Origin of the sequence: Paenibacillus sp. J31TS4 (assembly GCF_018403265.1) — a bacterium.
GTDB lineage: Bacteria > Bacillota > Bacilli > Paenibacillales > NBRC-103111 > J31TS4.
Genome location: NZ_BOSI01000010.1, coordinates 1 through 57142, shown reverse-complemented (window position 1 = coordinate 57142; position 57142 = coordinate 1). Strand labels below are relative to the sequence as shown.

Below are 57142 nucleotides of genomic sequence, written 5' to 3'. Positions count from 1 at the left end.
GGACGCCGATCGGCAACCTCGACGACATGACGTTCCGTGCGGTGGAGACGCTGAAGAAAGTCGACTGGATTGCGGCCGAGGACACCCGGCAGACGCGCAAGCTGTTGACCCATTTCGACATCCAGACTAGGCTGGTCAGCTACCACGAGCATAACAAGCAGGCGAGCGGACCCGAACTGCTTCGTTTCCTCCGGGAGGGACAGTCGGTGGCGCTGGTCTCCGACGCCGGGCTGCCGGCCATCTCCGATCCCGGTGAGGACCTGGTTCGGCAGGCTGCCGAAGAGGGGATCCGGGTCGTTCCGGTACCGGGAGCCAATGCAGCGCTCTCGGCGCTCATCGTCTCGGGACTGCCGACCGACCGGTTCCTGTTCGCAGGGTTCCTGCCGCGCGACCGCAAGAGCCAGGCGGAGCAGCTGCGTCTGCTCGGGGCCGTTCCGGCGACACTGCTGTTCTATGAGTCCCCGCACCGGGTTGCCAAGACGCTGCGGACGATGCGGGAGGAGCTCGGCGACCGGCAGGTCGCGCTAGTCCGGGAGCTGACCAAGCGCTATGAGGAGGTCGCGCGGGGCTCACTGGACGAAGCGCTCCTCCACCTCGAGGCGCATCCCCCGCAGGGCGAATACGTCATCGTGCTCGGCCGGGCAGCGGAAGGGGAAGGCGAAGCGGCCGCCTGGTGGGCCGAGCTGAGCGTGGACGAGCACGTCCGCCGCTATGAGGACCAAGGCGAGGACCGCAAAACGGCCATGAAAAAAGCAGCCCAGGACCGAGGCGTCTCCAAGCGGGACATCTACAACGCCCTGTTGTAGCTCCCGCCTGCCCCCGAACAGGCTGCGCAGCAGAATAAAAGGCAAAAAAGTATCCCTAAACCACGGGCTGTCAACAACGGCACCCCGGGTCAAGGGACAAAAGGAGATATAAAAAAGGTTAGAATTAACAAAAGGATAGTGTAGGTCTATTATACACCATAATTTTCATTTTGTCACAGGTGCAGGCATCTCTGTGATGCAATTCTTGCAAACTATTTTTCCTTTGAAGTAGGTGACTTCCTCGGCATTGCCGCAGAAGATACAGGCCGGCTCGTATTTCTTGAGCATAATGCGCTCGCCGTCCACGTAGATTTCCAGCGCATCCTTCTCTCCGATGCCCAGTGTCCGACGCAGCTCGATCGGAATGACGACGCGGCCCAGTTCGTCAACTTTTCTTACGATTCCAGTAGATTTCATCATGTGTAAGTTCCCCCTATATTTGGCTTCGTCATTATTCGACATTATTCTACTAAACTATAATACCAACGTTTCCCAAAATAGTCAACTTGATAGACGGCATTGCGTGTGCCAATTTCAGGAAACGTTCTCAATTTGCGTCTGTTCCCGATTTTCTTCTTAATCAATAGGATGGAGAAAGTCCCGTCGGCTATAGGGTTTGGACGAGACTAGGCGCGGGAGGAAACGCTCCCCAGCGGGTCCATACGGGCAAGAGAGGGACAGAAAAGCGAGGAACAAAATTGGAAAATCGGGAGAAGATAATTCGACAAACTAACCGTCCGTTTTTGTCGAATAGGGGCTTAAGGTGCAGGCAGACCGGAGCAGTGCGGCGGAGGGCCGCGACGGGCTTGCCGCAATCGATCAGCACCGCCCTGTCTATACGAATGGGAGACGGAGAGGCTTCGCCCAATTTCCAGGAAAAACGGAAGAACGGAACCCTCTTCCCGAGGAAAAGGAGCGTTTCCGGGTAAGGAGTCTAGTAGGGTTGTTAGGGAGGGGAAGCCAGTATGCAAAATTCTACATTATTAATAGAAGAAAAAGTTTTTAAAGACCCCGTTCACAAGTACATTTATGTACAGGACCGCCCGATTTGGGACCTGGTCAACACAAAGGAATTTCAACGTCTGCGCCGCATTCGGCAGCTGGGCACTTCCTACCTGACGTTTCACGGAGCCGAGCACAGCCGTTTCTCGCACTCGCTGGGCGTCTATGAAATTACCCGCAAGATCATCTCGCAATTCGAGCGCGGCGGCTATCCGGACTGGCCCCGGGAGGAGCGGCTATTGTGTCTGTGCGCGGCGCTGCTCCACGACCTGGGCCACGGCCCATTCTCTCATTCGATCGAGAAGACGTTCGCCATGCATCACGAGGAGTGGACTTGCCGGATGGTGCTTGGCGACACGGAGGTGAACCGGGTGCTGCGGGACATCGATCCGTCGTTCCCGGACAAGGTGGCGGGCATCATCTGCAAATCCTACGACAAGGAAATTGTCGTCAGCCTCGTCTCCAGCCAGCTGGATGCCGACCGGATGGACTATCTGCTCCGCGACGGCTACTTCACGGGCGTCAATTACGGCACCTTCGATCTGGAACGGGTGCTGCGCGTCATCCGGCCGCACCAGGGCCATCTCGTCGTTAAGGAAAGCGGCATGCATGCTGTCGAGGATTACCTGATGTCGAGATATCAGATGTATTGGCAAATCTATTTCCACCCGGTGACAAGAAGCGCCGAACTTCTCCTGCACAGCATATTCGGCCGGGCCAAGGTGCTGTTCGAGGACGGGTACCGCTTCGCGCACCTGCCGGGGCCGATCCGCCGACTGATGCGGCGCGAGCTGACGGTAGACGACTATTTTCGCCTCGACGAATCGCTCGTGCAGAGCATGTTCCAGGAATGGACGGACGAACGGGATCCCGTGCTCGCCGACCTGTGTGCGCGTTTCCTGAACCGCCGGCTGTTCAAATACGTGCCGGTCGATCCGGAGGACCGGGACACGATCGCCCTGTTTCTGGACTGGATGGCCGTGAAGGGCTGGGATCCGCTCTACTATGCGCAAATTGATTTTCCGCGCGATCTGCCTTATGATGTGTACCGACCGGGAGAGCTCGAGGGCAAGCGGCCGATCTACCTGATGGACGATCGCAAAGAGCTCCACGAAATCTCGACGAAGTCGGACATCGTCCGCTCGATCAGCGGGCTGCACCAGGGGCGGCATCAGCTGTTTTTCCCCGGAGAGCTGCTCGGCGAGCCGGACAAGCCGGAGGCGATCCGGGCGCTGCTGGACGGCTCCGCTCCGTCACCGGCCAACCCCTAATCCGAAGGAGGGACTTCCCTTGTTTACCGACACGCACACGCATATGAATGCGCCCGAATTCGACGGCGACCGCGACGAAGCAATCGAGCGGGCGTACGCGAACGGGGTAACCCGCATCGTGAACATAGGCTTCAACCGCGAGACGATCCCGACCTCTCTCGCACTGGCCGAGAAGTATCCGTACGTCTACACGGCGGTGGGCTGGCATCCGCAGGACGCCATCACGATGGAGCCCGGCGATCTGGACTGGATCGAGGAGCTGACCCGCCACGAGAAGGTGGTCGCCATCGGCGAAATCGGCCTCGACTACTACTGGGATACGTCCCCCAAAGACGTGCAGCACCGGGTGTTCCGGGAGCAGATCCGGCTCGCGCGCAAGGTCGGCCTGCCGATCATTATTCACAACCGGGACGCCCACGAGGACGTCGTCCGGATTTTGCGCGAAGAAAAAGCCGCCGAAGTCGGCGGCATTATGCACTGCTTCTCCGGCAGCTGGGAGACGGCCAAGCTATGTCTCGACATGAATTTCCACATTTCGTTCGGCGGCCCCATCACGTTCAAGAATGCGAAGCAGCCGAAGGAAGTGCTGAAGCAGGTTCCGCTCGATCGGCTGCTCATCGAGACCGACGCGCCTTATCTGACGCCACATCCGTACCGCGGCAAGCGCAACGAGACCGACTATGTCCGCCTCGTCGCCGAAGCGGCCGCTGAGCTGCGCGGCATGCCGCTCGAGGAGCTGGCCGCCGTCACGACTCGCAACGCCATCGAATTGCTAAAGCTGAAGTAGCGGATGCTGCTTCAGCTTTTTGCGTAGATAGGCGAAGCTGTAGAGGGCGGCGAAGGCCGCTCCGGCGGCAAGTGCAGCGAGCGGGGCTGTCCACACCCCGGCGGCCAGCGCCCAAGCGGCCGCCAGCACGACGGTCTGGACGAGCAGCCCCGTCCAGGCGATCCGCACGATTGCCTCGGAGCGCAGCCCCGGGTCGACCGGGTACAGCTTGGGCCAGAACACGTAGCGGTGCAGTTGGTCGAGCGATGCGTACTGCATAGCCGACAGGGCCAGGACGACGACGAACACGCCGGTCTGCCAGAGCGGCGACGGGAACAGGAACAGGAAGACGAGTCCGACGATGGTAGTGCGGACGAGAATGCCGGCTGCTTCCGAACGCGCGAACGTCATGGCGAACAGGTAGGCGTACGTGCGGTCGGCCCGAAACGGAATCCGCCGCGTCCACCCGGCGAGCCAGACTCTCGGCCGGACGGGCGGCGGCAGCTGCTCGACGTCGGTGAACCAGCTGAAGAAGGTGTAGTGCCTCGCCAGCTGGGCCCGCTCCCGGCCAATGGCGTGCTCCCAGTTCAGCACCGCCATCCGCTCCATGCGCCGCAGGAGGAGCCAGCCGGCCGCCACCGCCGCAAGCGCGATCAGGCCGGCCACGGCCGCCTGCCGCTCAAGCGCAGCGTAGACCACCGCCGCGGCGGCCGTGTAGGCGAGCCCCCGCAAGAGGCGTCGGTCGCGTGCGCGCGAGAGCCGCAGCTCCTGCAGGCCGGCGAGCAGGCTCGCCCACTTGCAGACGAGGAAGAGGGCGGCGACGAGCGGCAGAGGCGGCGCGGCGGGGTGCGTGTGCGCGTACAGCGGCCACAGCGCGGCGAGCGCGGCCAGCGTGCCGAGCGCTTGCCAGGCGAAGCTGTAGCGGAGCGCGCGGTCGAGGTACGGGCGGAGCGCCGCCTCGGCCGGCAGCAGGAACACGCGGTCGGGGGAGTGCAGCAACGTCCGGACCGGTCCCCGCCCGATGAGCCAGCCGAGAAGGGGGACGGCGATCCAGGCGACCGGAAAGTCCGCCGGCGCGGTCCGCAGCCAGCGGGCGTAGCCGATCAGCCCCGCGAGCAGCGCCAGCAGGAGGAAGCTGTGAAAGCCGCTTCGCAGGACGTAGCTCCAGTACATCGAGGCTTCCTTCCAGAACCCTCCGAGCCGCTTGCTCCATAGCGTGCGGGTCTCCATCAGGCGGACCCTCCCTGCACGAGCCGGAAGAACACGTCGTCGAGCCGGGCGCCGGGCAGGTCGGCCTGGCTCTGCAGCTCCTCCAGCGTGCCGCCGGCGATCTGCTCGCCGTGGTGCAGCACGACGAAGCGGTCGCAGTACGCTTCGATCGTCGAGAGGATATGCGAGCTGATGAGGAAGCTGGCGCCCTTCTCCTTGAACGAAGCCATCAGCTCGAGCAGCGAGCGGATGCCGAGCGGGTCCAGGCCGAGGAACGGCTCGTCGATGATGTAGAGCGGAGGCTCGACGAGGAACGCGTTCATGATCATCACCTTCTGCCGCATGCCCTTGGACAGGTGGGCGGGGAATGCCCCTTCCTTCTCCTTCATCCGGAACGTCTCGAGCAGCGATTCCGCCCGGCTCTCGAAAGCGTCCCGTTCCAACCCGTAGGCGCGGCCGGTCAACTCCAGATGCTCGCGGATGGTCAGCTCGTCATACAGCTCGGGTGACTCCGGCACGTAGGTACAGGCGGCCCGGTACCGGGCGGGATCCTCAGCCAGCGTTAAGCCGTCCACCCGGATCGTCCCCTCTTGAGCTTTTAGCAGGCCGAGAATGTGTTTGATGGTCGTGCTCTTGCCCGCTCCGTTCAGGCCGATCAGGCCGACCATCTCTCCTTTGTTCACTTCGAACGTGAGGGATTTCAAGACAGGCTTACCCACTCGGTAGCCTCCTGAAACCCCTTCCAAATGCAACATCTTTTCCATCAAATGTTCTCCTCGATTTCCCCATTTTCTGGGAGTTTTGACCCTTGTACCATCGAAATTATTATAATGCGAAAGGCAATGAAAACATAATTTACACGAAAAACGGAAGAATGAGAGCCATTTAATGCGTCCGGGGGAGAGATAACCCGATTTTGCTTTGGAAAAAAGCCCAATTGGCTTAAAATCGGATTAATTCAGCATTTTACGTAGGCCAAAAGACCTTTACAGGCGCAGGTCGGAGCGTTTATGATATCTTTCAGAATAACTTAATAATTTTGCCGAATTTCCAATTCGCTGAGTTTCCTTAACAGGGAAACGGGGGAACCGTAAATGGCCGCTAGGTTGTACATAGCGTCACCATGGTTAAGGGGTGAATCCTTGAGATTTCGACGCACAGAAGTGCGCGGACCAAGGTAGGGCGACTCTCTCGTCCGAATCCGTCAGCTAACCTCGTAAGCGTGAAGAGAGAGGTGCGATTGTCGGGCTTTGCATTGCCAAGCCGCGAGAAGAGTCCTCTTCTAGCGGTTTTTTTGTTTTAGTCTGAGAGTGATAGACGCCCGAGCCTAAACATAAACTGTAGCTTAAGGAGGTGACGGGTACAAGAAGCCGCATAGCAAACAGGCCTCTTGTTACGGTGGAATCGGCAGAATGGAAGCTAGAACAATAACTTAGTCGCGTCAGATCCATCATGCATAACAGTCGATGGCGAGGCTTTGAAGGAGGACCGAAGAAGTGGGCGCAATCCAAACAGAGAACACCCATGTAAAGCGATCATCCAGCATGTCCTACGCATTGCGTTGGAAGCATGAAAACCTGCGTATGATAAGTTTAGTGGCATTGGCTTCATTCGCCCTGACTTTCATGTTTTTCATGTTGTTATATGGCACGGCCGCCAAGAGCGTGTCGCTGGTCATCAACGGCCAGCAGTCGGAGATCAAGACCAAGGAAACCGTCTTGAGCCGCATCCTGGATGAACAGAACATCAAGATTGGCCAATTCGACCGGACCTCGATTCCGCTTGACGGAAAGATTAAGTCCGGCGATCGGATTACGATCGAACGAACTGCCCCGGTGGAAGTGACCGCCGACGGCGAAACGAAGACTATGTACACTGTGGGCAAGACCGTCGAAGAAGCGCTGCGGGATCTCAACATCCCGGTCGGCAGCACCGACAAGGTCGTCCCCGCGCTCCATACGGAAGTTAGCGACCGCAGCCCGATTCAGATCGTGCGCGTCAAGAAAGAAACGGCCGAGGAAGTCGTCCCGCTCGCATTCGAGACGGAAACCCGGACGGACGCGAATCTGCTGAAGGGCAAGGAGCAGGTCGTTCAGGAAGGCAAGGAAGGCAGCAAGCTCATTCAGAAGGAGCAGGTCTTCGAGGACGGGAAGCTGGTGTCCGAGAAGGTTCTCGCGGAGAATGTTAAGGAACCGAGCACGAACAAAATCGTGGCGATCGGCTCCAAAGCCCCCCCGGTTGTGGCACTCTCGGCCAAGCCTGCGGCGGAAGCGGCTCCTGCGGCAGCGCCCAAGAACGGAGCGCCCGCGAATTATACGAAGGTCCTGAACAACGTGACCTTGACCGCCTACTCGGCCGGCGTTGCCTCGACAGGCAAGACGCCCGGAGACCACGGGTACGGCGTAACCGCCTCCGGCACAACGGTGACGGAAGGGCGCACCATCGCGGTTGACAAGAACGTCATTCCGCTGGGCTGGTGGGTTTACATCGAAGGCATCGGATACCGCCGGGCCGAGGATACAGGCAGCGCGATCAACGGCAACAAGATCGACGTTTATTTCGACAGCACTGCGTATGCCAATAAATTCGGAGTGAAGCGCGGGTATACCGTTTATGTAATAGGGCCGAAGAAGCCGGAGTAACGCACGAGCAAGCTAGCGATACCCGGCAGCGGCACCGCCAATATGGGCAAGCTAAGAAGAGGAAGCTGGTTCCTCTTCTTTTTGTATGTAGAGCGGAGGTAGGGTATGATTAAAGAACTTATCGTCGTCGAGGGACGGGACGATACGGTTGCCGTTCAGAGGGCGGTTGAGGCCGATACGATCGAAACGGGCGGGTCGGCGATCAACGAGACGGTCTACCGGCAGATCGAGCTGGCGCAAAAGCGCAGAGGAGTCATCATTCTGACCGATCCCGATCACGCTGGAGAACGGCTGCGGCGTCTGATCGCCGCAAGGGTGCCGGGGTGCAAGCAAGCCTTCCTGAGCCGGGAGGAGACGACTAAAGGGAACGATATCGGCGTCGAGAACGCGTCCCCGGAGGCTATCCGGCGGGCGCTGGCCAACGTCAAGACCGACTGGGCGACGGAGGAAGGCGAGGTCACCTGGGCCGACCTGATGAACGCCGGGCTGATCGTCCATCCCCAGGCGTCCGCGCGGCGGATGGAGGTAGGCAAGCGGCTCGGGATCGGCTATGCTAACGGAAAGCAATTCTACAAACGGTGCCGGATGTTTCAAATCTCGCGGGACGAGTTTGAGCGGGCGACCGAAGACTTGGATAAATGAGGGAAGCCTATGACTAACAAGCCGTATGGTGGAGGGGACATCGCGACGCCCAGCCGCACGAAGGAAATTATCGCGAGGCACGGGTTCGCGTTCAAGAAGAGCCTCGGCCAGAATTTCCTGATCGATGCGAACATCTTGAATAAGATCGTGGAAGCCGCCGAGCTCACCCCGAACGACGGGGCGCTCGAGATCGGGCCGGGCATCGGCTCGCTCACCGAGCGTCTGGCCCGTACGGCGGCCAAGGTGACAGCGGTTGAGATCGATCAGCGGCTGCTGCCGATTCTCTCCGATACGCTGGCCGCCTATCCGAATGTAGAGATCGTGCACGGGGATGTGCTGAAGGTGGCGCTGGACGAGCTGTTCGCGCGCTCGTTCGCGGGCGTGGACAGTGTAAGCGTCGTGGCGAATTTGCCGTACTATGTCACCACTCCGATTGTCATGCGCCTGCTGGAGGCCAAACTGCCGCTGCGGAACATCGTCGTCATGATCCAGAAGGAGGTGGCCGAGCGGATGGCCGCCGCTCCTGGGGGCAAGGAGTACGGAAGCCTCAGCATAGCGGTACAGTACTACTGTGAGCCCGAGCTGGTGACTGTGGTGCCGCACACCGTGTTCATTCCCCAGCCGAACGTCGATTCCGCCGTCATCAAGCTCAAGGTAAGGAGCCGGCCGGCGGTGGAGGTAAAGGACGAGGCGTTCTTCTTCGAGGTGGTTCATGCCTCCTTCGCGCAGCGGCGCAAAACCATCTCGAACAACCTCGCCGCCCGTTTCTTCACCAAAGAGACGAAGGGAGAACTGGCACCTCTCCTGGAGCGCACCGGCATCGATCCCTCCCGCCGCGGCGAGACGCTGTCGCTAGAAGAGTATGCGCGTCTCAGCGAGGCGCTGCTGGAGCATATTCGGCGGAACCCGACCTAAACGTGCTTGCTCGAGTCTATCCTAAAACGCTGATCATAAAGAGTTACCTGGTATAACCAAGTAATACCGAATCATGCCCCGCCGGCGTCCCGGCGGGGTTTTGCCGTTCGCCGGCCGTCCCTCCGCACACCAAATGCCCATTCCGGCCATAGGATAGTCGAAGGAGGGGATGAAGATGAAGCAGGGCGATCTGGTGACGAGACAGTCCTACGGCCACGATGTGCTGTTTGCGATCGAAGCGTTGACGGACCGCGTTGCCTGGCTGAGGGGCATCACCAGCCGGCTGTTCGCAGATGCGCCGATCGGCGACCTGGCCCCCGCGGGAGAGGCCCAATATCGGCAGGCCGAAGATTCCCTCCGGGCGGAGATGAGCCGGTCGGTCCGCAAGCTGGGGAGTCGCATGCCGGACCAGGAGCAGGAGACGCCCGGTCGGCGGAGGGGCAAGGGGAGGCGGGACCAAGCCGCGTATTTTGAATTTCCCGGCCGGGTGCTGCACCTGGACGGCGACCCTCGGTACTTGCAAAAAAGCATGGAGCTTTACAAGCTTCTGAACGTGCCGGCCCACGGCGGCTATGTGCCGGAGGCTTCGATGGCCTCCATGCTGGAGAGATGGCTGCCGGAGATCAAGCCGGACATTCTGGTTATCACCGGGCATGACGGCCTACTCAAAAACCGGCAGGGCCGCGATATGATGGACCTGAACAATTACAAAAATTCCCGCCATTTCGTGCAGGCGGTGCGGACCGCACGGCAGTTCGAGCGCAACCGGGACGCGCTCATCATAGTCGCCGGCGCCTGCCAATCGCATTTTGAAGCGTTGCTGCTGGCAGGAGCGAATTTTGCGAGCTCGCCCGGACGCGTGATGATTCACGCCCTCGACCCGCTCTATGTGGCGGCCAAGACGGCATATACATCCATCCGGGAGACGGTGCACATCAGCGACGTGCTCCATCATACGCACAGCGGCATCGAGGGAGTCGGGGGCGTGGAGACGAAGGGGTGCTACCGGCTGGGGCTTCCCCGCCTCAAGCAGCCTGGCGAAGCGAGCAGCTGAATAGCTTGCCCGGCCGTGTAAAGTGTACGAATGCGGGACTTCCTTATCCGCGAGGGATCTGCCAGGTGCAAGGCTGCGCGGAAGCCGCCTTTCTTTCGCTGCCCGTGTTCGGTGGGATCGCTCCGGCTGGATTCGGCCAGAAACGGACGGCATAACGGCATAATTCCGCAATGTTTGACAGCGTGCGCGCGAGCGGGCGCTTTTTCTTTCTTTTTGGGCTCTATACATAATGGCGGGCAAATTGGGAAAACGTAGGGAGAGGACAGGCCGCTCCGAGGTTTCCAGTGGTTCACTTAATTGCCCGTTGACAATCGGACTTTCTGGCTGATATAATATTTGATCTTGTTTGACAAGCCTTGTCATATGTTGTATAATGAGGGAAGGAAAGAGGTGGTAGCGAACAATGGCAAAAAATGCGCTATTGGAGATCAAACGCAGTTTGGAACCCCATGTCGGGCAAAAGATCATGTTGCGTGCAAACGGTGGTCGTCGTAAAACGATTGAACGTTCCGGTGTCCTTGAAGAGACCTACCCTTCTGTTTTCATCGTCAAGCTTGATCAGGATCAGCATGCGTTCAAGCGCGTCTCTTACAGCTATGCCGACATCCTTACCGAATCCGTGGAAGTGACGGTTTGCCAGGACGAAGGCCAGTTTCGCATCTCTTATCTGCAGCACTGATACTGCAGCTATACAAATAACCGATTCCAGAATATAGACAGCAAATCCTCGCGATCTGCTGTTTTTATTTTTGCCCGCGGGCGGCATACTAAGGCCTGAACCCTGTCAAGAAGGGAGGATGGACCCATGAGTCGCCGTAGACGCGGAGGCGTGATGTCCGAGCAGCTCAAGTACGAGCTGGCCAAGGACCTCGGCTTCTATGACACCGTCAAGGAAGAGGGCTGGGGAGGAATCCGGACCAAGGACGCCGGCAACATGGTCAAACGCGCCATCCAGCTGGCCGAGCAAGCAGCGGGCAGCCGGCGGCCGCAGTAACCGCGGGCAACCCTCGGATCCGGGCCGCTCCCGGTGCCAACAGACCGGACGTTCCCCCACGTCCGGTTTTTTTTGTGCAGCGGGCGAGCAAATCCGGGGCGCAAGCCTGGGGGCTTGCCTGCCTCGTGAGACGCCGCACCCGCCGTTCCGCCGCAAGGTTCCGTCTCGGCCCCTGCCTCGTTTCTGCCGGAGCTATTGCCGCCGTTCCACCGCGAGCAGGCGCCTCCGCTCCGGCCCCATCAAGCCCGACGCGAGCAGCCGTCTCGGCTCCCACCCTGCTGACAAAGCCCACCCTTCGCCCCGCCGCAAGACAGCCGCTCCTGCGCCCAGGTTTCGCCTTCCCGTTCAAGCGCTCCCGCAGAACCCTTGCTGCGCGAGCAGGTGTGCTTTACACTTACCTTTTGTTATAATAGGCTAAGTTGTGAAAGGCTCCCTGTTCCCGAGCGGGAAAGCGGCAGCAAGTAAGGCACTAGGTAAAGTAGGTGAAGCCATGAAGGTGTTCGAGAAAGCTCCGGCCAAAATCAATCTATCGCTCGACGTTCTGCGCAAGCGGGAAGACGGCTATCACGAGGTGGAGATGGTCATGACGATGGTTGATCTCGCCGACAGGCTGGAGATGCAGGAGCTGAACCGCGACACGATTATCATCTCGAGTCAGGCCGGCTATATCCCTCTCGACGAGAAGAACCTTGCCTTCCAGGCGGCCCGGCTGATTAAGGACCGTTACGATGTGCGCAAGGGCGTATATATTCACCTTGACAAGAAAATTCCCGTCGCGGCAGGTCTTGCCGGCGGAAGCAGCGATGCGGCGGCCACGCTGCGCGGGCTGAACCGGCTATGGAAGCTGGACATCCCGGAGGACGAGCTCATGGCGCTCGGAGCGGAGCTCGGTTCGGACGTCCCGTTTTGCGTGACGGGCGGGACGGCGGTGGCCCGGGGGCGCGGGGAGAAGCTGGAGGCCATCCCGTCGCCTCCTTCCTGTTGGGTCATTCTGGCCAAGCCTCCTCTCAATGTCTCGACGTCCGAAGTCTACGGCAAGCTGAGGGCTGACCGGATCGCGAGGCACCCCTCGGTGCCCGACATGATCGAAGCGATACGCACGAAGGATTTTGAACGGGTGTGCGGCTCGCTCGGCAACGTGCTGGAGGACATTACGCTGAATCTCTATCCCGAAGTGCGCCAGCTGAAGATGTGCATGGAGAAGCTCGGGACGGAAGGCGTTCTTATGTCGGGCAGCGGCCCGACCGTGTTCGGACTGGTCGAGAAGGAGGCCAAGGCGATTCGGATTTACAACGGGCTTAGAGGATTTTGCAAGGAAGTCTATGCCGTGCGGATGCTCACGTAACGCCAACTTTGCCCGGCACATTGTATAAACCCGTATAAAAATGGTATATTGATACTATATTATTCGGGTTTTGCGAGGGAAACCGGTTTCTTAGAAGGAGCAGAGTGAGCGATGAAAAAATTGAAGCGAAGCGCCCGGCTGGTTGAGATGACGCAGTACCTGCTGGAGCGTCCCCATACGCTGATCCCGCTGACCACGTTCGCGGAGCGTTACCAGTCTGCCAAGTCGTCCATCAGCGAGGATCTGGCCATCATCAAGGAAGTGTTCGAATCGGAGGGAATCGGAGAGCTCTTGACGCTAGCCGGCGCGGCCGGCGGCGTCAAGTATATCCCGCGGCAGCCAAAGAGCGCTTCGCTCGCGTTCATCCGCCGCCTGTGCGGGCAGCTCGAGCAGCCGGAGCGCATTCTGCCCGGCGAGTACCTGTACATGTCGGACCTGCTGTCGTATCCGTCGCTGACGAACGAGGTCGGCAAGATGTTCGCCTCGGCCTTCGGCGGGCAGGAGATCGACGTCGTGATGACGGTCGAGACGAAGGGCATTCCGCTCGCCTACGCGACGGCGGCCTATCTCAATCTGCCGGTCGTCATCGTCCGGCGGGACAACCGCGTGACGGAAGGCTCCGTCGTCAGCATTAATTACGTTTCGGGATCGAGCAAGCGGATCCAGACGATGTCTCTCGCCCGCCGGGCACTCAAGGAACAGTCTCGCGTGCTCATCATCGACGATTTCATGCGAGCGGGCGGCACGGTGAAGGGCATGATGGATCTGCTGCAGGAGTTCAAGGCGTCCGTCGTCGGCGTCGGCGTGCTCGTGGAGTCGGGCGAAGTGGAGGAACATCTCGTCGATGACTATATCTCCCTTGCCCGCTTGTCGGGCGTTGATTTCAAGACCCGGCAGCTGACCGTGGCGCCGGGCAACTACTTTGACGAAGAGGAAGGGAATCGAACGTTATGAAACCCGTACAAATTGCAACCGACAAAGCACCAGCCGCCATCGGACCGTATTCCCAAGCGGTTCGCTTCGGCAACGTTCTATTTACATCCGGTCAAATTCCACTCGGCGTAGACGGCCAGATCGTGGCCGGCGGCATCAAGGAGCAGACGCATCAAGTGTTCCAGAACCTGCAGGCCGTGCTGGAGGCGGCGGGGACGAACTTGTCCAGCGTTCTCAAAGCAACGGTATTCCTGAAGGACATGAACCAGTTCGCCGAGGTGAACGAAATCTACGGATCCTACTTCGGCAACCACAAGCCGGCCCGGTCGACCGTTGAGGTAGCCCGGCTGCCCAAGGACGTTCTTGTCGAAATAGAACTGACCGCAGCGATTGGTGTCGAATAACTCCAGCGTCTGGAAAATATTTTTAAAAAAGCCACTTTTTCATCAAACGTAAGAAGGATTTCTTCTCATAATGTGGAAGTCTATACCAAGTCTTTTTTGATGATAAAAGGTGGTGAACTGAATGCAAATTACAGACGTGAGACTCCGCCGGGTCAATTCCGAGGGAAGAATGAAGGCGATTGCATCGATCACGATTGATAACGAATTCGTCGTTCATGACATCCGTGTCATTGACGGGAACAACGGCATGTTTGTGGCTATGCCCAGCAAGCGGACGCCGGACGGTGAATTCCGTGACATCGCTCATCCGATTTCGTCCTCCACTCGCGAGAAAATCCAAGCAGCCGTTCTGACTGAATACGAGCGGGCGGCAATTGAAGAAGAAGAGGTTATCGAAGAGGGAGCGTAAGTACATACGAACCCCGGAGAGCCCCAATGGGGCTCTCTTTTCTTTTTATTGGGATTAAGCTATAGTCTAGAAAGACATTGAAAATGGAGATGATCCGATTTGCAAACCTTCAGCATCATATTGGCAGCCGGCATGGGCAAGCGGATGCAATCTAAACTTTATAAAATGCTCCATCCGGTCGGAGGCAAGCCAATGGTCGGCCACGTCCTCGATCTGCTGGAGCAGATGAACGCTACCCGCAACGTCGCCATCGTCGGACATGGAGCGGAAGACATACAAGCTTATATTGGGGACAGGGCGGAATGCGTCCTCCAGGAAGAACAGCTCGGCACCGGCCATGCAGTCATGCAGGCGGGACCGCTGCTGGAGAACGAGGAAGGGACAACCATCGTCATCTGCGGCGATACGCCGCTCATCTCGCAGGAAACGCTCGGCCGCATGGTGGAGATGCACCGGGAGCATGGCGCGGCGGCAACCATCATGACGGCAGTCATGGACGATCCGCACGGTTACGGACGCGTAATCCGGGATGCGGATGGCTTTGTCACGGGCATCGTCGAGCAGAAGGACTGCTCCGAGGAGCAGCGGCGCATCCGGGAGATCAACGCGGGCACCTATGTGTTTGACAACCGGAAGCTGTTCGAGGCACTTGCCAAGGTCACGAATCACAACGTCCAGAACGAATACTATCTCACCGATGTCTTCGGCATTCTGAAGGCGGAGGGAGAGACGATCGTCGGCTATTGCACGCCCGATCCGGACGAGGCGGTCGGCATCAACGACCGTGTGCTCTTGGCTGAGGCGGAGCGGCTCATGAACCAGCGCAAGCTGTTGGAGCTGATGAGAAGCGGCGTGACGATTCAGGATCCGTCCTCGACCTACGTCGAGAAGGATGTGCAGATAGGGGCCGACACGACGCTGCTGCCCGGCAGCGTGCTGAAGGGCGCGACGGTCATCGGCTCGGACTGCGTCATCGGGCCGTATACGGAGCTGACCGATACGAGGATCGGCGACCGCGTCGTTGTCCGGCAGTCGGTGCTTGAGGAAGCGGTTGTTGGCAGCGGCACGAGTGTGGGACCGTTCGCTTACATGCGGCCGGGGGCCGAGACGGGCGAGAACGTGAAGGTCGGCGATTTCGTCGAGATCAAGAACGCCAAGCTCGGCGACGGCACCAAGGTGTCGCACCTTAGCTACGTGGGAGACGCCGTCGTCGGCAAGGACGTCAACGTCGGCTGCGGCGCCATTACGGTCAATTACGACGGCTTCGTCAAGCATCGGACGGAGGTCGGCAACGGCGCGTTCATCGGCAGCAACGTGAACCTCATCGCTCCGGTGAAGATCGGCGACGGCGCCTATGTCGTCGCAGGCTCGACGATCACCGATCCGGTAGGCGAGGGCGACATGGCGATCGCCCGCGAGCGGCAGACGACCAAGCCGGGCTATGCGAATGTTTTGCGTGCGAAGATTCAAAAGCGCAGCAAGAAGGAAAACTGACGTAGGAACTATACGATAAGGGGGTAGGACTGTGCCGTACGGGGACCCGAAACTGAAGGTGTTTACTTGCAACTCAAATCCGGAGCTGGCCAAGGAAATCGCAAATCATATCGACGTCCCGCTTGGTGACGCAGAGGTCATCCGCTTCAGCGACGGCGAAATCCAGATCCGTCTCAGGGAGAGCGTGCGCGGATCCAACGTATTCCTTATCCAATCCACGAGCAGCCCAGTGAACGACCACCTGATGGAGGTGCTCGTCATGACCGACGCGCTCAAGCGTGCATCGGCCAAGAGCATCAACGTCGTCATTCCTTACTACGGCTATGCGCGGCAGGACCGCAAGGCGACATCCCGCGATCCGATCACCGCCAAGCTGGTCGCCAATCTCATCGAGAAGGCCGGGGCAACCCGGGTCATTACGATGGACTTGCATGCGATGCAGATCCAGGGCTTCTTCGACATCCCGGTCGATCATCTCCTCGGCGTTCCGACGCTCGGCCAATACTACCGCGACAAGAATTTGCCCGACGTCGTCGTCGTTTCGCCGGACCACGGCGGGGTGGTCCGCGCCAGAAGGCTCGCCGATTACCTGCGCGCCCCGCTCGCGATTATCGACAAGCGGCGGCCGGAGCCGAACGTGAGCGAAGTGATGAACATCATCGGGAACATCCGCGGGAAGACGGCGATTCTGATCGACGATATCATTGACACGGCGGGGACGCTGTCGCTCGCAGCTCACGCGCTCAAGGAGTATGGCGCCCGTGAGGTATATGCCTGCGGCACCCACGCCGTATTGTCGGGGCCGGCCATGAAGCGGATCGACGACTCGCCGCTCTGTGAGCTGGTTGTAACGAATACTATTCCGATCCGCCATCCGGAGCCGTCACCCAAGATCAAGGTGCTGTCGGTGGCGCCGCTGCTCGGCAATGCAATCGTGCGCGTCCACGAGGACCAGTCGATCAGCAGCCTGTTCGAATAATCCGGGGGGCGGGACGATCTCCGAAAATATTTGTTTCAAACCTTTGCGGGATGGGTAAAGTGATGGATAGGCCACTATCAACCATTTCTCGGAGGTGCTAGTAAGCATGACGGCTACTTTGCAGGTCGAAGAACGGAATCGGTTGACGAAATCGGAACGCAAGCAATTGCGCGACAAGGGGTATATCCCCGGCAGCGTATACGGAAAATCCGTAGGCTCCGCTTCCGTTGCCGTAAGCAAGAAACAATTGGCGGAGCTGTTCAAGCAATCCGCTCATGGTGTGATCCAGCTGTCGCTGCCCACAGGGGGCACCCAACCGGTCATGATTCAGGACATTCAGCGCCACCCCCTCAGCGGGGAGTACCTGCATATTGACTTTCATCAGATCTCGATGGACCAGCCGGTCAAGTCGATGGTGCCGGTAGAGCTGACAGGCGAACCCAAAGGCGTCAAGGAAGGCGGCATCCTGCAGGTGCAGGCCCACGAGGTGGAAGTGAAGTGTCTACCGGACAAGCTGCCGTCGGCGCTGTCCATCGACGTCTCGAACCTCGAGGTGGGTGAGAGCGTCCTCGTCTCGGGCATCCAGCTGCCGGAAGGCGTCGAGCTTCTGACCGATGAGAACGATGTCCTCGCTTCCATCCTCGCCCCTCAGAAGAACGACGAGGCCGAAGAGGCTGCCGAGGCGGACGAGCCCAAGGCGGAAGAAGAGGCGACCGAATAGAGAAGGCTGCCCGCCGCTTGGCGCAGGCAGGAGAGAAAAGGCTGTTCCCGGTGGGAACAGCCTTTTCTTGTGCTAGGGGAGTGAGGCGGCGGGAGAGTCTGTGAGACGCGGACACGAAGAGACGATCTGTAACGATGCAGCAGCGAAGAGACCGCTCGGAAGATGCTGACACGTGGGGACGCACGCGGAGCCCCGCGAGAACGAGCGGCGCAAGCAAGGCTCGCAGGAGGGTGGGTCCGCCAGTGAGGGCAAGAATCCCGGGAGGCCAGAGGACGCTTCGGGGATCCTTTCGCTTTCGTCCGACACGCCGGTCCGCGCAAAACGACGCTTTCTGGCGGACGGCGTCGGTTTTTCACGTGGAACGTTGCGAGCGGCTGCCTAACGGTTAATAGCCGGGCCGCGAGACGAAGATGCAGGTGGTCCGGTTGTACAGCACATCGTTCACCCGGACGAACAGCCGGGTGTAGGCCTGCACGAAGCCGATGTCCTTGTGCTTCTCTCCTTCATAAATCTGGACGGGGACTTCGTGGACCAAGTGATCGTTGAAATGGTTGTCGGCGACGAGCCGTTCTCCGAATTGATACACGGCGGATTCCTTTCCTTCCTGAAGGGATTGGGGTTCCGTTCGACCCGATTTGCCGGGCGGCGTCTCGGGCATTACAATAGGGTAGACAGTTCGGGAACGGAATGTATCACGGACGGCTCCAAAAAAATTCGAAAAGGTGGATGTGCGCAAGATGAAATGGTTCGTCGGCCTGGGCAACCCGGGCACGCAGTACGCGCAGACGCGGCACAATATCGGCTTCATGGCCGTCGACCTCGCCGCGAAGCGGTGGGGCATCACGTTCAAGACAAGCAAATGCAAAGCGCTGATTGGAGAAGGAAATGTCGGAGGCACAAAGGTCTATCTCGTGAAGCCGATGACCTACATGAATCTGTCCGGTGAATCCGTCCGCGCCTTCCTTGACTATTACAAGGCCGACCTCGCCGACATGACGGTTCTGTACGACGACCTCGACACGGCATTCGGCCAGATGCGGCTCCGCTACCAGGGCAGCGCCGGCGGTCATAACGGGATCAAGTCGATCATCGGCCATACGGGCACTCAGACGTTCGACCGCATCCGCCTCGGCATCTCGCGCCCGGCCCCCGGCTTCCCCATTGTCAATTACGTACTGGACACGTTCTCTAAGGAGGAATTCCGCGGCATGCCCGAGCTGCTGGAGCGGGCAGTGGACGCGATGGAATTCCGGCTCACGCACACGTTCGAGCAGACGATGGCCAAGTTTAACGGCTGACGCGCTTTTGCGCGGGCGGGCTTAAACGCTCCCCTTTCCGGACATACTAGGGAGGACTAGATAGAAGGAGAGGGTGAGAAAGAATGGCCATTACGTATGTTTGCCGGCACTGCCGGAGCACGATTGGGAGCTTGAACAGCGAGCTCGTGACCGAGTCGATGTTGGGGTTCCAATTCTTGACCCCCGCAGAGCGGAGAGATATAATAGCCTATAACCCGAACGGGGATGTTACCGTAAATGTCACTTGCGACTACTGCCGGGAAGCGCTTCAGGCCAATCCGGAGCTGAATTTGCTCGGCAGTCCGTTACAATAAGAGGAGCCCACGCCGCATCGGGCAGTTGACGGGCCTTGGCAGAACAGCCGAGGCTTCTTTTTGGTTGGCCTTCGGGCCGAAAGGGAGTGGAACGATTTGCGTTCGTTGATACAAGCTTTTTCGGGTGATACTGATTTTCAGTCGATCCTGTCGGGCATCCGGTCCGGAATGCGCGAGCAGCTGATCTCGGGTTTGACCGGCTCATCCCGCCAGGTCATGATCGCAGCGCTCGCCGGCGAGCTGGAGCGCCCGATTCTTGTCGTTACCCATAACATGTTCGCCGCGCAAAAAATAGCCGAGGATCTGAAAGAGTGCCTCTCCGAGGAGCAGGTGCTCCTTTATCCTGCCCAGGAGCTGCTGGCGACAGAGGCGTCCGTGCAGAGCCCCGAAACGCTGGCGCAGCGGATCGACGCCCTGACGCGGCTGGCCGCCGGATTCCGCGGCGTGCTCGTGACGCCGTTCGCCGGGCTGCGCCGCCTGCTGCCGCTCAAGGAGGTTTACGCCGACGCGTCGGTCACACTCGAGCTCGGCCAGGAGCTCGACCTCGAGGCGTTCCTGCTGCGGATGACCGAGCTCGGATACAGCCGGGTGGAGCAGGTCGAGCGCAAGGGCGAGCTCAGCGTGCGCGGCGGCATCATTGACATCTACCCTCTCACGTCGGCGGATCCGTACCGGATTGAGCTGTTCGATATCGAGGTCGATTCGATCCGTACGTTCGATGTTACGGATCAGCGCTCGAATGAGAAGCTGAAGCAGGTGACGATTCCGCCGGCGATGGAGACGATTGCCGACCGCAAGCGGTTTCAGGATGCGGCGGAGAAGGCGTACGACGCCCTGCAGCTGCAGCTCGGCAAGATGACCGACAAGCAGGCGAGGCAGAAGCTGCAGGAGGAGATCCAGGGAGAGATCGAGCAGCTGCGGGAGCAGCAGATGTTCCCCGGACTCTTCAAATATATCTCGCTGCTCTATCCAGAGCAGCATACGCTGTTTGATTACATGGAAGACGATACGCTGCTTTTGATCGACGAGCCGTCCCGTCTGCTCGAGACGGCGAAGCAGCTGGAGCGGGACGAAGCGGAATGGGTAGTGAATCTCCTCCAGGAGGGCAAGACGCTGCCCGGCTTCACCCTGTCCAAACCTTATGACGCGCTGTTTCACCGCAAGCTGTTCCCGACGCTCTATCTGTCGCTGTTCCTGCGCCAGGTTCCGCATACGCAGCCGCAGAACATCGTGAACTTCATGTGCCGCGCGATGCAGAACTTCCACGGGCAGATGAATCTGCTCAAGACGGAGATGGAGCGCTGGAAAAAGGCAGGCTCGCGCGTGATGATGCTGGCCGCCGGCCAAGAACGGAAAGACCGCATTCGCCGGGTGCTGCAGGACTACAAGATCGACGAGCCGGAGCTCATCGAGGGGAACCTGCAGGCCGGCTTCGAGATGCCGTCCATTCATCTGGTCGTGCTGACCGAGGGCGAGATGTTCTCGCAGAAGCAGCGCAAAGCCCGCCGGGTCGACAAGAAGATCGAGAACGCCGAGCGGATCAAGAGCTACCAGGAGCTCAAGGTCGGCGATTATGTCGTGCACGTCAATCACGGCATCGGCAAGTATGTCGGCATCGGAACGCTGGAGATCAACGGCATTCACAAGGATTACCTGCATATTCTGTACGCGGGCGGCGACAAGCTGTCCGTGCCGATTGATCAGATCGACCTGATCCAGAAGTACGTCGGCTCCGAGGAGAAGGAGCCTAAGATCTATAAGCTCGGCGGAACGGAATGGAACCGTGTCAAGAGCAAGGTTCGTTCTTCCGTCAAGGATATCGCCGACGATTTGATCAAGCTCTACGCGGAGCGTCAGTCGACCCCGGGCTACGGATTCACCAAGGACACGCCGTACCAGCAGGAATTCGAGGGGTTGTTCCCGTACGAGGAGACGACGGATCAGCTGCGCGCCATCCTGGAGATCAAGGAAGATATGGAGAAGTCGCGCCCGATGGACCGGCTGCTCTGCGGCGACGTAGGCTACGGCAAAACCGAGGTGGCCGTGCGGGCGGCATTCAAGGCCGCCATCGACGGCAAGCAGGTCGCCGTGCTTGTACCGACAACGATTTTGGCCCAGCAGCACTACGAGACGTTCCGGGAACGGTTCTCGGATTACCCGTTCCGCATCCAGGTGCTGAGCCGCTTCCGCTCCAAGAAAGAGCAGAGCGAGACGATGAAGGGCATCAAGGCGGGTACGGTCGACATCGTCATCGGCACGCACCGGCTCCTGTCCGCGGACGTGCAGTTCAAAGACCTCGGCCTGCTCATCGTCGACGAGGAGCAGCGGTTCGGCGTCTCGCACAAGGAGAAGCTGAAGCGGCTGAAGACCAACGTGGACGTCCTTACGCTCACGGCGACGCCGATTCCGCGGACGCTGCATATGTCCATGCTGGGCGTGCGGGATCTGTCGGTTATCGAGACGCCGCCGGAGAACCGGTTCCCCGTGCAGACTTACGTGGTCGAATACAGCGGCGCTCTCGTCCGGGAGGCGATTGAGCGGGAGTTGGCCCGGGAGGGTCAAGTCTACTATCTATACAACCGGGTGCAGGGCATTCAGCAGATCGCCGACCAGATCGCCATGATGGTACCGGATGCGCGCGTCGCCGTCGCGCACGGCCAGATGGGCGAGCAGGAGCTGGAGCGGACGATCCTCGACTTCCTGGACGGAGAATACGACGTGCTGGTCAGCACGAGCATTATCGAGACGGGGGTCGACATTCCGAACGTCAACACCTTGATCGTTCACGACGCCGACAAGATGGGGCTGTCCCAGCTGTACCAGCTGCGCGGACGGGTTGGCCGGTCCAACCGGATCGCGTACGCCTACTTCACCTACCAGCGGGACAAGGTGCTGACCGAGGTCGCCGAAAAACGGCTTCAGGCGATCAAGGAGTTTACAGAACTTGGATCCGGGTTTAAAATTGCGATGAGGGATTTGTCCATCCGGGGAGCGGGCAATTTGCTGGGTGCCGAGCAGCACGGGTTCATCGCCTCCGTCGGGTTCGATCTGTATTCGCAGATGCTCGCCGAGGAGATTGCCCGCCGCAAGAAGGAAATGGAAGGGGACGTGCAGGAGCCAGCCAAGCCGTACGCCCTGCAGCTCGATATTCATTTGGACGCTTATCTGCCATCCGACTATATCTACGACAGCATTCAGAAGATCGAGATTTACAAAAAAGTCGCCGCCATTACCACGCTGGAGGAAGCGGCCGACCTGCAGGAGGAACTGATCGACCGGTTCGGCGATTTGCCGCTTGCCGTCGACAACCTGCTGGCGGTGGCGCGTCTCAAGGCGTATGGCGCTCTCTACGGTATCCATTCGGTCGTCCAGAAAGGCGAGGATTATATCATCACGATGAACGCCGAGCAGAACGGCACGCTGGAAGGCAAGAAGCTGCTCGCCATCTGCTCGCGCTTTGAAGGACGCATCAAGCCCGTACCGGGGCCGCAAATCCAGATCATAGTCAAGGCCAAGGGTCTCAAGCCGGAACAAGCGATAGATTTGATGGAGCGGTTTCTGGTACAATACAATGAGGCTTACAAACCGAAGGGAGAATTGCATAATGTTGCGAAGTAATCATACCTTGTCCAGAGGTCTGTATCTGGGCCTTGTCCTCCTGCTCGCGGTGGCGATGCTGAGCGCATGCGGCACCAAGAGCTCCAAAGCGGCAGTCGCTACATGGAAGGACGGCAAGATTACCCAAACCGAACTGGACAAGTTCGTCAATACGATCACGTTCTTCAGCCCGGAATACGCCAGCTACAAGGAACTCCCGGATTTCAACGAATACATGCTCAAGCAGATGGCGACCGTTCAGATTCTGGAGAAGAAAGCGAACTCCGACCAGAAGAAGGACGCCGACACCAAAGTGGACGAGCAGATGAAGCAGATCAAGCAGTACTTTGAATCGCAGGGCAAGAATGCGTTCAAGGACGAGCTCAAGAAGAACAACCTCAAGGAAAGCGACATCAAGGACTACATCGGCAGCAGCATCCTTGCGATGAATGTTATCGAATCGCAGGTGACGGATGAGGAGACCAAAGCCAAGTACGACGAATTTGCCAAAGCGAAGCAGTTCGACACGGCGAGCGTCAGCCATATTCTCATCATGACCAAGGACCAGGAAGGCAAAGACGTCCGGACCAAGGAAGAGGCGCTCGCCCGCGCCAAGGAAGTCAAAGCGAAGCTTGACAACAAGGGCGATTTCTCGGCGCTCGCCAAGGAGTATTCCGACGATCCGGGCTCCAAGGACAACGGCGGCAAGTACGAGAACGAAGTGCTTGCGAACAGCCAGTGGGATCCGGCGTTCCTCGAGAAAGCCGAGACGCTGCCGCTCAACCAGATCAGCGATCCGTTCGAATCGTCCTTTGGCTACCATATTATGAAGGTCGACGCCCGCGGCACGGAGGATTTCGACAAAGTAAAAGACCAGTTGAAAGACTATCTCGGCCAAGAGAAGCTCCAGAACTTCATGGAGAAGGACCTTGCAGAGCTGGACTTCAAAACGAACCTGCCGCAGCCGTCTCCTAGCCCAAGCGCCAGCGCACCGGCGGGAAGCGCGTCTCCGGAAGCAAGTGCACCGGCAGCGAGCGCTTCTCCGGGAGCGAGTGCACCGGCGGCCAGCCCTTCGGCGTCGCCAGCGGCCAAATAATGGTTGAGAAGCAGGCCGCAAGGCCGTACAGAAGCATCCGGACCCGTTCCGGGGCTTCTTTTTTTGTCTGCTTCTCCGATCATTCCCTTGGAGATCCGGGGAACGGCCGGCCCGGGCCAATGTATAAGAATATGGAAGCGGAAGAATACTTTAATTACACTTCCATCCAGTGAATTGAGAGTCCACCATACGAAAGCGAGGCATCCGAGACAATGAAAGCAACTGGCATCGTTCGACGTATAGATGATTTGGGCAGGGTGGTCATTCCGAAAGAAATCCGCCGCACGCTCCGCATCCGGGAAGGGGATCCGCTTGAAATCTTCGTGGACCGCGATGGAGAAGTCATCCTGAAGAAATACTCGCCCATCGGCGAGCTGGGCGATTTCGCCAAGGAATACGCAGAATCGCTGTACGAAAGCACGAATCATATCGTGTTGATCTCCGACCGGGATACGGTTATTGCCGTATCCGGTGCATCCAAGAAGGACTTCATGGACAAGCAGATCGGCCCGATCATCGAGACAAGCATGGAGAACCGCAAGGTAGCCGTGGAAGCCTCTCCGGGAGCCTACGAGCTGTGCAAGGACCTTAAGGACATGTACACCTCCTATGTAGTCGCTCCTATCGTGGCAGGCGGGGACCCGATCGGGGCCGTCATTATGGCCAGCAAGGACGAGGCAGTCAAAATGGGGCAGATGGAGCAAAAAATGGCGGAAACGGCGGCTGCGTTTCTCGCCAAGCAAATGGAGCAATAATTGCCGGGCTCGTGCCGGATGAAGCCTTCCTACACAGGGTGCTGGGTGCTCCCTGGCGAGGAGGCTTTTTTTGCGCCCGCACGCGGACGGGGCCTTTCGCCAGGCGGTAGGACCGCTGGCGGGAGCGGCGGCGGAGCGGTATAATAGAGGGCAATTCTAAAGAGGGGCGGGAACGAGAAGGAATGAAGGCGGAGAAAACCCCCTCTGCGGCGCGCAGCAGCCTGGTTACCGGAGCGGCGATGCTGGCGGCTGCGGCTGTCGTATCGAAGCTTCTCGGGACAATGCAAAAGATCCCGCTGCAGAACTTGGCGGGCGACGGCGTGTTCGGCATCTATAACGCGGTTTACCCGCTTTACATTACAATTCTGACGCTGGCGACGGCCGGCATCCCTATTGCCGTCTCCAAATTCGTGGCGGAGCACGCGGCCTTCGGCCGGATGGACGAAGCGCGCAGGGTGCTTCGGCTCGCGACCGCCGTTCTGATGGCGACGGGGATCGTCTGCTTCGCTGCCTTGTACGGCGGAGCGGGCCATCTCGCCGGGTGGATGGGCGTGGCCCGGACGGAGACGGCGATCCGCAGCGTCGCCTTCGCGCTGCTTCTGGTCCCCCCGCTGGCGGCCCTGCGCGGGTATTTTCAAGGGCTGCAGGACATGCTCCCCACCGCGGTGTCGCAGGTAGCCGAGCAGCTCGTGCGCGTGGCGGCGATGATCGCGCTGCTGCTCTACTTCCTGCACGTCGGCGCGAGCGACGCTTGGATCGCGGCGGGCGCGACGTTCGGCTCGGTGGCAGGCGCGGCAGCAGGCCTCGCGGTGATGCTCGGCTTCTGGCGCCGTGCGGCCCGCCGGCAGCGCCTCGGCGGCCCCGGCCGAAGCAGCACGGCCGAGCCAGCCGGCACCGACGCCGCCTCGCCGGCGCCCGCTTCGCCGGCGACTACCGCGCCTGGGGCGCCCGCTGCCGCCGCGGAAGCTGCAGCGGCCGCTGAGCTGCCGCCTGCCGCGGGCCTTGCGCCAGCCGCGCCGCCGCGCGAGCCGGCCGCCGCGCTGATCGGCCGCTTCTTGCGCTATGCGCTGCCGATCTGCCTCGGCTCGCTCGTCGTGCCGCTCCTGACACTCGTCGACACGTTCACGATGCCGCGGCTGCTCCTGGCGCGCGGCGCGGGCGAAGCGGAGGCGATCCGCGCCTTCGGGCTCTACAACCACGGGCTGCCGCTCGTGCAGCTCGTCTCGATGGTCGCCTCCTCGCTGTCGGCCGCCCTGATCCCGGCTATCGCAGACGCCTGGCAGCGCCGGGACGATGCGGCGCTGCAGACCCGGGCAGGCCTCGCCATCCGCTTCTCCTGGCTGATCGGCCTTGCCGCGTCGTGCGGCCTGGCGGCGGCGGCCGTTCCGCTGAACGTCATGTTCTTCGCCTCGGCCGAGGGCTCGGGGGCAATGGCCGTGCTGGCGTTCACCGCTCTCTTCAGCACGCTGCACATCGTGACGTCGAGCGTGCTGCAAGGGCTGGGGGCCGTGCTGCGGCCGGTCCGCAATCTCGGCATCGGCGTCGCCATCAAGCTCGTCGGCAATATGCTCCTGATGCCCCTCTGGGGGATCGAGGGGGCCGCAGCGGCGGCGGTGCTGGCGTATGCCGTGGCCAGCGGCCTGAACCTGCTCGACCTCCGGCGGCACGGCGGCCTTCGCTTGGCACTGGATCTGCACGGGCTGCTGCGGCCGCTGGGCGCTGTCGCTCTCATGTCGGCTGCCGTGCTGGCCGTCGTCTATGGGGGCCGCGGCCTGCTCGGCCTGCTCTCCGCGGGGCTGCCTTCGCGGCTGGAGGAGACGGGTCTCGCACTGACCGCCGTGGCGGCGGGAGCGGTCAGCTACCTGCTGGCTCTCCTGCGGCTGGGCGCCGTTGGCGAGAGGGAGCTTGACCTTCTGCCTGGCATCGGCCGCAAGCTGAAGCCGCTCGCGGCCCGGCAGGGCGGACGCTCCAACGGCGGAGAATAGAGAGGAACATTTGCTAGAGAGACAGAGGAGGATGAGACAATGGCAGCCAGATTAACCGTAGTCGGACTGGGCTCCGGCGACGAAACGCAGCTGACGCTGGGCATCTGGGACAAGCTGCGGCAGGCGGACGCATTGTTCCTGAGGACGGAGCAGCATCCGGTAACGGACTATATGAAGCGCAGCGGCGTGGCATTCCGCTCCTTTGATTCGCTCTACGAGGAGCAGGAGTCGTTCGACGGCGTGTACGCCGCCATTGCGGACCGGCTGATCGAGGAAGCACGCTCGGGAAGCGGCGAGCTGGTTTACGCCGTCCCGGGACATCCGATGGTGGCGGAGAGGACGACCCAGCTGCTGAAGCAGAGATGCCCTGAGGCGGGGATCCCGCTTCAAATTCTGGGCGGGGAGAGCTTCCTGGATCAAGCGTTCGTCCGCTTCGGCTTCGACCCGATCGAGGGCTTCCAGCTGCTCGACGCGACGGCGCTGGAGGCGGGAGGGTTGAACCCCCGCGTGCATACGGTCATCGCCCAGGTTTATGACGCTTTCACCGCGTCCGACGTCAAGCTGGCGCTGATGGAGAGATATCCCGACGATTACCCGGTCGTAGTCGGGCATGCTCTCGGCGTCGAGGGACAGGAGGAGATCCAGGAGGTCCCGCTGTACGAGCTGGATCGTCTGGACGGCTATGGGAACCTTTCCTTGATCTGGGTGCCCCGCTCCGACGAGGAGACGCTGCGGAGCCGGTCCTTCGAACGGCTCAAGGAGATCGTCGCCATTCTCCGCAGTCCCGACGGCTGCCCGTGGGACCGCGAGCAGACGCATGCGAGCATTCGCCGCAACTTGATCGAGGAGACGTACGAGGTGCTGGAGACGATCGACGACGACGACCCGGATGCGATGTGCGAGGAGCTCGGCGACCTGCTGCTCCAGGTGGTCATGCATGCGCAGATGGAAGCGGAGACGGGGGCGTTCACCGTTGAAGACGTGCTGCAGGGCATCAACGACAAGCTTATCCGCCGCCATCCGCATGTGTTCGGCGACCGGGAAGCGAACGACGCCGAGGAGGCGCTCGGCCGCTGGCAGGAGATGAAGCGGGAAGAGAAGCGGAAGAAGGGCATCGATGTCGAGTCGCTGTCCGTGCTTGCCGGCGTGCCCCGGGATCTGCCCGCGCTGATGAAGGCCCACCAGCTCCAGAAGAAGGCGGCCAAGGTCGGCTTCGATTGGGACCAGGTGGCGGACGTCTACGCCAAGCTCGAGGAGGAGCTGGCCGAGGTCAAGGAGGCGGCCGAATCGGCAGGCGCTTCCGAGAGCGAGAGGGACGAAGCCCGCGCGGCGGTGGCGGGAGAGGTCGGCGACCTGCTGTTTGCGGTCGTCAATTTGGCTCGTTTCCTGAAGGTCGAGCCGGAGGAAGCGCTCACGCTGACCAACCGCAAATTCGTCAGCCGCTTCTCGTACATCGAGGAGCAGCTGCGTTTAAAGGGGAAACGTTTTGACCAGACTGATTTGCAGGAACTGGAAACATACTGGCAGGAAGCAAAAAAACTTCGCCCGTCCGGCGGCCGATAAGAAGGATTTCCGGATCGGGCAAAGAATACGTTAGGCATGTCCGTACTGCTAACATAACTTTCTAGGAGGTCTTACCGTATATGAACAAAACAGACCTGGTTAATAACATTGCTAACAAAAGCGGCTTGTCCCGCAAAGACGTAGAAGCGGTTCTGAACGGATTTCTGGGCGAGATCACCGACGCGCTCTCCTCTGGAGACAAGGTACAGCTGATCGGCTTCGGCACCTTCGAAACCCGCAAGCGCAGCGGACGTACCGGACGCAACCCGCAAACCGGCGTAGAAATCTCCATCCCCGAATCCGTCGTTCCCGCTTTCAAAGCAGGCAACAAGCTCAAAGAAGCGGTTAAGTAATGCGTCTTGACAAGTTCCTTAAGGTTTCCCGCCTGATCAAGAGACGGACCGTCGCCAAGGACGTATCCGAGCAGGGCCGTGTCTGGCTGAACGGCAGGGAAGCCAAACCGAGCAGTACGGTTAAGGAAGGGGACGAACTCACCGTCCGGTTCGGCCAGAAGAATCTCGTCGTGCGCGTCGAGCGTCTGGCGGATACGACCCGGAAGGAAGAGGCCGCCGAGATGTACACGGTGCTTCGGGAAGAGAAGATAGCAGAATAAGCCGACAGAAGAGACTGCAGCAAGCCAGTCTCTTTTTTCGCCCTTCGGACCCGTCCGCCGGGGGCGCACTCCGGCACCGCCAGTCCCGGCAGCCGGAGATTCGCTGTTCTAAACGGGACCCTCCCTCCATATGGTAGTGGTAAGAGGGAGGGGTACATGCTATGGCGGATACGGGGAAACAGAAGCGGCAGGAGATCCGGATGCTCAATCGCAAGCTTCTTGAGATCTCGGGCGTGCTGAACGTGGAGAGCTTCGACAGCGAGGAGTTCCTGCTGGAAACCGAATGCGGCTTTTTATCCATCAAGGGACAGAATTTACATATCAAGAACCTGAGCCTGGAGCAGGGGCTCGTGGCGATTGAAGGCTACGTCGACGAGATGGCGTATAGGGACGGCAGCACCCAGGGCAAATCCAAAGGCCTGCTCGGCAAATTGTTCAAGTGACGCTGCAGGTGCAGTTTCTGACCATGGGCATGATGTTCGTGAGCGGATGCAGCCTTGGCATCCTGTTCGACGCCTACCGTGTGCTGACTGGGCAGCTGCGGGTTCCGCGTTGGCTTCTGCCTGTGTTCGACGTTGCGTATTGGACGGCGGCGACGCTGCTCGTCTTTCGGGCGCTCTATTACAGCAACCAGGGACAGCTTCGGCTGTTCGTGTTCATCGGGCTGCTCGCCGGAGGAACGTTCTATTGGGCGTTCCTGAGGGAAGGCACCGTCCGGACCGTGTTGTGGTTGATCCGGGCGGTGCGCTGGCTGATCCGGGTGTTCCTCCGGCTGGTGGACATGCTCGTGATCACGCCGCTTCGCCTGCTGTACAAGCTCGTAGTGGCGCTTATTGGAATTGTTTTGGCGATCGGTATGTTTGTCCTCCGAATTATGCTACAATTAATGCGTCCTTTCGAATTCCTGTTGCTAAGGCCCTTGAAAGCTCTAGTAAGGCGGATCCGCTGGCCGAAGTGGATTGCCGGAGGAACCGGCCGTCTGCGCACGCTGTGGAGCAGATGGTTCGGCAAACGCTAGGAGGATTTAGAACGTATGGAACCATCCAAGAATCGAACTACGAATCCAACCATGAAACGCAAGAAAAGAACCCTTAAGCTGGTTCTTGCCGCTGTCGCCTTTATTAGTATCTCGGCAGGTGTTACAATCTTCGACCAAGTGGGTAAGTACAAGGAAAAGGCTGCACAGCTGCAAGAGCTTGAAGCGAAACTTGCCGACGTCCGGAAGTCGAACGAAGAGGCCAAGAAAGAACTGGCTCGGCTGAACGACCCGGAATACCGGGAAGAGATCGCGCGCAGAGACCTTCAAGTTGCCAAGGAAGGCGAAACCGTCTTCCAAGTGCCCGGCGCCAAGCGCTAGGTTTCTGCCGTGTTGACCCCGTTTTCCGCTTCGGGTATAATTTTAATAGCCAAGTCTTTTTAAATTTTCAAGGGAGGCACATAAGAGTTTATGGCAATTGAAGTGGGCACCAAGTTAACAGGCAAGGTCACCGGGATTACTCACTTTGGAGCTTTCGTCGAGCTTCCGGAGGGAGGGACCGGCCTCGTTCACATCTCGGAGATCGCCGATAATTACGTCAAGGACGTCAACGATCACTTGAAGCTGAACGACCAGGTTCTCGTCAAAGTGATTAACGTCGACAAAGACGGCAAGATCGGACTCTCCATTAAGCAGGCTGTGGATCGTCCCGCTGCTGCCGAACGGCCCGCTCGTCCGCCAAGACCGCAAGGTGGAGGAGGTTTCGGAGGCGATCGCGGTGGTTTTAACCGTGACCGCGGAGGCTTCAACCGAGACCGTGGTGGACGTTCCTTTAACAGACCTCCCGTTAAAGCTTCGTTCGAGGACAAGATGTCCAGATTCTTGAAAGACAGCGAAGAGCGGATTTCCTCCCTCAAGAAGGCTACCGAGTCTAAGCGCGGCGGCCGGGGCGGAAGACGCGACTGATATACGGCGTGAAGCCGCAGTCCCTTCGGAGACTGCGGCTTTTTGTGCATCGGCGGGGGATTGACAGGGCTTGTACGTCTGTGGTAAAGTGATCTTGTTGTGGCGGTGTAGCTCAGCTGGCTAGAGCGTACGGTTCATACCCGTGAGGTCGGGGGTTCGATCCCCTCCGCCGCTACCATTCCTATAGTGATTACTAGAGACAAGCCTGCGGGCTTGTCTTTTTTGGTTGGCACCGCGTCGCAGACCAGGCCGGCCGGCACGTTCGCCGAGTGCAAGCGCAGCCGGGATGGGACTGTCTCCGCCTTTCACTGGCTTGGCCTACATCAGGCCGGCAGGAGCGGCTTCAGCAGGGCGAGGACGGCCAGATGGGCGGGGTAGAAGCTGCGCCACAAACAGCGGGTCACCCGCCGGTCAGCCCGGAGGATCGGCTCGGGGAGCCGATGCAGCAGGGCGGTGGCCGCGACGCTCAGCAGCTGGGAGAGCCAGCCCTGGAGCAGCAGGAACGCCGCGTTTAGCGCAAGATGCGAATAGACCTGCCGGTCGGCGGGCGTATACCGGTAAATGAGGACGAGCAATAGACCGTACATACCGTAATCGAACGGAACGGCCTCCAAGAGGAGCGCGGCGGCCAGGCAGATGCCCAAGCCGGCGGGGGCAGGCAGTCGGTCCAGCAGGGACAGGACGGCCAGCGAGACTAGCAGCGTGCCGATCGCGTTCCCCGCCTCGGTGCCAAGCGCCCATTGGAAGGGCAACTGCGCGAGCAGGCCGAGCAGCAATAGGCGCAGCATGTAACGCTTCAAGCTGCGTGTATGAAGGTAGCCTTGCACAAGCGAATAGGCATAGAGAGGGAAGGCGAGGCGGCCGATCCAACGAAGCCATGGCTGCTCGGGCAGAAAGACGGCTCCGATGTGATCGAGCAGCATGGTCAGCATGGCGAGCAGCTTCATGTGGCGTTTCCTCCTCTTGCCGGGTGTGGGCTTGCTTTCATTATAGAAGAAGAGACAGCCGGCCGCATCTGTGGGCGCGCCCTCCTAGCGGCTGGGCAGAAGGCATCCCCTAGCCAAGCAGCGGAGAGCGGCTGCCATGTGCTTCCCTCTCCAGCTGAATCCTCCTCCCTCCAAAACTAGCACTGCCTCCTGGGCCTTGCTAGTTTTTTTATTCTTCTACGGCTCCAGAAGCGGGGCTCGACAGGAACCTGCGGCAGACGCCTGCCCCGGACGCCACGCTTTCTGTCGGCTTCTGTTCCGGCGATCCCGAGAGAGGTGCGTCCCGAGGCCCGTCCCTTCCCGTGTCGGAGAAGCATTCGCCAGACTGCGCGGACCGTCAGGAAGTTGTCGGAAATTTCTTCGAGCCTACCACCCCATTGTGACAAACTTTTTTAATAGATTCTCTCTATAATAGGGGTCACATTAAACCGGATTAGGTGGTGTTCGATACATGCTTAAGCTGACCAGTCTGAAAGGGCGGAAGCTTCCTATGCCGCATTCAGCGCATGCAATCGCCCAAGGGGTTCTCGGGAAGGTCAAGGAAAACCGGTTCGTGCAGGCCTGGTTCGTCAAGCGGTGGGCGCTCCTCCTGGTGGCCATCGCCTTCCTGCTCGGACGCGCGACGATTCTCGACGAGCTGTCCCCGTTCGCCATTGCCTATTTTGCCGTCTTCTATTACGTGCGCAAGGATCTGCTCCATTGGGTGGGCGCCGCGCTCTGCGCCGGCAGTCTCCTGTCGCCCCACGGCAACGCCGGGTATATCGTGACCGAGATGCTGGTGTTCCTGCTGATTCAGAAAGCGCTTGAAAAGTTCGGCAAGGCCGAGCTGTCTTATGTGCCTCTGCTCGTTCTCCTCACCTCCTTCACGGTGCAGCTGTTCGGGGTTGTGATTGAAGGAAACGGGCTCGCCTGGTACCCGCTTCTGATGGCAGGCATTCAGGCGGTACTCAGCCTGATCCTGACGCTCATCTTCGTGCAGGCGGTTCCCGTCTTCACGGTCGCGAGGAAGAAGCAGGGGCTCAAGAACGACGAGATAATCTGTCTCATCATTCTGCTCGCCTCCGTCATGACAGGGACGGTCGGCTGGACGTTCGGTCACGTGACGGCCGAGCATATTCTTTCCCGGTACCTCATCCTGCTGTTCGCCCTTGTCGGCGGCGCCCCGCTCGGCGCTTCGGTCGGCGTCATTACGGGACTGATCCTGAGCCTGGCCGATGTCAACGCGGTCTACCAGATGAGCCTGCTTGCATTCGCGGGCATGCTGGCGGGGCTGATGCGGGAAGGCGGCAAGCTGGCGGTTGCGTTCGGCATGCTGATCGGCTCCTCGATTCTGTCCGTGTACGTCGGGGACCAGCAGGCCTTCGTCAGTTCAACCTGGGAATCCGGCGCGGCGGTGCTGCTGTTTCTGCTGACCCCCCGGGCGATTCTGCAGGCGCTTGCCCGCTATGTGCCGGGGACGCAGGAAAATATGAAGTCGCACTACGATTACGCGAAGCGTGTGCGCGACATTACGGCGAGCCGGGTCCAGCAGTTCTCGGAGGTTTTCCGGCAGCTGTCGAGCACGTTCAAGCAGCTGACCCAGGAGGGGGCGGCGGTGACGCGCGAGACCGAAGTGGAGCATTTCATGAATGAGATCTCCGAGTCGTTCTGCTCGAACTGCTACAAGCGGCACTCCTGCTGGAACGGGGAGTTCTACCAAACCTATCAGTTCATGACCGAGATGATGACGGCGATCGATTCGGGAGAGAAGCTGAGCAAGAGGAACCTTCCCCAGCAGTGGAAAAAAGCGTGCATGAAGGTCGAGCGCGTGGCGGAGGCGATGAGCCGCCAGTACGAGCAGCACAAAAACAACTTGCACTGGAAGAAGCAGATTCTCGAGAGCCGGCAGCTGGTGGCCGACCAGCTCAGCGGCGTCTCGCAGGTGATGGAGGATCTGGCCAAGGAGATCAAGCGCGAAGGGCAGGAGCTGTATTTGCAGGAGGAGCAGATTCGCAGCGCGCTGGAGGACTTGGGGCTCTCCATCCACAGCATCGACGTCATCAATCTGGAGGAGGGGAACGTCGAGATCGAGATCGTTCACCAATACCGGAAGGGCTATGACGAATGCCGCAAGATCATCGCGCCGCTCTTATCCGACATTCTCGGTGAGAATATAGCCGTGAAGAAGGAGCAGCCGGCGGAAAGGGGCGACGGCTTATATACCGTCTTCTTCGGCTCAGCCAAGGAGTACGAGGTGGAGAACGGGATCGCCGGTGCGGCGAAGGGAGGCGACCTGCTGTCGGGCGACAGCTACAGCACCGTAGAGCTCGGCAACGGCAAATTCGCCGTGGCGCTGAGCGACGGCATGGGCAACGGCGAGCGGGCCAAGGCAGAGAGCAGCGCGGCGCTCTCCATCCTGCAGCAGCTGCTGCAGTCCGGCATGGATGAGAAGCTGGCCATCAAGTCGGTCAATTCGGTGCTGATGCTCCGTTCGCCGGACGAAGTATTCGCCACGGTCGACATGGCGCTGATCGACCTGTACAGCGCGAGGACGACATTCCTCAAGATCGGCTCGACGCCAAGCTTTCTGAAGAGAGGAGGCGAGGTCATTCCGATTATGGCGAACAACCTGCCGGTGGGCATTCTGCAGGAGATCGACATCGATCTGCTCAGCGTCCAGCTGAAGCCGGGCGACGTGCTGATTATGATGACGGACGGCATTTACGACGCTCCGGGCTATGCCGTGAACAAGGAGCTCTGGATGAAGAGGGTCATCCAGGAGCTGGACGCCGAAGCGACGCCCCAAGAGATGGCGGATTGTCTGCTCGAGCGGATCGTGCGGCAATCCAAGGGAGATATCGAAGACGATATGACGGTTATCGTCTCCCGGGTAGAGCGCTACCGTCCGGAATGGGCAACCTTCCGGTGGGCCGGCGTGCCGCGGGTGGAGCGTCCCAAGGTGGTGAGCTGAGCGGGTGAGAGTTAGCCGGGCGATGGCCCGGCTCTTTTTTTGCCGACGGATGGTTCCTCTGATTCTAGCGATCGCCGGTCTCTTTCCTGGATAGGGCTGTATGAGCCTCTATTATATAGGAAAGAATAGAGTAGAAAGAGGCCGGCCCACCGAAGGGCACGGCCCGGAACGGAGGAGACGCGCGATGAAGCAGATCATCCTGGTGACCGATGGATGCTCCAACGAAGGACTGCGGCCGGAGGCGGCCGCGGCGCGGGCGGCGGCGGAGGGCGTCGTCGTCAATGTCATTGGACTGGTAGGAGAAGGCGAAGGGGAAGAAACGCCGGGCGTCCGGGAGATTGAAGAGATCGCCAGAGCGGGCGGCGGTCTGTCCCGGCTCGTAACGGCGAGGCAGCTGGCCCGCACGATGCAGATGCTGACGAGACAGACCGTGCTGCACACGATCCAGCAGGCGGTGCACCGAGAGCTGAAGCAGCTGTTCGGTCCGGTCCGCCCGGAGGCGCTGCCTCCCGACCAGCGGGGGCAGGTGGTGGAGGTAACCGAACGGCTGGCGGAGACGGCGGAGCTCCGCATCGTGCTGCTCGTCGATACAAGCGCCAGCATGAGGCCTAAGCTGCCCGCCGTGCGGGAGGCGATCGAGGACTTGCTGCTTAGTTTACAGGCCCGGCAGGGAAAAAGCGAGCTGGCCGTCTTCCGGTTCCCGGATGTCCGCGGCGGGGAAGCGGCGCGGCTCGACCTTCCGTGGACCGAGCAGCTTGCAAATGTCTCGCCGTTATTTTATAACATAGACATGAATGGAACGACTCCGACCGGACCGGCTCTGCTCCAGGCGCTGCGCTATCTGTACGCTGCGCCGGGAGGACCGGCGGATCGGCCCGCGGCCGGGTTTGCCCCGGCGGGCGCATCGCATAGCAAGGGCGGGATATGGAGTGACTACGTCGTTTGACGTCAGGCTGGACGCCGGATCGGTCGTCACGGGCAAGTGGAAGAAACGAAGCTACCGGGTCGACCGCAAGCTCGGCGCAGGCGCCAACGGCTCCGTTTATTTGGTATACGGGGGGCGGGAACGGTACGCGCTCAAGCTGAGTGCGAGCGTGCTCGAGCTCCAGGGGGAGATCAACCTGCTCCGCAAGCTGGCGAGGGCCGGCGGCGGCTTCGCCGATTTCCTGGTGGATGCCGACGATACCGAGGCGGATGGAAGGACGTATGCCTATTACGTCATGAAATACGTGCCCGGGGAGCCACCGGGCCAGTTCCTCGCCAGACACGGACGCGATTGGATCGGCGTCATCGGCCTCCATCTGCTCCGCCGGCTGCAGGAGCTGCACTGGAACGGCTGGGTGTTCGGCGACCTGAAGACGGATAACGTGCTGGTGTCGGGCCACGGGCGTGTGGAGCTGATCGATTACGGCGGCGTCTCCGAGAAAGGGACCGGTGTGCGCCAGTTTACCGAGGTATTCGACCGGGGCTATTGGGGGGCGGGCAGCCGGGTGGCCGAGGAGAAGTACGACCTGTTCGCCTTTGGCATTCTCGTCATGCAGCTGCTCGGCCGCCGGCTCGCCTGCTTTTCCCCGCAGCTGCTGCCCCAGAACCGCACCGTCCAGCTGCTGCTGGAGGAGCTTGAGGAGGACCCGGCCTACGGCGGCTACGGCCCCTTCCTCCACAAGGTGCTAACAGGAGGCTTCGCGGGGACGGAGGAGGCGATCGCGTCTTGGCGTCAGGCGAGCCTGGGCGCCTCCGCGCATGAGCCAAGGAGGACGGGACTGCCGCACGCGGGCTGGCTGCCCTACGGATTCGCCGGCTCGCTGCTTTTGTTCGCCGTGACGCTGTATTGGTATATGTCTTGACAGAAGCCGGCGGAGAGAGGGAAGGAGAATCGACAGAGAGTGGAGTTACTCCGGAAGGTAGAACAGACGATCAGCCGGGAGCGGCTGCTGGATAGAGGAGATGGCATTGTCGTCGCTGTGTCGGGCGGACCCGATTCGGTGGCGCTGCTGCATCTCCTTTTGGCGTTGGCGCCGGCATGGGACTGGCGGCTCGTCGTGGCGCACGTCAATCACCGGTTCCGCCCGGGAGAGGCCGAAGAAGAAGCGGAGTTCGTCGAGCGGCTCGCCGAACGGCTCGGCCTGCCGTGCGAGATCGGCGTGATCGACGTGCCGGCTTACATTCGGGAGACGGGAGATAATCCGCAGAACGCCGCCCGCGAGAAGCGGTATGCGTTCCTGGCCTCGGTCGCCGCCGCCTACGGCATGCGCAGAGTCGCGCTCGCCCATCACGCGGACGACCAGGCGGAGACGGTGCTTATGAAGCTGATCCGCGGCGCGGGACCTGCCGGACTTGGCGGCATGCTTTTTTGCCAATCGTTCGAAAAGTTGGAACTGATCCGCCCTTTGTTACGTATAACCAAAAGGGACTTGGTTTCCTACTGTGAGCACCACGGCTTCGACTATGTGACGGACAGCAGCAATGCGGAACGCAAGTACACGCGTAACCGCGTCCGTCTCGACGTCATGCCGCTCCTGCGGGAGTACAATGCCGAAATCACCGAATCGCTTAGCCGGCTCGCTCTCATCATGCAGGAGGAGAACCGGTTTCTGGAAGAGGAGACAGAGGCTGTTTTTCGCCGGCTCGCTGCGGTGGAACCCGGCTCGATTGCTATTTCCGGAAGCGATTTTGCCGGTCTGGGCGTCGCTTTACAAAGGCGATTGATTAAATTAATATTAAATTATCTTTCTTCCCAGGCGGACGCTACCGACTTTGCTAGAGTGGAGCTTGTTCGGGAAGCGATCTTGCAGCGGGCGAGATCGAACCTCTCGCTTGATCTGAGCGGGACGGTCCGCATGGTGAAAGAATACGACCGGATTCGCTTCACCGGACGATCCTCCGATCCCGGTTCCTTCTATTATGAATGGAACGGGGAGCAAGGTGATTTGGTTTTGTCCGAATCGGGTAGTATAGTGGAGTATTTTATTACCGAGGATCGGCACGCGGCAGGAGCGGAATGCTCCTGTTCATCGGAGGAAGCGGTTTTTGACTTCGACAGGCTGGCTCTGCCGCTTGCATTTCGCAGCCGCAGACCCGGCGACCGGATGCAGGTCATTGGTTTAAAGGGCTCCAAAAAGGTAAAAGATATTTTTATCGATGACAAAATTCCTCCAACGGAACGCGATCGTTTGCCCCTCCTAACGGATGCGGACGGACAGATCTTATGGATTCCAGGAGTCCGCCGCTCGGCCGCTGCTCCCGTCACGGACAGCACCACCCGGTTTTTGCGTCTCACGCTGCGCAAGCCGGAGGGCACAGAATAACCCGCATGCGTCCACTCTTGTTTTCATAAGTATACAGTAGGAGGGTACATCGCTTTGCACAACGACATACAAGAGGTCCTTTACAGCGAAGAACAAATCAGGGAGAAAGTCCGGGAGCTCGGAGCGCGCATCAGCGAAGACTTCCAGGGCCGCAACCTGTTCGTCATCTGTGTCCTGAAGGGCGCATTTATTTTTATGGCGGATCTGGTGAAGGAGGTCTCCATTCCGATGGAGCTCGACTTCATGGCGGTCTCGAGCTATGGGGCGTCTACCAAGTCGTCCGGCGTCGTGAAGATCATCAAGGATCTGGACGTGCCGGTGGAAGGCCGGGACATTCTCATTGTCGAGGACATTATCGACAGCGGTCTGACGCTCAGCTACCTCATTGACATATTGGAAAGACGCAACGCCCGCTCGGTGTCGGTGGTGGCGCTCTTTGACAAGCCGGCGCGCAGGACGGTCGACCTTCAGCCGGATTATGCCGGATTCACGCTGCCCGATGCCTTCATCGTGGGGTACGGTCTGGACTACGACGAGAAGTATCGCAATCTGCCGTATGTCGGCGTTCTGAAGGAAGAGGTTTACACCAAGTCCTGACCGCTAATAGCAGCTCTTCCCGGCCTTCCGCTCAAGTTGTGAAGCCGATTGCTGCTGTGGTAAAATAAAACAAGTGTGCCGCATGAGAGGAGGTAGGGGATGAATCGGATCCTCCGAAATACCGGATTTTATTTAGTCATCTTTTTAGTAGTCATCGGCATTGTGCGGTTTATCAGCGCTCAGAACAACATGGAAGAGCAGATATCGTACAATAAGTTCCGCGAAGATTTAGCGAATACAGCAGCCCAGACAACGGGGGATAAGATCGAGAGGGTAATTGTCAAGCCGGAAGGCTACACCTATATCATCTCCGGTAAGTATACGTCGGGTAAGACTTTTAAGACCCGCGCCCCAATCGACGACCGCGTCATCGCTCTGATCGAGCAAAGCAAGGTTAACGAAGAAATATACGAAAAAATGGACGGAGACAGCATCTGGATTTCCTTTCTGACCTCCATCATTCCTTTCGTGATTATTTTCATCTTGTTCTTCTTCCTCCTGAACCAGGCACAGGGCGGCGGCGGCAAGGTGATGAACTTTGGCAAGAGCAAAGCCCGCCTCTATAATGAAGAGAAGAAACGGGTCACCTTTGAGGATGTAGCCGGTGCGGACGAGGAGAAGCAAGAACTCGTCGAGGTCGTCGAATTCCTTAAGGACCCTCGCAAATTCGCCGCAGTAGGCGCGCGGATTCCGAAGGGCGTCCTGCTCGTAGGACCTCCCGGAACTGGTAAAACGCTGCTTGCGCGGGCGGTTGCCGGCGAAGCGGGCGTACCGTTCTTCAGCATCTCGGGCTCGGACTTCGTCGAGATGTTCGTCGGTGTCGGTGCCTCCCGTGTCCGCGACCTGTTCGAGAATGCCAAGAAGAACGCTCCTTGTATCATCTTCATCGACGAGATCGACGCCGTCGGCCGCCAGCGCGGAGCCGGACTTGGCGGAGGTCACGACGAGCGCGAGCAGACGCTCAACCAGCTGCTCGTCGAGATGGACGGCTTCGGCGCGAACGAGGGCATCATCATCGTCGCCGCGACCAACCGTCCGGACATTCTCGACCCGGCGCTGCTCCGCCCGGGACGCTTCGACCGCCAGATTACGGTCGATCGCCCGGACATCAAGGGCCGAGAGGCGGTGCTCAAGGTGCACGCCCGCAACAAGCCGCTCAGCAAGGACGTCAAGCTGGACACGCTGGCCCGCTATACAACCGGATTCACCGGTGCGGATCTGGAGAACCTCCTGAACGAGGCTGCGCTCATCGCCGCCCGCCGCAACCGCAAGGATATTACGATGGCCGAGATCGAGGAAGCGTTCGACCGGGTCATCGTTGGAACCGAGAAGAAATCCCGCGTCATCAGCGACCGCGACCGCAAGACGGTGGCCTTCCACGAGGCGGGTCACGCGATCATCGGCTACTATGCGCGCGACGCGCACATGGTCCACAAGGTTACCATCGTACCGCGGGGCCGTGCAGGCGGCTACGTCATGATGCTGCCGAAGGACAATGACGATCCGTTGATCGTTACCCGCTCCGAGCTGCTCGACCAGATCACCGGGCTGCTCGGGGGCCGCGTCTCCGAGGAGCTGAACATCGGGGAGATCGGCACCGGCGCGTATGACGACTTCCGCAAGGCGACCGCGATCGCCCGCCGGATGATCGTCGAGTACGGGATGAGCGACAAGCTCGGCCCGATGCAGTTCGGCACAACGCAGGGAGGGCAGGTCTTCCTCGGCCGCGATTTCGGACACGAGCAGAATTACAGTGACGCGATCGCCTACGAGATCGACCAGGAGATGCAGCGCATCATCCGCGAATGCTACGACCGTGCTAAGGAAATCCTCACGACCCATCGCGACAAGGTTCACCTCGTAGCGAATACGCTGCTGGAGAAAGAGACGCTCGTTAAAGAGCAGATCATTCAATTGATCGAGACGGGAGAGATCCAGGAAGGCACCGATGCTACTGCCGGCAGCTACCTGGGAGGAGCCTCGGACAACGAGGACGTCAAGATCAACATCCAGAGCAAGGACCAGGAGGGCGGCGCGAACAAGCTCGGATTCGAGCGCGAGCCGAAGAAACCGGACTCCGGGAACGAAGAACAATAGAAGATCGAACAGAGTCACGATATCCGGCTGTGCGCCCGCGCCAGCCGGATTTTTGCTTGTTTCCCGGCGGATTTCCGCATTGACACCCGAATAAAGGTTGTGTAAATTAGGTGGTAACTTGTGAACCTAGGGAAGGAAGGATACTTGCATGGAGGCCTTGGCTCTCGCCAGAAAAGAAGAGCAGAACCGGGAGTTGAAGGAACGCATCCTTCAACTGAAGAAGGAAAGAAACGCTATCATTCTCGCGCATTATTACCAGAGAGATGAGATCCAGGAAGTCGCCGATTTCCGCGGCGATTCGTTCCTCCTTGCCCAAAAAGCGGCCACGACCGACGCCGATGTCATTGTGTTCTGCGGGGTTCATTTTATGGGGGAGAGCGCCAAAATCCTCGCTCCCGGGAAGACCGTCATCATCCCTGACGAGCGCGCCGGCTGCCCGATGGCCGACATGGTGAACGTCGACGGATTGAAAGCGCTGAAGGCCCAGCATCCGAACGCCAAAGTTGTCGCTTATATCAACACCTCCGCCGACGTCAAAGCCGAAACCGACATCTGCTGCACGTCCGCGAACGCGATCAAAGTGATCGAATCGGTAGACGCGGAGGAGATCATCTGGGTACCGGATAAAAATTTGGGCGACTATGTGTCTAAATTCACAGATAAGAAAATGATCCTGTGGGAGGGCTACTGCAACACTCACGACATGCTCACGGTCAAGGATGTCGAGGAAATGAAAGCCCAGTATCCGAACGCCCAGTTCGTGGTGCATCCCGAATGCCGGCCGGAGGTTGTCGCAATGGGCGACTTCGTCGGCAGCACGACGGGGATTATCAAATATTGCAAGGAATCCGATTGCCAAGAATTCATCGTCGGCACCGAGGACGGAACCGGGTATCAGCTTCGTCTCGACAGTCCGAACAAGAAGTTCCACTTCGCGACCAAATATCTTGTCTGCCCCAACATGAAGGTCAACAATCTGAAGAAGGTCGTCCGGTGTCTGGAGACGCTGTCTCCCGAAATTTACGTTCCGCCGCAAGTTGCAGATCAAGCAAGATTGTCGTTAGAGCGCATGCTGCTGGTTAAGTAGCATGCGCTACTCCTTCTTATAAGGGCAGGTGGGGGCGATGATTCCCCGGTACTTGATTGATGAGGATTGGGCGCGGCTGCCCTCTTATCAGGCCGAAGTGATCGTGGTGGGCGTGGGCATCGCCGGACTATTCACGGCAATCCGCGCGGCCGAGACCGCCAAGGTTTTGCTGATTACCAAAAAATCGCTCATGGACAGCAATACGCGTTATGCGCAGGGCGGCATCGCCGCCGTCATCTCGAAGGAAGACTCTCCGGTCTATCATCGGGAGGATACGCTCCATGCAGGAGCGGGTCTATGCGATCCCGCCGCGGTCGATGTTCTCGTGGAGGAAGGACCGCAGGGCGTCTGGGATCTGATCGAGCTGGGTACCCAATTCGACCGGGAGAACGGAGAGCTGGCGCTAACCAAGGAAGGCGCGCACAGCCGGCGCCGGATTCTGCATGCCAACGGCGATGCGACCGGCTACGAGATCGTGCGGGCGCTCTCCGAGAAAGCGGCCGCCCATCCGAATATCGAGGTGTGGGAGGAGCATTTTGCCATCGACCTTCTCACGGATGAGGACGAATGCCTCGGCGTGCTCGTCCAAAAGCCCGACGGCTCGCGGGTTACCGTGCTTGGCAAGGCGACCATCCTGTGCAGCGGCGGAACCGGCCAGCTGTACCGGTATACGACCAATCCGGCCGTCGCGACCGGCGACGGCATCGCCATGGCCTACCGGGCCGGCGCTGCCGTCCGCGACATGGAGTTCGTTCAATTCCATCCGACCGCTCTTGTTTATCCGGGGGCGCCGCGGTTCTTGATCTCCGAAGCGCTTCGCGGCGAAGGTGCCGTGCTGCGCAACATTCACGGCGAGCGGTTCATGGACCGCTACGATCTTCAGGCTGAGCTTGCTCCCCGGGATATTGTGGCGCGCGCGATTGTCAGCGAGATGGAGAAGACGCGGTCCACGTATGTGTATATCGACATTACGCACGAGACCGAGGAGATGGTCAAACACCGGTTCCCTACCATCTACCAGACCTGTCTGGAATATGGGCTTGATCTTGCCACGGACTGGATTCCGGTCGCGCCCGCGGCTCATTACATGATGGGCGGCATCGCTACCGATCTGCATGGCGAGACGACGATCCGCCGGCTGTTCGCCTGCGGCGAGGTGTCGTCGACCGGCGTCCATGGCGCGAATCGGCTGGCGAGCAACTCGCTCTCCGAAGCGATCGTCTTCGGGCGCCGCATTGTCGAGCGGATCCGGGGACTGGAGCCGCATGGGCGCTCGCTCTATCCTGCTTCGGGAACGCCGCGATCGGAGCACCCAAGGCAGGCGTTCATCGAGAAGCGGCTCAAGCTGCAGAAGATCATGCTGCGGCATGTCGGTGTGAACCGGACGGCGGAGGGGCTTGTTAAAGGACTCGAGGAGCTGAAGCGCCAGCTGCCGATTTTCGATTGCTGCCTGACCAAACGGGAAGAGTATGAGTTCGCGAACCTGCTCACCTGCGCGCTCTTGACGACCAGCGGTGCGCTCAGTCGGGAGGAAAGCCGAGGCGGGCATTACCGGGAAGACTTCCCGGAGCGGGACGACCGGACCTGGTTCAAGCATCTTACCTTTACAAGGGAAAATGGCTTAAGAGAGGAAGCGATTCTCGATGTTGTGGGAGCGGAATGAAACCTTTTTGGCGCAAATTCGTCAATGGCTACAGGAAGATATTGGCAGCGGGGATATCACCACGATGACGACCATTCCGGCCGATAGCCGGTCCCGCGGCATTCTTCATATGAAGGAAGACGGTATCCTGGTCGGCCTGCCGGTCGCCGAAGCGGTATTCCGCGTCGTGGATCCTTCGCTCAAGTTTGAGGCCAGAGTCGAGGAAGGGAGCCCGGTGACCAAAGGAACGGTCATCGCCGAGGTGGAGGGCAGCACCGCGAGCATCTTGACGGGCGAGCGGCTCGCGCTTAATCTGCTGCAGCGCATGTCGGGCATCGCCACGCGCACCCGTCAGTTCGTAGACCGGTTGGAAGGACTACCGGTCCGTCTGGTCGACACCCGCAAGACGACGCCGGGCCACCGGCAGCTTGAGAAATATGCCGTCCGCGTAGGCGGCGGGCATAACCACCGGTTCGGCCTGTACGACGCCGTCATGATCAAGGACAATCACATCATCGGAGCGGGCGGCATATCGGCGGCGATCCGGGCGGCCCGTGCGAACATTCCGCACACGATGAAGATCGAGGTGGAAGTCGAGAACCACGAACAGCTCGAGGAGGCGCTCGCGGCGGGGCCGGACATCATCATGCTCGACAACATGAAGCCCGCCGACATGAAGGAAGCGGTCAGCCGCATCAAGAGCGCCGCGCCTTATGTGATCGTGGAGGCTTCGGGCTCCGTGTCGCTGGAGACCATCCGGACGATTGCCGAGACCGGGGTGGACGTTATCTCGGTGGGGCGTCTCACGTATTCGGTGCCGGCGCTTGACATCAGCCTGGACCTCAATCAGCGAAAGGGGAGCCTGGCATGATTCTCGTCGTCGATGTAGGCAACACGAATATCGTGCTGGGCCTCTACAAAGGACGGGAGCTCCTTCACCATTGGCGGCTCAGCACGAATCGGGCGGCGACCACCGACGAATACGGGATCATGGTCTACAATCTGTTCCAGCACGCCGGGCTTCGACTGGACGACGTGGAAGGGGTCATCATTTCCTCCGTTGTGCCTCCGCTTATGTTTGTGCTTGAGCAGCTCTGTTTAAACTATATTAAGAAGGAACCGCTTATCGTCGGGCCCGGCATCAAGACGGGGCTCAACATCCGCTCGGACAATCCGCGCGAGGTAGGGGCGGACCGCATCGTCAACGCTGTGGCGGGCATCGAATTGTACGGCACACCGCTTATTATCGTCGATTTTGGGACGGCTACAACGTTCTGCTATATCGACGCGAATGCCAGGTACATAGGGGGAGCGATCGCTCCCGGCGTTAACATATCGACCGAGGCTTTGTATCAGCGGGCCGCAAAGCTGCCACGCATCGAGCTGGTGAAGCCTAGGAGCCCGGTTGGGCGGAACACGGTTTCGTCCATGCAGGCGGGCATTATCTACGGCTTCGCCGGACAGGTCGACGGCATAGTCGGCCGCATTCGGGAAGAATACAAGGTGTCGCCCCGCGTCGTAGCGACTGGCGGGATGGCCGAGCTGATCGCGGACGAATCCCGCACAATCGACCTGGTGAATCCGCTGCTGACACTGCAGGGACTTCAGCTGCTGTACGAGCGCAACACCACTTAACCTACTTGACAGAAAAGAGTGATGACATGAACGATACGCTGCTTCGCGCCACCGCCCTGGGCGGAAAGGTGCGGGCATTCGCCATCCGTACGACCGAGCTCGTTCAGGAGCTGCACAGACGGCACCAGACGATGCCGACGGCCACGGCCGCTCTTGGCCGGACCGTTACTGCCGCAGCCATGATGGGCGCTATGCTCAAAGGGGAAGAGAAGCTGACGATCCAGGTGAAGGGCGGGGGGCCGATCGGACAGATCGTCGCCGACGCCAACGCCAAAGGAGAGGTGCGCGGCTACGTGGACCATCCGGAGGTGGATCTCCCTCTGAACGCCATAGGCAAGCTGGATGTGGCGGGTGCGGTTGGACGCGACGGATTTTTGTATGTAATCAAGGATCTTGGACTCAAGGAGCCTTATCGCGGCAGTACGCCGATCGTCTCGGGCGAGCTGGGCGAGGATTTCACCTATTACTTCGCCAAGTCCGAGCAGACTCCGTCGGCAGTTGCTCTCGGGGTGCTGGTCGACGTCGATCTCTCCGTGCGAGCGGCCGGGGGCTTCATCATTCAGCTGCTGCCGGGCCTCTCGGATGACGAAATCTCCGAGCTCGACACCAAGCTGGCGGCCCTTCCTCCAATTACGACCCTGCTCGACAGCGGCAAGTCGCTGGAGGACATTCTGGGAACGCTGCTGGAGGATGTGGAGATTCTGGACCGGATGGAGATCCGGTTTCAGTGTAAATGCTCGCGTGACCGCGTCGAGCAGACTTTGATCAGCCTGGGCCGGCAGGAGATCGAAGCGCTTGTGGAGGAGGATCGTCCGGCAGAGGTGGTCTGCCACTTCTGCAACGAAGCGTATAACTTTTCCAAGGAGGACTTGACCGAACTGCTGAGCCAGCTGGAGAGATAGGAACGGATGAGGTAGAGGGAGAGAACCATGAGAAATGTGAAGCTGTTGTGGGGAATAATCGCTGTTCTGCTGCTCAGCGTAGCGGGACTGTCGGTAGCGGCCTTCTCCAGCCCTTCCGCCAGTCCATCCAAGCCTCCGGAGGAGACGCCCGCTCCGTCGGACCAGCTGGTGGCCAAGATAGGGAACCGCGCCCTGCTGCGCAGCGAGCTGGAGGAGAAGCTGCTGAGCCGCTACGGCCAGGAGCTGCTTGGCCAAATGATCGATCGCCAGGTCATCAGCATGGAGGCCGACGAGACGGGGCTCAAGCTGAGCGAGCAGGAGATCAAGGACGAGGTCGCCCGGATGAGCCAGGGCTACGAGAGCGAAGAGAAATACTACAGCGCCATGAAGGACCAGCTTGGCATGACCAAAGAAGAGCTACTAGAGGACGTCCGCTACAAGCTGCTGCTGGAGAAGCTGGCGACGCGCCAGATTACGGTGACCGACAAGGAAATCGACGACTACCTGCAGGCCCACAAGGAAGAATACGAGGATACCGTCCAGCTGCGCATTTCCCAGATCATCAACGACACGCTGGACAACGCGAACCGCACGATCAGTCTGGCGAGAAACGGCCGGGATTTCGCCGAGCTGGCCAAGGAGCGGTCGATCGACGAGGCGACCCGTACCGACGGTGGGGATCTCGGATGGCTGGACGAGAACGACCCGTTTCTCCCCGACGGGATAAAGAAAGCGGCCCGCGGACTCAAGAAGGGGGAAATCAGCCCCAAGCCGATTCCGCTGGAGAAGGGATACGCGGTGATCAAGCTGACCGACCGGCAGGAGATTTCCAAAGGGCCCAAAGAAAAGATAAGAGATTCGGCCCGCCAGCATATCGCGCTGCAGAAAGCCCCTCCGCTGAGGGAGTTTCTCGACGAATTGCGCAAGAAGAGAAATACAGTCATCTATCAGGAGACGCTACGTTCGTAAGGACGGGAAGACGGTCTCCTTTTTTGCGAAAAAGCCCGGCGGGGAAGGGACGATCTTGACTTTCCTTACGGGGATTGATAAGATGAAAGCATGAAAACCAACTGAATTAGTCGGATATATACGGGAGGGACAGGAATATGGCAAAGCTCGTGCAATCCATCACGCAATTGATCGGGGATACCCCGCTTGTCAGGCTGAATCGGGTAGTGCCGGAGGATTCCGCTGAGATTTATCTGAAGCTGGAATTCCAGAATCCGGGCGCAAGCGTGAAGGACCGGATCGCCATCGCCATGGTGGAAGCGGCAGAGAAGGAAGGCAAGCTGAAGCCCGGGGCGACGATCGTCGAGCCGACGAGCGGCAACACGGGGATCGGCCTGGCCATGGTCTCGGCGGCCAAAGGCTATAAGGCGATTCTGGTCATGCCCGAGACGATGAGCATGGAACGGCGCAACCTGCTGAAAGCCTACGGCGCGGAGATCGTGCTGACACCTGGGTCCGAGGGGATGAAGGGAGCGATCCGTAAGGCGGAGGAGCTCGTTGAGGCGAATCCGGATTACTTCATGCCGCAGCAGTTCAAGAACGAAGCGAACGTGCAGGTGCATACCGCGACCACCGGACCGGAGATTGTGGAAGCGATTCAGGGGCATGACGGCAAGCTCGACGCATTCGTCGCCGGCGTCGGAACGGGCGGCACCATCTCGGGAGCCGGCAAAGTGCTCAAGGAGCATTTTCCGAACGTCCGCATCGTGGCGGTCGAGCCGTCCGCGTCGCCGGTTCTGTCGGGAGGCAAGCCGGGCCCGCACAAGATTCAGGGCATCGGTGCCGGCTTCGTACCGGACATTCTCGATACGGACGTCTACGACGAGATCATCCTGGTCGACAATGAGGACGCGTTCGCCACGGCCCGCCAAGTGGCCAAGGAAGAAGGCATTCTCGGCGGCATTTCGTCCGGTGCAGCGATCTTCGCCGCTCTCAAGGTGGCCAAGGAGCTGGGCAAGGGCAAGCGCGTCGTCGCTATTATTCCGAGCAACGGCGAGCGGTACCTGAGCACCCCGCTGTACCAGTTCGAAGATTAATAGCAAGAATAGACACAGGTGCGGAACCGGCCGCCGGCTTGCCGGAGCAGGCGCGGCGGTCGCCGCATCGCACCTACAAGCCCCAGAGAACTGGGGCTTTTTTTCTTACTGGGACATCGGTATACTTAAAACCAAATTCATGACAGTGAACGAAGGAGCAGGCGGCGGGTGAGCGAGAGAACGACTTGGGAACAATGGCTCGCATGGCGGGAGCACTATACGATGCTTCCCTATGCCGAGACGCGGGAATTGGCGGCGGGAGAGGACCGTCCTGCCGATTGGGCAGAGGCCTGGCGGGAGGCGGGAGCAGCCTCCTTCGTCCTGGAGAGCGGCAAGGATGGGCGGTATACCTTTCTCGGGCTTTCCCCCTGCTCCCTGCTCGAGGGAACGGCCGATCAAGCCGTCGTGACGGAAGCCGCCACGGGGCTGCGCGAGGTGTGGGAGGAGGCGCCGCTCGCAGCCATACGGCGGTGGCTGGCCCCGTTTCGCTCGCCGCGTGTAGAGGGGCTACCCAAGTTCGCCGGCGGCTGCGTCGGCATGCTGGGCTACGATGTCGCGCGCTCGCTCGAGCGGCTGCCCGAAGCGGCGGCCGACGATCTGGGGATTCCGATGTATTCGCTGGTCCGGCTCGAGGAACTGTGGGTGATCGACCATCAAGAAAAGAGGCTCTACGCTGTCGTCCATACCCCGTGGACCGAGGGGGACGGAGACGAGGCGTCCGAAGTCGAGCGGCTGCGCCAGCTATACGCGCAGGCCGGTGAGCGGGCCAGCCGAATGCTGCGCAAGTGGGAAGCGATCGCGGCCGGATCGGAGGTGTCAGGCGCCTCCCGGGAGCGGAGGCTGCGCCTGCTGGCGGAACGAGGGAGCAAGCTCCGGGAGACGGACGTTGCAGCGGACAAACGGGTGCCTTCGTTCAGCCAGACAGAGTTCGAGGAGGCTGTGCGCCGCATCCAGGCGTATATCGCCGGCGGTGACGTCTTTCAGGTGAACCTGTCAGTGCGGCAGAGCCTGCCCCTAGAGGGACGTCCGGAGGAGCTGTACGAGTGGCTGCGGCTCATCAATCCTTCGCCCTATATGGGACTGCTGCGGCTCCCGGGCTTCCAGCTGGTCTCCGGTTCGCCGGAGCTGCTCGTCTCGCTGAACGGGACGCAGGTGAGCACGCGCCCGATTGCGGGGACGAGGCCGCGGGGGGCGGATGCCGAGGAGGACGAGCGGCTCGCCCGGGAGCTGCTCGCGAACGAGAAGGAGCGGGCGGAGCACATCATGCTCGTCGATCTCGAACGTAACGACCTTGGCCGCATCAGCCGGTACGGCTCCGTCCGGGTGGACGAGCTGATGGTCATCGAGCGGTATTCTCATGTGATGCATCTCGTCTCGGAGGTACGGGGCGAGCTGGCGGACGGGCGGGATGCGTTCGACGTTATCGCGGCGACGTTCCCCGGAGGAACCATCACGGGGGCGCCCAAAATCCGCACGATGGAGATTATCGAAGAGCTGGAGCCGGTGCGGCGGGGGCCTTATACGGGCTCCGTCGGCTGGATTGACTACAATGGCAATATGGACTTAAATATAGTTATCCGAACGCTGCTCGTGACCGGAACGACGGGGCATGTCCAGGCGGGAGCCGGCATCGTCATCGATTCGGATCCTTCCCGCGAATATGCCGAATCCATTGGCAAGGCCAAGGCGATCTGGAAGGCGATCGGGATGGAAGAGCTGGAGAGGCTTGCGCTGCAGACAGCTTCACACAAGGGGGACGCTTGAATGATACTCGTCATCGACAATTTCGATTCCTTTACGTACAACCTGGTTCAGTATCTCGGAGAACTGGGAGAGGAAGTGACCGTGCGGCGCAACAACGAGGTCGATCTCGACGGCATCGAGGCGCTGCGGCCGGATCACATCCTGATTTCGCCCGGTCCGTGCACGCCGAACGAAGCGGGGATTAGTCTCGCCCTGATCGAACGGTTCAAGGGCCTGATTCCGATCCTCGGCGTCTGCCTGGGCCATCAGTCGATTGGCCAGGCGTTCGGCGGCGAGGTCGTGCGGGCCGAGCGGCTTATGCACGGCAAGACCTCTCCGATCCGCCACGACGGCAGGACGGTATTCGAGGGCCTGCCGAACCCGTTCACCGCGACGCGCTACCATTCGCTCGTGGTCAAGAGGGAGACGCTGCCCGACTGCCTCGAGATCAGCGCCGAGACGGAGGATGGGGAGATCATGGGATTCCGGCATAAGGAATACCCGATCGAGGGCGTGCAATTCCACCCCGAATCCATCATGACCGACCACGGCCACCAGCTACTGCGCAACTTTCTCAAAAGCAGCCGGCAGACGATCGGCGGATAAGCCGGAACGGGGCGGGACGAATGAAGATTTGGTGGAACGATAAACTTGTAGAAGAAGAACAAGCCGTGGTCTCTGTTTACGATCACGGCTTTCTTTACGGCATGGGGCTTTTTGAAACCTTCCGCACGTATGGTGGGAAGCCGTTTTTGCTGCGGTTGCATCTAGAGAGGCTTGCGGGCGGCTGCCGCACGCTCGGCATTTGTTACCAGCCGGACGAGCTCAAGCTGCGCGAGGCAGTCACCATGCTGCTCGAGGCGAACGGGTGGGAGGACGGCTACTTCCGCTTTACGGTGACGGCCGGACGGGAGGCGCTCGGTCTACCTGCCGGAGATTACGAGCAGCCTACCGTCCTCCTGTATGCCAAGCCTCTCCCGGCATCAGCCCGTTTCGAGGAGCGGGCCAGAGCGATTCAGCGGCTGGAGACGCCCCGCAATACGCCTGAGGGCGGCGTCAGGCTCAAATCGCTTCATTATATGAACAATCTTCTGGGCAAACGGGAGCTGGCTCAATATCCATGGGCGGCGGGTGCCGAGGGAGTATTTCTGGACCGCGAGGGCCGGCTGGCGGAAGGAATCGTCAGCAATCTGTTTTATGTACAAGACGGAGAGGTGAGGACCCCTTCCTTGGACACAGGAGTATTACCCGGCATTACTCGAGAATGCATATTGGAGATTTGCGAGGAACAGGGTATCCCTTGGCGGGAGGTATTGGCGGACTGGGACGAGCTGCTGGAAGCCGAAGAAGTGTTCCTGACGAATTCGATTCAGGAGCTGGTCCCCGTCCATCGGCTTTATGAGGGGGATGGAACCGCGCGAAAGCCCAGGCTCCCTGCCCCCGGACCGGTGACGAGCAGGCTCTATGCCCATTACACCAAGAGAATTGGGGAGGAATGCCGAGATGGATGGCGATAAGACGAAGATGATCGAGCAGTCTCTTCGCGCAGGAGGAGAGAACAGTCGGACGGCCGGAGCGGAGCGGCACGGGGGGAGCGCTCCCGGCGGCCGCCGCAGCCTGGCCTGCAGGGGCAAGGAGCTACCGCTCGGTGAGCGGACGCTCATCATGGGCATTTTGAACGTGACGCCGGATTCCTTCTCGGACGGAGGGCGCTACAATAAGCTGGAGGCAGCCGTCTCCCGCGCCCGCCAGCTTGTCGAGGAAGGGGCCGACATCATTGACATAGGCGGGGAGTCGACGCGGCCCGGCTTCGAGCCGCTCTCGCTAGAAGAGGAACTGGAGCGGGTTGTTCCGATCATTGAGGCGCTGGCCCGTGAGGTGGACGTGGTTCTCTCGGTCGATACCTACAAGGCGGAAGTGGGCAGACGCGCACTGGAGGCTGGCGCCCATATGCTGAATGATATCTGGGGCTGTAAGCTGGACCCCGAGATGGCGAAGGTCGCCGCGGCAACAGGCAGTCCGATTATTTTGATGCATAACCGAACAAATACGGATTATACGGACTTTTTGACCGATGTACGTCGCGATCTTCTCGAGAGTGTGGATATTGCGCGCCGGGCGGGCGTGCTGGGCGAACAGATCGTGCTGGACCCGGGCATCGGGTTCGTGAAGAGCCACGAGCAGAATCTCGAGCTGATCGGCCGCCTCGATAGCTTGGCGGAGCTTGGCTATCCGATCCTCCTGGGCACGTCGCGCAAGCGGGTGATTCGGCACACGCTGAATCTGCCGGTCGACCAGCTGGTGGAAGGGACAGTCGCGACGACCGTGCTGGGCATCGCCCAGGGCTGCCAGATCGTCCGGGTTCACGACGTAGCGGCGAACAAGCGGGCGGCAGTCATGGCGGATGCGATTTTGCGCGAGGCGCGCGGGAATTGACGGGAAGGAGTTGGGCGAGATGGATATCATGAAGATGACAGGGATGGAGTTTTACGGCTATCACGGTGTGTTTCCGGAAGAGAATAAGCTGGGCCAACGCTTTGGCGTCGATCTCGAGCTGTTCCTTCCATTAGATGAGGCGGGGCGGAGCGATCGGCTGGAAGACACAATCAATTACGCCGAGATTTATCAAACCGTCAAAAAGCTGGTGGAACAGGAAACCTTTCAACTGATCGAGGCACTAGCTGAACATATTGCATCTGTGCTGCTCCAAACTTATACTAGTATCAATGAATTGACGGTGAGGGTCATCAAGCCCCATCCTCCGTTCGACATCAAGTTTGACGGAGTCACCGTGGAGATTCATAGAAAGCGGTCTTGACCATGAAAGTTGCTGACACGACACTGCACCGCGCCTTTATCGGGCTCGGTTCAAATATGGGCGATCGCGGGGCGTACTTAGCGCAGGCTCTGCGTCAGCTTGGCGAGCATCCCGGCATCTGCGTGGAGAGCTGCTCCCGTGTTTACGAGACCGACCCGGTCGGTTTCGTCGAGCAGGGAGCTTTTCTCAATATGGTGGCGCGGCTTGCGACCGGTCTGTCGCCGCTCGCTCTTCTGGATGTGCTCCAGGAGACGGAGGCACGGCTGGGCCGCAAGCGCGAGATTCGCTGGGGCCCCCGGACGATTGACCTTGATTTGCTGCTGTACGACAAACTTCAGCTGGAGACTGAGCGGCTGCTGCTGCCTCACCCGCGGATGGGAGAACGGGCCTTTGTCCTGGTCCCTCTCGCCGATGTGGCGGACATAAGCCCCGAAGGACCCGAAGCTTGGCTCGCGCATGCCTTAGAGGAAGTGGAAGGAAAGGAAGGGATATCGCTATGGAAAAATTCGATTTGGCCCCCCGGATCCGGGCCTTCCGCAAATTAAAAGGCTATACCCAAACCGAGCTGGCCGAGAAGATGGGAGTTTCGGTCTCCATCATCGGCGCTATTGAACGAGGCACCCGGCACGCGGATGCGAAGACGCTGAACCGAATTGCCGAAGTGCTGGGACTGGACCCGGACGAGATTGGGACACCGGGCTCCGCCCGAAAGGAGTGGAATTCATAATGTTGAAAATAGGCAACGTAGTTGCTAAAAATAATGTTGTGCTTGCCCCGATGGCAGGCGTCTGCAACCCGGCCTTCCGGCTGATTGCCAAGGAATTCGGGACCGGGCTTGTCTGCGCCGAGATGGTAAGCGACAAGGCTATCGTGCATGGGAATTCGCGCACCAAAGAAATGTTGTTCGTCGACGAGCGGGAGAAGCCGCTCAGCCTTCAGATCTTCGGAGGCGACGTGGAGACGCTGGTCGAGGCCGCCAAGGTAGTGGACCAGCAGACGAATGCGGACATCATTGACATCAATATGGGCTGCCCGGTTCCGAAGATCATCAAATCGGACGCCGGCGCGCGCTGGCTGCTGGACCCGGGCCGGATCGAGCATATGGTCTCGAAGGTCGTGGCGGCGGTATCCAAGCCGGTCACCGTCAAGATGCGGATCGGCTGGGACGACGACCATATCTATGTGCTGGACAACGCCAAGGCAGTCGAGAACGGCGGCGGCTCCGCCGTAGCGGTGCACGGCCGTACGCGCGTGCAGATGTATAGCGGCAAGGCGAATTGGGATATTATTAAGGAAGTGAAGCAGCACGTCTCGATTCCGGTCATTGGCAACGGGGATGTAGTCACGCCCGAGGACGCCAAGCGGATGCTCGATACGACGGGCTGCGACGGCGTGATGATCGGACGGGGAGCGCTTGGCAACCCGTGGATGCTGTACCGGACCGTGCAATATTTAACCAGCGGTGAATTGCCGGCAGAGCCGGCAGCGGAAGAGAAAATCCGCATCGCCATCCTTCATATGGACCGTCTGATCGCGCTCAAGGGTGAGCAGGTAGCCGTCAAGGAGATGCGCAAGCATATGGCTTGGTACTTGAAGGGGCTGTCGGGCGCGGCACGGGTGAAGGACAGTATTATGGAGCTGACCGAACGGGACGCCATGGTTCGGATTCTGGAGGAATATGTAGCGAAGCTGAACGACCCCGAGGAGACCGAAGCCGAGTCGCAAAGCCCTTCTGCAGCCTTGCTGCACTAGGGTTTTCGCCGCATTCGGTTCGATTGACATTTGTATGGGGTTGAAATATAATCAGGCAATAACCTGAGCCGGAGAACGGCCGGGACGCTTCGTATTTAACGAATTTACACCTTTTGAGACAGACTGGACGCTCACCCGCGGTGGCGAGCATAGAGAATTCGTTGCCCCAATCTTTCACATGACAGGAGATTAGGAAGCATGAGCGAAAAAGAAGTCATCCTCACCCAAGAGGGCCTTAAGAAACTTGAAGAAGAACTCGAAAACTTGAAATCCGTCAAGCGCCGGGAAGTCGCCGAGCGGATCAAGATTGCCATCGGTTACGGCGATATCAGCGAGAACTCCGAATATGAAGATGCGAAGAACGAGCAAGCGTTTATCGAGGGCCGCATCATCACGCTCGAGAAGATGCTCCGCAACGCCCGCATCATCAACAACGACGAAGTGGATACCGAGACGGTTAGCATTGGCTCGATCGTGACGCTTAAGGATGTGGAGTTTAACGACACCGTCGAATATACAATCGTGGGCACCGCCGAGTCGGACCCTTCGCAGAACAAGATTTCCAACGAAAGCCCGGTAGGCCGAGCCATTCTCGGCAAGAAGAAAGGCTCCCAGGTGGATGTCAGCGTACCGGCCGGTATCATCCAATACCAAATTATCGACATCAAAAAATAACCGATGCGACCTAGAGACTTATGAAAAAAGCTTCCGTCGGAAGCTTTTTTCTTTAGAAACGCGGCCGGACCCCTCGACGCAAGCGAGATTGGTTCGGGGCGGGAAGCAGGATCAGGGACGATCGAAGGAGATGAGAGCGCGTGAGCGAGGAACTGGAATTAAATGAATTGTTGGTGATCCGGCGCAACAAGCTGGACGAGCTGCGGGACCTTGGTGTGGACCCGTTCGGGGCCAAGTATGTCCGGACGCATACGGCCAAGGACATTTTGGAGGCGAATGAAGGGCTGTCCAAGGAAGAGCTGGAGGAGAAGGAAGTCAAGGTAAGTCTTGCCGGCCGGATTATGCAGAAGCGGGGAATGGGCAAGGCGTCCTTCGCGCATATTCAGGATTTGTCGGGCAAGATTCAGATCTACGTTCGCCTGGACTCCGTGCCCGAGAACGAATATAAGGCATTCGATATTCTCGATATCGGCGACCTTGTAGGCGTCGAGGGCACCGTCTTCAAGACTAAGACCGGGGAAACCACAGTCAAGGCTTCCTCCGTCACCGTTTTGTCCAAATCGCTATATCCGCTGCCCGACAAGTTCCATGGTCTCAAGGACGTCGAAATGCGCTATCGCCAGCGTTATGTCGACCTGATCATGAGCGAAGACGTCAGACAGACGTTCCTGCTGCGCTCCCGCATTATCCAGTCGATGCGTCGGTACCTGGACGGGCATGGGTATCTGGAGGTGGAAACGCCTACCCTTCATACGATTGCGGGGGGCGCCGCCGCACGTCCGTTCATTACGCACCATAACGCTCTCGATATGGAGCTGTATATGAGGATCGCCATCGAGCTGCATCTGAAGCGGCTCATTGTCGGCGGACTCGAAAAGGTATACGAAATCGGTCGGGTGTACCGGAACGAGGGCGTCTCGACTCGCCATAACCCCGAGTTCACCATGATGGAGCTGTATGAGGCGTATGCCGACTACAAAGACATTATGGAGCTTACCGAGAACCTGATCGCGCATATCGCTCAGGAGGTTTTGGGCACGACGAAGATTACCTACCAGGAGCAGGAGATCGATCTGTCTCCGTCTTGGCGCCGTATCTCGATGGTCGATGCCATCAAGGAAGTCAAGGGCATCGACTTCAGCGTCAACATGTCGGACGAGGAAGCTATCGCACTCGCCAAGGAACATAACGTTCCGGTGGAGCCGGGCATGACCTTCGGCCATATCGTCAACCAGTTCTTCGAAGCGTTCGTTGAGGAAACGCTGATTCAGCCTACCTTCATTACGGGGCATCCCGTCGCCATCTCGCCGCTTGCCAAAAAGAATGAGCAGGATCCACGGTTTACCGACCGCTTCGAGCTGTTCATCGTGGCGCGCGAGCATGCCAACGCGTTCACCGAGCTGAACGACCCGATCGATCAGCGGGAGCGGTTCGAAGCGCAGCTGCGCGAGCGTGAATTCGGCAACGACGAAGCCCACCTGATGGATGAGGACTTCATCCGGGCACTGGAATACGGCATGCCGCCTACAGGCGGACTCGGGATCGGCATCGACCGGCTCATTATGCTGCTGACCGATTCTCCTTCGATCCGCGACGTTCTGCTCTTCCCGACCATGCGGGACAGACAGCTGGACTAACTTTAGACGAACTTGCATCAAAAAAAAGCGCCGTCCGGCGCTTTTTTTTGTTGCCGGACAACCGATGCTGCCAGGCTGGGTAAACTGGAAACGAGAAGCAGCAAATTAAGGGTTGCATTTCTTTCGGGGTGTGTGCTATATTATTAAAGTCGCCTTCGGGGATAACGAAGCGCGGCGGGGACAAAGTCCTCAAGCAACATGCCCTTTGAAAACTGAACAACGAGTGAGTAATTTAAGCCAGCGCAGTGCGGTTTTCGAACCCATTGCAACTGTTTGAACAAATGAGCGAATCGCTCTTTCTTTAAAACGCCTTTGCCCTTGGGTTTTACCCGGGGCCCCCGAAAAGTACTCGGAATACGCTGCGAAGCTGTTCTTCACTTTTTGGGGTGGCTCTTTTATGGAGAGTTTGATCCTGGCTCAGGACGAACGCTGGCGGCGTGCCTAATACATGCAAGTCGAGCGGAGTTGAGGAGAAGCTTGCTTCTCTGATGCTTAGCGGCGGACGGGTGAGTAACACGT

The 57142-nt window shown here is 59.6% G+C and carries 57 protein-coding genes, 1 tRNA gene, 1 rRNA gene and 1 riboswitch (1 of these 60 cut by a window edge); of the genes, 54 read left to right on the top strand and 5 right to left on the bottom strand.

The features are described 5' to 3' along the window. Positions 1-806 carry the 3' portion of a 16S rRNA (cytidine(1402)-2'-O)-methyltransferase gene (gene rsmI, locus KJS47_RS22835; protein ID WP_213528078.1) on the top strand. Its footprint begins 58 nt before the window's first position, so the window shows 806 of its 864 coding nt (coding positions 59-864); its start codon lies off the left edge, out of view; the stop codon is at positions 804-806. Positions 807-971: 165 nt separating this feature from the next. On the opposite strand, the gene KJS47_RS22830 is transcribed toward rsmI, so the two are convergent. Then, positions 972-1226 (bottom strand): AbrB/MazE/SpoVT family DNA-binding domain-containing protein, encoded by a 255-nt coding sequence (locus tag KJS47_RS22830; protein WP_213528076.1) that lies wholly within the window; start codon positions 1224-1226, stop codon positions 972-974. A 545-nt stretch (positions 1227-1771) separates the two neighbouring features. Between KJS47_RS22830 and KJS47_RS22825 the strand changes: the two genes are divergently transcribed. Both KJS47_RS22825 and KJS47_RS22820 read left to right on the top strand, forming a co-directional pair. Continuing rightward, a complete protein-coding gene (locus KJS47_RS22825) occupies positions 1772-3079 on the top strand; it encodes an HD domain-containing protein (protein WP_213528074.1) in 1308 nt (435 codons plus the stop codon). 19 nt (positions 3080-3098) lie between these two features. Further along, entirely contained in the window at positions 3099-3866 is a 768-nt protein-coding gene (locus KJS47_RS22820) for a TatD family hydrolase (protein ID WP_213528073.1), read from the top strand. Here the strand turns inward: KJS47_RS22820 and KJS47_RS22815 are convergent. Both KJS47_RS22815 and KJS47_RS22810 read right to left on the bottom strand, forming a co-directional pair. Beyond that, positions 3852-5075: an ABC transporter permease gene (locus KJS47_RS22815; RefSeq protein WP_213528071.1), complete on the bottom strand. Its 1224-nt coding sequence runs from the start codon at positions 5073-5075 to the stop codon at positions 3852-3854. The two genes, KJS47_RS22820 and KJS47_RS22815, sit on opposite strands and share 15 nt — an antisense overlap. Further along, the gene (locus KJS47_RS22810) at positions 5075-5818 is read right to left on the bottom strand and encodes an ABC transporter ATP-binding protein (RefSeq protein ID WP_213528069.1); all 744 of its coding nucleotides are present in this window, start codon (positions 5816-5818) and stop codon (positions 5075-5077) included. Before KJS47_RS22810 ends, KJS47_RS22815 begins: the two co-directional genes overlap by 1 nt. Positions 5819-6100: 282 nt before the next feature. Continuing rightward, positions 6101-6293, top strand: a riboswitch (cyclic di-AMP (ydaO/yuaA leader). A 257-nt stretch (positions 6294-6550) separates the two neighbouring features. On the opposite strand from KJS47_RS22810, the gene KJS47_RS22805 reads away from it, so the two are divergent. The 13 genes from KJS47_RS22805 (at position 6551) to KJS47_RS22745 (ending at position 17586) form a co-directional block, all read left to right on the top strand. Beyond that, positions 6551-7696 (top strand): resuscitation-promoting factor, encoded by a 1146-nt coding sequence (locus KJS47_RS22805; RefSeq protein WP_374707065.1) that lies wholly within the window; start codon positions 6551-6553, stop codon positions 7694-7696. Positions 7697-7801: 105 nt separating this feature from the next. Beyond that, positions 7802-8338 (top strand): ribonuclease M5, encoded by a 537-nt coding sequence (gene rnmV, locus KJS47_RS22800; RefSeq protein WP_213528067.1) that lies wholly within the window; start codon positions 7802-7804, stop codon positions 8336-8338. 9 nt (positions 8339-8347) lie between these two features. Continuing rightward, the gene (gene rsmA, locus KJS47_RS22795; RefSeq protein WP_213528065.1) at positions 8348-9253 is read left to right on the top strand and encodes a 16S rRNA (adenine(1518)-N(6)/adenine(1519)-N(6))-dimethyltransferase RsmA; all 906 of its coding nucleotides are present in this window, start codon (positions 8348-8350) and stop codon (positions 9251-9253) included. Positions 9254-9428: 175 nt separating this feature from the next. Next, complete coding sequence (gene yabG / locus KJS47_RS22790; RefSeq protein ID WP_213528063.1) at positions 9429-10307, top strand: sporulation peptidase YabG; 879 nt, start codon at positions 9429-9431, stop codon at positions 10305-10307. Between the two features lie 403 nt (positions 10308-10710). Further along, entirely contained in the window at positions 10711-10986 is a 276-nt protein-coding gene (gene veg, locus KJS47_RS22785) for a biofilm formation stimulator Veg (RefSeq protein WP_213528061.1), read from the top strand. Positions 10987-11112: 126 nt separating this feature from the next. Further along, positions 11113-11301: a small, acid-soluble spore protein, alpha/beta type gene (locus KJS47_RS22780; protein WP_213528059.1), complete on the top strand. Its 189-nt coding sequence runs from the start codon at positions 11113-11115 to the stop codon at positions 11299-11301. Positions 11302-11791: 490 nt separating this feature from the next. Then, entirely contained in the window at positions 11792-12646 is an 855-nt protein-coding gene (ispE, locus tag KJS47_RS22775) for a 4-(cytidine 5'-diphospho)-2-C-methyl-D-erythritol kinase (RefSeq protein WP_213528057.1), read from the top strand. A 111-nt stretch (positions 12647-12757) separates the two neighbouring features. Further along, on the top strand, positions 12758-13600 hold the full coding sequence (gene purR, locus KJS47_RS22770) for a pur operon repressor (protein ID WP_213528055.1): 843 nt from the start codon (positions 12758-12760) through the stop codon (positions 13598-13600). Further along, positions 13597-13983, top strand: coding sequence for a RidA family protein (locus KJS47_RS22765; protein WP_213528053.1), 387 nt, complete (start codon positions 13597-13599; stop codon positions 13981-13983). Before purR ends, KJS47_RS22765 begins: the two co-directional genes overlap by 4 nt. A 121-nt stretch (positions 13984-14104) precedes the next feature. Beyond that, positions 14105-14392: a septation regulator SpoVG gene (gene spoVG, locus KJS47_RS22760; protein WP_213528051.1), complete on the top strand. Its 288-nt coding sequence runs from the start codon at positions 14105-14107 to the stop codon at positions 14390-14392. 99 nt (positions 14393-14491) lie between these two features. Then, complete coding sequence (gene glmU, locus KJS47_RS22755; protein ID WP_213528049.1) at positions 14492-15886, top strand: bifunctional UDP-N-acetylglucosamine diphosphorylase/glucosamine-1-phosphate N-acetyltransferase GlmU; 1395 nt, start codon at positions 14492-14494, stop codon at positions 15884-15886. 31 nt (positions 15887-15917) lie between these two features. Beyond that, on the top strand, positions 15918-16865 hold the full coding sequence (locus KJS47_RS22750) for a ribose-phosphate diphosphokinase (protein ID WP_213528047.1): 948 nt from the start codon (positions 15918-15920) through the stop codon (positions 16863-16865). Between the two features lie 106 nt (positions 16866-16971). Continuing rightward, positions 16972-17586, top strand: a complete 615-nt coding sequence (locus KJS47_RS22745; RefSeq protein ID WP_213528045.1) for a 50S ribosomal protein L25 — start codon at positions 16972-16974, stop codon at positions 17584-17586. A 385-nt stretch (positions 17587-17971) separates the two neighbouring features. Here the strand turns inward: KJS47_RS22745 and KJS47_RS22740 are convergent, their stop codons facing one another. Further along, the gene (locus tag KJS47_RS22740) at positions 17972-18172 is read right to left on the bottom strand and encodes a hypothetical protein (RefSeq protein ID WP_213528043.1); all 201 of its coding nucleotides are present in this window, start codon (positions 18170-18172) and stop codon (positions 17972-17974) included. A 151-nt stretch (positions 18173-18323) separates the two neighbouring features. On the opposite strand from KJS47_RS22740, the gene pth reads away from it, so the two are divergent. The 14 genes from pth to KJS47_RS22670 all read left to right on the top strand — a co-directional run bounded on the left by pth (position 18324) and on the right by KJS47_RS22670 (position 30927). Next, complete coding sequence (gene pth, locus KJS47_RS22735) at positions 18324-18884, top strand: aminoacyl-tRNA hydrolase (protein ID WP_213528041.1); 561 nt, start codon at positions 18324-18326, stop codon at positions 18882-18884. Between the two features lie 83 nt (positions 18885-18967). Continuing rightward, positions 18968-19198 carry an anti-sigma-F factor Fin gene (gene fin / locus KJS47_RS22730; RefSeq protein WP_213528039.1) on the top strand — a complete coding sequence of 77 codons (231 nt, stop codon included), beginning with the start codon at positions 18968-18970 and terminating at the stop codon, positions 19196-19198. A 96-nt stretch (positions 19199-19294) separates the two neighbouring features. Beyond that, positions 19295-22816 carry a transcription-repair coupling factor gene (gene mfd / locus KJS47_RS22725; protein WP_213528037.1) on the top strand — a complete coding sequence of 1174 codons (3522 nt, stop codon included), beginning with the start codon at positions 19295-19297 and terminating at the stop codon, positions 22814-22816. Then, on the top strand, positions 22803-23891 hold the full coding sequence (locus KJS47_RS22720) for a peptidylprolyl isomerase (RefSeq protein WP_213528035.1): 1089 nt from the start codon (positions 22803-22805) through the stop codon (positions 23889-23891). Before mfd ends, KJS47_RS22720 begins: the two co-directional genes overlap by 14 nt. Before the next feature lie 212 nt (positions 23892-24103). Then, positions 24104-24646: a stage V sporulation protein T gene (gene spoVT / locus KJS47_RS22715; protein ID WP_213528033.1), complete on the top strand. Its 543-nt coding sequence runs from the start codon at positions 24104-24106 to the stop codon at positions 24644-24646. A 182-nt stretch (positions 24647-24828) separates the two neighbouring features. Beyond that, positions 24829-26631, top strand: a complete 1803-nt coding sequence (locus KJS47_RS22710; protein ID WP_213528031.1) for a putative polysaccharide biosynthesis protein — start codon at positions 24829-24831, stop codon at positions 26629-26631. A gap of 39 nt (positions 26632-26670) precedes the next feature. Continuing rightward, positions 26671-28194, top strand: coding sequence for a bifunctional methyltransferase/pyrophosphohydrolase YabN (yabN, locus tag KJS47_RS22705; protein ID WP_213528029.1), 1524 nt, complete (start codon positions 26671-26673; stop codon positions 28192-28194). A gap of 80 nt (positions 28195-28274) precedes the next feature. Next, complete coding sequence (locus KJS47_RS22700) at positions 28275-28547, top strand: HU family DNA-binding protein (RefSeq protein WP_213528027.1); 273 nt, start codon at positions 28275-28277, stop codon at positions 28545-28547. After that, on the top strand, positions 28547-28807 hold the full coding sequence (locus KJS47_RS22695; protein ID WP_213528025.1) for an RNA-binding S4 domain-containing protein: 261 nt from the start codon (positions 28547-28549) through the stop codon (positions 28805-28807). Before KJS47_RS22700 ends, KJS47_RS22695 begins: the two co-directional genes overlap by 1 nt. A 161-nt stretch (positions 28808-28968) precedes the next feature. Beyond that, positions 28969-29250: a sporulation protein YabP gene (yabP, locus tag KJS47_RS22690; RefSeq protein ID WP_213528023.1), complete on the top strand. Its 282-nt coding sequence runs from the start codon at positions 28969-28971 to the stop codon at positions 29248-29250. 8 nt (positions 29251-29258) lie between these two features. Further along, positions 29259-29825: a spore cortex biosynthesis protein YabQ gene (gene yabQ, locus KJS47_RS22685; RefSeq protein WP_249716673.1), complete on the top strand. Its 567-nt coding sequence runs from the start codon at positions 29259-29261 to the stop codon at positions 29823-29825. Positions 29826-29840: 15 nt separating this feature from the next. Beyond that, complete coding sequence (locus KJS47_RS22680) at positions 29841-30164, top strand: FtsB family cell division protein (RefSeq protein ID WP_213528021.1); 324 nt, start codon at positions 29841-29843, stop codon at positions 30162-30164. Positions 30165-30254: 90 nt separating this feature from the next. Further along, positions 30255-30749 carry a S1 domain-containing RNA-binding protein gene (locus tag KJS47_RS22675; protein WP_213528019.1) on the top strand — a complete coding sequence of 165 codons (495 nt, stop codon included), beginning with the start codon at positions 30255-30257 and terminating at the stop codon, positions 30747-30749. 101 nt (positions 30750-30850) lie between these two features. Next, positions 30851-30927: transfer RNA gene (locus KJS47_RS22670), tRNA-Met, on the top strand. A gap of 145 nt (positions 30928-31072) precedes the next feature. Here the strand turns inward: KJS47_RS22670 and KJS47_RS22665 are convergent. After that, positions 31073-31696, bottom strand: coding sequence for a TraX family protein (locus tag KJS47_RS22665; protein WP_213528017.1), 624 nt, complete (start codon positions 31694-31696; stop codon positions 31073-31075). 490 nt (positions 31697-32186) lie between these two features. On the opposite strand from KJS47_RS22665, the gene spoIIE reads away from it, so the two are divergent. The 24 genes from spoIIE to KJS47_RS22545 all read left to right on the top strand — a co-directional run. Beyond that, positions 32187-34685, top strand: a complete 2499-nt coding sequence (spoIIE, locus tag KJS47_RS22660; RefSeq protein WP_213528015.1) for a stage II sporulation protein E — start codon at positions 32187-32189, stop codon at positions 34683-34685. A 184-nt stretch (positions 34686-34869) separates the two neighbouring features. Continuing rightward, positions 34870-35631 carry a vWA domain-containing protein gene (locus tag KJS47_RS22655; RefSeq protein WP_213528013.1) on the top strand — a complete coding sequence of 254 codons (762 nt, stop codon included), beginning with the start codon at positions 34870-34872 and terminating at the stop codon, positions 35629-35631. Beyond that, on the top strand, positions 35615-36532 hold the full coding sequence (locus tag KJS47_RS22650; RefSeq protein WP_213528011.1) for a protein kinase domain-containing protein: 918 nt from the start codon (positions 35615-35617) through the stop codon (positions 36530-36532). The genes KJS47_RS22655 and KJS47_RS22650 overlap by 17 nt, the downstream gene beginning before the upstream one ends. Before the next feature lie 39 nt (positions 36533-36571). After that, the gene (gene tilS, locus KJS47_RS22645; protein ID WP_213528009.1) at positions 36572-37993 is read left to right on the top strand and encodes a tRNA lysidine(34) synthetase TilS; all 1422 of its coding nucleotides are present in this window, start codon (positions 36572-36574) and stop codon (positions 37991-37993) included. A gap of 54 nt (positions 37994-38047) precedes the next feature. Continuing rightward, positions 38048-38590 carry a hypoxanthine phosphoribosyltransferase gene (hpt, locus tag KJS47_RS22640; RefSeq protein WP_213528007.1) on the top strand — a complete coding sequence of 181 codons (543 nt, stop codon included), beginning with the start codon at positions 38048-38050 and terminating at the stop codon, positions 38588-38590. A 99-nt stretch (positions 38591-38689) separates the two neighbouring features. Further along, entirely contained in the window at positions 38690-40687 is a 1998-nt protein-coding gene (ftsH, locus tag KJS47_RS22635; protein ID WP_213528005.1) for an ATP-dependent zinc metalloprotease FtsH, read from the top strand. A 148-nt stretch (positions 40688-40835) separates the two neighbouring features. After that, positions 40836-41774 (top strand): quinolinate synthase NadA, encoded by a 939-nt coding sequence (gene nadA / locus KJS47_RS22630; protein WP_213528003.1) that lies wholly within the window; start codon positions 40836-40838, stop codon positions 41772-41774. Positions 41775-41811: 37 nt separating this feature from the next. Continuing rightward, positions 41812-43437 (top strand): L-aspartate oxidase, encoded by a 1626-nt coding sequence (gene nadB, locus KJS47_RS22625; protein ID WP_213528001.1) that lies wholly within the window; start codon positions 41812-41814, stop codon positions 43435-43437. Then, positions 43418-44287, top strand: a complete 870-nt coding sequence (nadC, locus tag KJS47_RS22620) for a carboxylating nicotinate-nucleotide diphosphorylase (protein ID WP_213527999.1) — start codon at positions 43418-43420, stop codon at positions 44285-44287. The genes nadB and nadC overlap by 20 nt, the downstream gene beginning before the upstream one ends. Beyond that, a complete protein-coding gene (locus KJS47_RS22615; RefSeq protein WP_213527997.1) occupies positions 44284-45051 on the top strand; it encodes a type III pantothenate kinase in 768 nt (255 codons plus the stop codon). The genes nadC and KJS47_RS22615 overlap by 4 nt, the downstream gene beginning before the upstream one ends. A 26-nt stretch (positions 45052-45077) precedes the next feature. Continuing rightward, on the top strand, positions 45078-45953 hold the full coding sequence (hslO, locus tag KJS47_RS22610) for an Hsp33 family molecular chaperone HslO (protein ID WP_213527995.1): 876 nt from the start codon (positions 45078-45080) through the stop codon (positions 45951-45953). 27 nt (positions 45954-45980) lie between these two features. Continuing rightward, complete coding sequence (locus KJS47_RS22605) at positions 45981-46922, top strand: peptidylprolyl isomerase (protein WP_213527993.1); 942 nt, start codon at positions 45981-45983, stop codon at positions 46920-46922. 137 nt (positions 46923-47059) lie between these two features. Then, the gene (gene cysK, locus KJS47_RS22600; RefSeq protein WP_213527991.1) at positions 47060-47998 is read left to right on the top strand and encodes a cysteine synthase A; all 939 of its coding nucleotides are present in this window, start codon (positions 47060-47062) and stop codon (positions 47996-47998) included. Positions 47999-48166: 168 nt separating this feature from the next. Beyond that, positions 48167-49762: an anthranilate synthase component I family protein gene (locus tag KJS47_RS22595; RefSeq protein ID WP_374707064.1), complete on the top strand. Its 1596-nt coding sequence runs from the start codon at positions 48167-48169 to the stop codon at positions 49760-49762. Next, positions 49763-50347, top strand: a complete 585-nt coding sequence (gene pabA, locus KJS47_RS22590) for an aminodeoxychorismate/anthranilate synthase component II (protein WP_213527989.1) — start codon at positions 49763-49765, stop codon at positions 50345-50347. 20 nt (positions 50348-50367) lie between these two features. Then, positions 50368-51258 carry an aminotransferase class IV gene (locus KJS47_RS22585; protein WP_213527988.1) on the top strand — a complete coding sequence of 297 codons (891 nt, stop codon included), beginning with the start codon at positions 50368-50370 and terminating at the stop codon, positions 51256-51258. Next, entirely contained in the window at positions 51245-52177 is a 933-nt protein-coding gene (gene folP, locus KJS47_RS22580) for a dihydropteroate synthase (protein WP_306433040.1), read from the top strand. Before KJS47_RS22585 ends, folP begins: the two co-directional genes overlap by 14 nt. Positions 52178-52196: 19 nt before the next feature. Beyond that, the gene (gene folB, locus KJS47_RS22575) at positions 52197-52559 is read left to right on the top strand and encodes a dihydroneopterin aldolase (RefSeq protein ID WP_213527986.1); all 363 of its coding nucleotides are present in this window, start codon (positions 52197-52199) and stop codon (positions 52557-52559) included. 2 nt (positions 52560-52561) lie between these two features. Next, positions 52562-53104, top strand: coding sequence for a 2-amino-4-hydroxy-6-hydroxymethyldihydropteridine diphosphokinase (folK, locus tag KJS47_RS22570; protein WP_213527984.1), 543 nt, complete (start codon positions 52562-52564; stop codon positions 53102-53104). Further along, a complete protein-coding gene (locus tag KJS47_RS22565; RefSeq protein WP_213527982.1) occupies positions 53056-53286 on the top strand; it encodes a helix-turn-helix domain-containing protein in 231 nt (76 codons plus the stop codon). The genes folK and KJS47_RS22565 overlap by 49 nt, the downstream gene beginning before the upstream one ends. Further along, positions 53286-54311 carry a tRNA dihydrouridine synthase DusB gene (gene dusB, locus KJS47_RS22560; protein WP_213527980.1) on the top strand — a complete coding sequence of 342 codons (1026 nt, stop codon included), beginning with the start codon at positions 53286-53288 and terminating at the stop codon, positions 54309-54311. Before KJS47_RS22565 ends, dusB begins: the two co-directional genes overlap by 1 nt. Before the next feature lie 198 nt (positions 54312-54509). After that, positions 54510-54986: a transcription elongation factor GreA gene (gene greA, locus KJS47_RS22555; RefSeq protein WP_213527978.1), complete on the top strand. Its 477-nt coding sequence runs from the start codon at positions 54510-54512 to the stop codon at positions 54984-54986. A gap of 140 nt (positions 54987-55126) precedes the next feature. Continuing rightward, positions 55127-56623 (top strand): lysine--tRNA ligase, encoded by a 1497-nt coding sequence (lysS, locus tag KJS47_RS22550; RefSeq protein ID WP_213527976.1) that lies wholly within the window; start codon positions 55127-55129, stop codon positions 56621-56623. A 394-nt stretch (positions 56624-57017) separates the two neighbouring features. Continuing rightward, a 16S ribosomal RNA gene (locus KJS47_RS22545) occupies positions 57018-57142 on the top strand; the annotation flags it as partial.

Coding starts and splice junctions, on each gene's coding strand:
- KJS47_RS22830 (WP_213528076.1), bottom strand. CDS start 1,226: ATGATGAAATCTACTGGAATCGTAAGAAAAGTTGACGAACTGGGCCGC.
- KJS47_RS22825 (WP_213528074.1), top strand. CDS start 1,772: ATGCAAAATTCTACATTATTAATAGAAGAAAAAGTTTTTAAAGACCCC.
- KJS47_RS22815 (WP_213528071.1), bottom strand. CDS start 5,075: ATGGAGACCCGCACGCTATGGAGCAAGCGGCTCGGAGGGTTCTGGAAG.
- KJS47_RS22810 (WP_213528069.1), bottom strand. CDS start 5,818: ATGGAAAAGATGTTGCATTTGGAAGGGGTTTCAGGAGGCTACCGAGTG.
- rnmV (WP_213528067.1), top strand. CDS start 7,802: ATGATTAAAGAACTTATCGTCGTCGAGGGACGGGACGATACGGTTGCC.
- rsmA (WP_213528065.1), top strand. CDS start 8,348: ATGACTAACAAGCCGTATGGTGGAGGGGACATCGCGACGCCCAGCCGC.
- yabG (WP_213528063.1), top strand. CDS start 9,429: ATGAAGCAGGGCGATCTGGTGACGAGACAGTCCTACGGCCACGATGTG.
- veg (WP_213528061.1), top strand. CDS start 10,711: ATGGCAAAAAATGCGCTATTGGAGATCAAACGCAGTTTGGAACCCCAT.
- KJS47_RS22780 (WP_213528059.1), top strand. CDS start 11,113: ATGAGTCGCCGTAGACGCGGAGGCGTGATGTCCGAGCAGCTCAAGTAC.
- ispE (WP_213528057.1), top strand. CDS start 11,792: ATGAAGGTGTTCGAGAAAGCTCCGGCCAAAATCAATCTATCGCTCGAC.
- purR (WP_213528055.1), top strand. CDS start 12,758: ATGAAAAAATTGAAGCGAAGCGCCCGGCTGGTTGAGATGACGCAGTAC.
- KJS47_RS22765 (WP_213528053.1), top strand. CDS start 13,597: ATGAAACCCGTACAAATTGCAACCGACAAAGCACCAGCCGCCATCGGA.
- spoVG (WP_213528051.1), top strand. CDS start 14,105: ATGCAAATTACAGACGTGAGACTCCGCCGGGTCAATTCCGAGGGAAGA.
- KJS47_RS22745 (WP_213528045.1), top strand. CDS start 16,972: ATGACGGCTACTTTGCAGGTCGAAGAACGGAATCGGTTGACGAAATCG.
- pth (WP_213528041.1), top strand. CDS start 18,324: ATGAAATGGTTCGTCGGCCTGGGCAACCCGGGCACGCAGTACGCGCAG.
- fin (WP_213528039.1), top strand. CDS start 18,968: ATGGCCATTACGTATGTTTGCCGGCACTGCCGGAGCACGATTGGGAGC.
- KJS47_RS22720 (WP_213528035.1), top strand. CDS start 22,803: ATGTTGCGAAGTAATCATACCTTGTCCAGAGGTCTGTATCTGGGCCTT.
- spoVT (WP_213528033.1), top strand. CDS start 24,104: ATGAAAGCAACTGGCATCGTTCGACGTATAGATGATTTGGGCAGGGTG.
- KJS47_RS22710 (WP_213528031.1), top strand. CDS start 24,829: ATGAAGGCGGAGAAAACCCCCTCTGCGGCGCGCAGCAGCCTGGTTACC.
- yabN (WP_213528029.1), top strand. CDS start 26,671: ATGGCAGCCAGATTAACCGTAGTCGGACTGGGCTCCGGCGACGAAACG.
- KJS47_RS22700 (WP_213528027.1), top strand. CDS start 28,275: ATGAACAAAACAGACCTGGTTAATAACATTGCTAACAAAAGCGGCTTG.
- KJS47_RS22695 (WP_213528025.1), top strand. CDS start 28,547: ATGCGTCTTGACAAGTTCCTTAAGGTTTCCCGCCTGATCAAGAGACGG.
- yabP (WP_213528023.1), top strand. CDS start 28,969: ATGGCGGATACGGGGAAACAGAAGCGGCAGGAGATCCGGATGCTCAAT.
- KJS47_RS22680 (WP_213528021.1), top strand. CDS start 29,841: ATGGAACCATCCAAGAATCGAACTACGAATCCAACCATGAAACGCAAG.
- KJS47_RS22675 (WP_213528019.1), top strand. CDS start 30,255: ATGGCAATTGAAGTGGGCACCAAGTTAACAGGCAAGGTCACCGGGATT.
- KJS47_RS22665 (WP_213528017.1), bottom strand. CDS start 31,696: ATGAAGCTGCTCGCCATGCTGACCATGCTGCTCGATCACATCGGAGCC.
- spoIIE (WP_213528015.1), top strand. CDS start 32,187: ATGCTTAAGCTGACCAGTCTGAAAGGGCGGAAGCTTCCTATGCCGCAT.
- KJS47_RS22655 (WP_213528013.1), top strand. CDS start 34,870: ATGAAGCAGATCATCCTGGTGACCGATGGATGCTCCAACGAAGGACTG.
- ftsH (WP_213528005.1), top strand. CDS start 38,690: ATGAATCGGATCCTCCGAAATACCGGATTTTATTTAGTCATCTTTTTA.
- nadA (WP_213528003.1), top strand. CDS start 40,836: ATGGAGGCCTTGGCTCTCGCCAGAAAAGAAGAGCAGAACCGGGAGTTG.
- nadB (WP_213528001.1), top strand. CDS start 41,812: ATGATTCCCCGGTACTTGATTGATGAGGATTGGGCGCGGCTGCCCTCT.
- nadC (WP_213527999.1), top strand. CDS start 43,418: ATGTTGTGGGAGCGGAATGAAACCTTTTTGGCGCAAATTCGTCAATGG.
- KJS47_RS22615 (WP_213527997.1), top strand. CDS start 44,284: ATGATTCTCGTCGTCGATGTAGGCAACACGAATATCGTGCTGGGCCTC.
- hslO (WP_213527995.1), top strand. CDS start 45,078: ATGAACGATACGCTGCTTCGCGCCACCGCCCTGGGCGGAAAGGTGCGG.
- KJS47_RS22605 (WP_213527993.1), top strand. CDS start 45,981: ATGAGAAATGTGAAGCTGTTGTGGGGAATAATCGCTGTTCTGCTGCTC.
- cysK (WP_213527991.1), top strand. CDS start 47,060: ATGGCAAAGCTCGTGCAATCCATCACGCAATTGATCGGGGATACCCCG.
- pabA (WP_213527989.1), top strand. CDS start 49,763: ATGATACTCGTCATCGACAATTTCGATTCCTTTACGTACAACCTGGTT.
- KJS47_RS22585 (WP_213527988.1), top strand. CDS start 50,368: ATGAAGATTTGGTGGAACGATAAACTTGTAGAAGAAGAACAAGCCGTG.
- folP (WP_306433040.1), top strand. CDS start 51,245: ATGGATGGCGATAAGACGAAGATGATCGAGCAGTCTCTTCGCGCAGGA.
- folB (WP_213527986.1), top strand. CDS start 52,197: ATGGATATCATGAAGATGACAGGGATGGAGTTTTACGGCTATCACGGT.
- folK (WP_213527984.1), top strand. CDS start 52,562: ATGAAAGTTGCTGACACGACACTGCACCGCGCCTTTATCGGGCTCGGT.
- KJS47_RS22565 (WP_213527982.1), top strand. CDS start 53,056: ATGGAAAAATTCGATTTGGCCCCCCGGATCCGGGCCTTCCGCAAATTA.
- dusB (WP_213527980.1), top strand. CDS start 53,286: ATGTTGAAAATAGGCAACGTAGTTGCTAAAAATAATGTTGTGCTTGCC.
- greA (WP_213527978.1), top strand. CDS start 54,510: ATGAGCGAAAAAGAAGTCATCCTCACCCAAGAGGGCCTTAAGAAACTT.